This window comes from Pedobacter sp. (assembly GCF_031119335.1).
In the GTDB taxonomy this organism is placed as follows: domain Bacteria; phylum Bacteroidota; class Bacteroidia; order Sphingobacteriales; family Sphingobacteriaceae; genus Pedobacter.
Genome location: NZ_JAVHXT010000001.1, coordinates 115,343 through 173,013, shown reverse-complemented (window position 1 = coordinate 173,013; position 57,671 = coordinate 115,343). Strand labels below are relative to the sequence as shown.

General features: G+C 37.6%; 62 protein-coding genes (2 of these 62 running past the window's edge). 41 read left to right on the top strand and 21 right to left on the bottom strand.

From position 1 onward, the window contains the following. Positions 1-317: the 5' portion of a 16S rRNA (guanine(527)-N(7))-methyltransferase RsmG gene (gene rsmG / locus REI64_RS00795; protein WP_308848174.1), read on the bottom strand. Its footprint begins 313 nt before the window's first position; the window shows 317 of its 630 coding nt (coding positions 1-317); its start codon is at positions 315-317; its stop codon lies off the left edge, out of view. Between the two features lie 123 nt (positions 318-440). Continuing rightward, the gene (locus REI64_RS00790; protein ID WP_308848173.1) at positions 441-1,562 is read right to left on the bottom strand and encodes a glycosyltransferase; all 1,122 of its coding nucleotides are present in this window, start codon (positions 1,560-1,562) and stop codon (positions 441-443) included. A gap of 738 nt (positions 1,563-2,300) precedes the next feature. Here REI64_RS00790 and tgt point away from each other — a divergent pair. The 10 genes from tgt to REI64_RS00740 all read left to right on the top strand — a co-directional run bounded on the left by tgt (position 2,301) and on the right by REI64_RS00740 (position 13,866). Continuing rightward, positions 2,301-3,431 (top strand): tRNA guanosine(34) transglycosylase Tgt, encoded by a 1,131-nt coding sequence (gene tgt, locus REI64_RS00785; protein ID WP_308848172.1) that lies wholly within the window; start codon positions 2,301-2,303, stop codon positions 3,429-3,431. Beyond that, positions 3,432-4,535: an LptF/LptG family permease gene (locus tag REI64_RS00780; RefSeq protein ID WP_308848171.1), complete on the top strand. Its 1,104-nt coding sequence runs from the start codon at positions 3,432-3,434 to the stop codon at positions 4,533-4,535. Positions 4,536-4,696: 161 nt separating this feature from the next. Then, on the top strand, positions 4,697-5,686 hold the full coding sequence (locus REI64_RS00775) for an acyltransferase (RefSeq protein ID WP_308848170.1): 990 nt from the start codon (positions 4,697-4,699) through the stop codon (positions 5,684-5,686). 32 nt (positions 5,687-5,718) lie between these two features. Next, a complete protein-coding gene (locus tag REI64_RS00770; RefSeq protein ID WP_308848169.1) occupies positions 5,719-6,225 on the top strand; it encodes an SRPBCC family protein in 507 nt (168 codons plus the stop codon). A 1,334-nt stretch (positions 6,226-7,559) separates the two neighbouring features. Then, complete coding sequence (locus tag REI64_RS00765) at positions 7,560-10,337, top strand: hypothetical protein (RefSeq protein WP_308848168.1); 2,778 nt, start codon at positions 7,560-7,562, stop codon at positions 10,335-10,337. Between the two features lie 4 nt (positions 10,338-10,341). Then, the gene (locus REI64_RS00760; protein WP_308848167.1) at positions 10,342-10,623 is read left to right on the top strand and encodes a LapA family protein; all 282 of its coding nucleotides are present in this window, start codon (positions 10,342-10,344) and stop codon (positions 10,621-10,623) included. 148 nt (positions 10,624-10,771) lie between these two features. After that, positions 10,772-11,218, top strand: a complete 447-nt coding sequence (locus tag REI64_RS00755; protein WP_308848166.1) for a nuclear transport factor 2 family protein — start codon at positions 10,772-10,774, stop codon at positions 11,216-11,218. A gap of 11 nt (positions 11,219-11,229) precedes the next feature. Beyond that, positions 11,230-11,685, top strand: a complete 456-nt coding sequence (locus tag REI64_RS00750; protein ID WP_308848165.1) for a YciI family protein — start codon at positions 11,230-11,232, stop codon at positions 11,683-11,685. An 82-nt stretch (positions 11,686-11,767) separates the two neighbouring features. Next, complete coding sequence (locus REI64_RS00745) at positions 11,768-13,315, top strand: M20/M25/M40 family metallo-hydrolase (RefSeq protein ID WP_308848164.1); 1,548 nt, start codon at positions 11,768-11,770, stop codon at positions 13,313-13,315. A gap of 185 nt (positions 13,316-13,500) precedes the next feature. Then, positions 13,501-13,866 carry a hypothetical protein gene (locus tag REI64_RS00740; RefSeq protein WP_308848163.1) on the top strand — a complete coding sequence of 122 codons (366 nt, stop codon included), beginning with the start codon at positions 13,501-13,503 and terminating at the stop codon, positions 13,864-13,866. Between the two features lie 76 nt (positions 13,867-13,942). Here the strand turns inward: REI64_RS00740 and REI64_RS00735 are convergent, their stop codons facing one another. Both REI64_RS00735 and REI64_RS00730 read right to left on the bottom strand, forming a co-directional pair. After that, positions 13,943-14,134, bottom strand: a complete 192-nt coding sequence (locus REI64_RS00735) for a hypothetical protein (RefSeq protein WP_308848162.1) — start codon at positions 14,132-14,134, stop codon at positions 13,943-13,945. A 122-nt stretch (positions 14,135-14,256) separates the two neighbouring features. Beyond that, a complete protein-coding gene (locus tag REI64_RS00730) occupies positions 14,257-14,469 on the bottom strand; it encodes a hypothetical protein (RefSeq protein ID WP_308848161.1) in 213 nt (70 codons plus the stop codon). Between the two features lie 138 nt (positions 14,470-14,607). On the opposite strand from REI64_RS00730, the gene REI64_RS00725 reads away from it, so the two are divergent. The 4 genes from REI64_RS00725 to REI64_RS00710 all read left to right on the top strand — a co-directional run bounded on the left by REI64_RS00725 (position 14,608) and on the right by REI64_RS00710 (position 16,755). After that, positions 14,608-15,264 (top strand): oxidoreductase, encoded by a 657-nt coding sequence (locus REI64_RS00725; protein WP_308848160.1) that lies wholly within the window; start codon positions 14,608-14,610, stop codon positions 15,262-15,264. A gap of 68 nt (positions 15,265-15,332) precedes the next feature. Then, positions 15,333-15,716, top strand: a complete 384-nt coding sequence (locus REI64_RS00720; RefSeq protein ID WP_308848159.1) for a nuclear transport factor 2 family protein — start codon at positions 15,333-15,335, stop codon at positions 15,714-15,716. 19 nt (positions 15,717-15,735) lie between these two features. Continuing rightward, positions 15,736-16,197 carry a YdeI/OmpD-associated family protein gene (locus REI64_RS00715; protein WP_308848158.1) on the top strand — a complete coding sequence of 154 codons (462 nt, stop codon included), beginning with the start codon at positions 15,736-15,738 and terminating at the stop codon, positions 16,195-16,197. Positions 16,198-16,206: 9 nt separating this feature from the next. Further along, on the top strand, positions 16,207-16,755 hold the full coding sequence (locus REI64_RS00710) for a DNA-3-methyladenine glycosylase I (RefSeq protein ID WP_308848157.1): 549 nt from the start codon (positions 16,207-16,209) through the stop codon (positions 16,753-16,755). Between the two features lie 163 nt (positions 16,756-16,918). Here the strand turns inward: REI64_RS00710 and REI64_RS00705 are convergent, their stop codons facing one another. The 4 genes from REI64_RS00705 to glmM all read right to left on the bottom strand — a co-directional run bounded on the left by REI64_RS00705 (position 16,919) and on the right by glmM (position 22,595). Further along, a complete protein-coding gene (locus REI64_RS00705) occupies positions 16,919-18,838 on the bottom strand; it encodes a cation acetate symporter (RefSeq protein WP_308848156.1) in 1,920 nt (639 codons plus the stop codon). Continuing rightward, positions 18,835-19,206 carry a DUF485 domain-containing protein gene (locus REI64_RS00700; RefSeq protein ID WP_308848155.1) on the bottom strand — a complete coding sequence of 124 codons (372 nt, stop codon included), beginning with the start codon at positions 19,204-19,206 and terminating at the stop codon, positions 18,835-18,837. The genes REI64_RS00705 and REI64_RS00700 overlap by 4 nt, the downstream gene beginning before the upstream one ends. A gap of 772 nt (positions 19,207-19,978) precedes the next feature. After that, positions 19,979-21,127: a cysteine desulfurase family protein gene (locus tag REI64_RS00695; protein WP_308848154.1), complete on the bottom strand. Its 1,149-nt coding sequence runs from the start codon at positions 21,125-21,127 to the stop codon at positions 19,979-19,981. Positions 21,128-21,209: 82 nt separating this feature from the next. Further along, on the bottom strand, positions 21,210-22,595 hold the full coding sequence (gene glmM / locus REI64_RS00690; RefSeq protein ID WP_308848153.1) for a phosphoglucosamine mutase: 1,386 nt from the start codon (positions 22,593-22,595) through the stop codon (positions 21,210-21,212). 309 nt (positions 22,596-22,904) lie between these two features. Here glmM and REI64_RS00685 point away from each other — a divergent pair, with 309 nt between their 5' ends. The 18 genes from REI64_RS00685 (at position 22,905) to REI64_RS00600 (ending at position 37,745) form a co-directional block, all read left to right on the top strand. Continuing rightward, positions 22,905-24,446 carry a discoidin domain-containing protein gene (locus REI64_RS00685; protein WP_308848152.1) on the top strand — a complete coding sequence of 514 codons (1,542 nt, stop codon included), beginning with the start codon at positions 22,905-22,907 and terminating at the stop codon, positions 24,444-24,446. 570 nt (positions 24,447-25,016) lie between these two features. Further along, the gene (locus REI64_RS00680; protein WP_308848151.1) at positions 25,017-25,748 is read left to right on the top strand and encodes a class I SAM-dependent methyltransferase; all 732 of its coding nucleotides are present in this window, start codon (positions 25,017-25,019) and stop codon (positions 25,746-25,748) included. Beyond that, positions 25,745-26,350, top strand: coding sequence for a phosphatase PAP2 family protein (locus REI64_RS00675; RefSeq protein ID WP_308848150.1), 606 nt, complete (start codon positions 25,745-25,747; stop codon positions 26,348-26,350). Before REI64_RS00680 ends, REI64_RS00675 begins: the two co-directional genes overlap by 4 nt. A 10-nt stretch (positions 26,351-26,360) precedes the next feature. Further along, positions 26,361-27,083, top strand: coding sequence for a ZIP family metal transporter (locus REI64_RS00670; protein WP_308848149.1), 723 nt, complete (start codon positions 26,361-26,363; stop codon positions 27,081-27,083). A gap of 203 nt (positions 27,084-27,286) precedes the next feature. Then, on the top strand, positions 27,287-27,949 hold the full coding sequence (locus tag REI64_RS00665; RefSeq protein WP_308848148.1) for a heme exporter protein CcmB: 663 nt from the start codon (positions 27,287-27,289) through the stop codon (positions 27,947-27,949). Positions 27,950-28,031: 82 nt separating this feature from the next. After that, complete coding sequence (gene ccsA, locus REI64_RS00660) at positions 28,032-28,694, top strand: cytochrome c biogenesis protein CcsA (protein WP_375141984.1); 663 nt, start codon at positions 28,032-28,034, stop codon at positions 28,692-28,694. Beyond that, positions 28,694-28,912 carry a CcmD family protein gene (locus REI64_RS00655; protein ID WP_308848147.1) on the top strand — a complete coding sequence of 73 codons (219 nt, stop codon included), beginning with the start codon at positions 28,694-28,696 and terminating at the stop codon, positions 28,910-28,912. The genes ccsA and REI64_RS00655 overlap by 1 nt, the downstream gene beginning before the upstream one ends. 139 nt (positions 28,913-29,051) lie before the next feature. Further along, a complete protein-coding gene (locus REI64_RS00650) occupies positions 29,052-30,473 on the top strand; it encodes a Glu/Leu/Phe/Val dehydrogenase (protein ID WP_308848146.1) in 1,422 nt (473 codons plus the stop codon). Between the two features lie 109 nt (positions 30,474-30,582). Further along, positions 30,583-30,831 (top strand): hypothetical protein, encoded by a 249-nt coding sequence (locus REI64_RS00645; protein ID WP_308848145.1) that lies wholly within the window; start codon positions 30,583-30,585, stop codon positions 30,829-30,831. Further along, positions 30,813-31,217: a type II toxin-antitoxin system VapC family toxin gene (locus tag REI64_RS00640; RefSeq protein WP_308848144.1), complete on the top strand. Its 405-nt coding sequence runs from the start codon at positions 30,813-30,815 to the stop codon at positions 31,215-31,217. The genes REI64_RS00645 and REI64_RS00640 overlap by 19 nt, the downstream gene beginning before the upstream one ends. A gap of 210 nt (positions 31,218-31,427) precedes the next feature. Further along, positions 31,428-31,874, top strand: coding sequence for a cytochrome c maturation protein CcmE (locus tag REI64_RS00635; RefSeq protein WP_308848143.1), 447 nt, complete (start codon positions 31,428-31,430; stop codon positions 31,872-31,874). Further along, a complete protein-coding gene (locus REI64_RS00630) occupies positions 31,874-34,342 on the top strand; it encodes a cytochrome c biogenesis protein CcsA (RefSeq protein ID WP_308848142.1) in 2,469 nt (822 codons plus the stop codon). The genes REI64_RS00635 and REI64_RS00630 overlap by 1 nt, the downstream gene beginning before the upstream one ends. Further along, positions 34,342-35,097: a DUF2520 domain-containing protein gene (locus REI64_RS00625; RefSeq protein ID WP_308848141.1), complete on the top strand. Its 756-nt coding sequence runs from the start codon at positions 34,342-34,344 to the stop codon at positions 35,095-35,097. The genes REI64_RS00630 and REI64_RS00625 overlap by 1 nt, the downstream gene beginning before the upstream one ends. Positions 35,098-35,142: 45 nt before the next feature. After that, positions 35,143-35,475, top strand: coding sequence for a 2Fe-2S iron-sulfur cluster-binding protein (locus tag REI64_RS00620; protein WP_308848140.1), 333 nt, complete (start codon positions 35,143-35,145; stop codon positions 35,473-35,475). 125 nt (positions 35,476-35,600) lie between these two features. Beyond that, a complete protein-coding gene (iscX, locus tag REI64_RS00615; protein WP_138724117.1) occupies positions 35,601-35,843 on the top strand; it encodes a Fe-S cluster assembly protein IscX in 243 nt (80 codons plus the stop codon). A gap of 34 nt (positions 35,844-35,877) precedes the next feature. Then, the gene (locus REI64_RS00610; RefSeq protein ID WP_308848139.1) at positions 35,878-36,453 is read left to right on the top strand and encodes an HAD hydrolase family protein; all 576 of its coding nucleotides are present in this window, start codon (positions 35,878-35,880) and stop codon (positions 36,451-36,453) included. A gap of 231 nt (positions 36,454-36,684) precedes the next feature. After that, on the top strand, positions 36,685-37,107 hold the full coding sequence (locus REI64_RS00605; RefSeq protein ID WP_308848138.1) for a Spy/CpxP family protein refolding chaperone: 423 nt from the start codon (positions 36,685-36,687) through the stop codon (positions 37,105-37,107). A 71-nt stretch (positions 37,108-37,178) separates the two neighbouring features. After that, the gene (locus REI64_RS00600; RefSeq protein WP_308848137.1) at positions 37,179-37,745 is read left to right on the top strand and encodes a Maf family protein; all 567 of its coding nucleotides are present in this window, start codon (positions 37,179-37,181) and stop codon (positions 37,743-37,745) included. A gap of 203 nt (positions 37,746-37,948) precedes the next feature. Here the strand turns inward: REI64_RS00600 and REI64_RS00595 are convergent, their stop codons facing one another. Genes REI64_RS00595 through REI64_RS00575 form a run of 5 tightly spaced genes read right to left on the bottom strand, consistent with a single transcriptional unit; the run spans position 37,949 to position 42,193 of the window. Further along, positions 37,949-38,353, bottom strand: a complete 405-nt coding sequence (locus tag REI64_RS00595) for a hypothetical protein (RefSeq protein ID WP_308848136.1) — start codon at positions 38,351-38,353, stop codon at positions 37,949-37,951. A 19-nt stretch (positions 38,354-38,372) separates the two neighbouring features. Beyond that, positions 38,373-40,214, bottom strand: a complete 1,842-nt coding sequence (locus REI64_RS00590) for an ATP-binding protein (RefSeq protein ID WP_308848135.1) — start codon at positions 40,212-40,214, stop codon at positions 38,373-38,375. 23 nt (positions 40,215-40,237) lie between these two features. Further along, the gene (gldC, locus tag REI64_RS00585; RefSeq protein ID WP_308848134.1) at positions 40,238-40,573 is read right to left on the bottom strand and encodes a gliding motility protein GldC; all 336 of its coding nucleotides are present in this window, start codon (positions 40,571-40,573) and stop codon (positions 40,238-40,240) included. Between the two features lie 24 nt (positions 40,574-40,597). Continuing rightward, the gene (locus REI64_RS00580; RefSeq protein ID WP_308848133.1) at positions 40,598-40,879 is read right to left on the bottom strand and encodes a hypothetical protein; all 282 of its coding nucleotides are present in this window, start codon (positions 40,877-40,879) and stop codon (positions 40,598-40,600) included. After that, positions 40,880-42,193, bottom strand: coding sequence for a DEAD/DEAH box helicase (locus REI64_RS00575; RefSeq protein WP_308848132.1), 1,314 nt, complete (start codon positions 42,191-42,193; stop codon positions 40,880-40,882). Between the two features lie 321 nt (positions 42,194-42,514). Here REI64_RS00575 and REI64_RS00570 point away from each other — a divergent pair, with 321 nt between their 5' ends. The 3 genes from REI64_RS00570 to REI64_RS00560 all read left to right on the top strand — a co-directional run bounded on the left by REI64_RS00570 (position 42,515) and on the right by REI64_RS00560 (position 45,250). Then, a complete protein-coding gene (locus REI64_RS00570; protein ID WP_308848131.1) occupies positions 42,515-43,849 on the top strand; it encodes a dihydroorotase in 1,335 nt (444 codons plus the stop codon). A 148-nt stretch (positions 43,850-43,997) separates the two neighbouring features. Further along, positions 43,998-44,192: a DUF2683 family protein gene (locus tag REI64_RS00565; protein ID WP_308848130.1), complete on the top strand. Its 195-nt coding sequence runs from the start codon at positions 43,998-44,000 to the stop codon at positions 44,190-44,192. Beyond that, positions 44,192-45,250, top strand: coding sequence for a DUF3810 domain-containing protein (locus REI64_RS00560; RefSeq protein ID WP_308848129.1), 1,059 nt, complete (start codon positions 44,192-44,194; stop codon positions 45,248-45,250). Before REI64_RS00565 ends, REI64_RS00560 begins: the two co-directional genes overlap by 1 nt. A gap of 66 nt (positions 45,251-45,316) precedes the next feature. Here the strand turns inward: REI64_RS00560 and REI64_RS00555 are convergent, their stop codons facing one another. Beyond that, complete coding sequence (locus REI64_RS00555) at positions 45,317-45,898, bottom strand: tRNA-(ms[2]io[6]A)-hydroxylase (RefSeq protein ID WP_308848128.1); 582 nt, start codon at positions 45,896-45,898, stop codon at positions 45,317-45,319. Between the two features lie 126 nt (positions 45,899-46,024). On the opposite strand from REI64_RS00555, the gene REI64_RS00550 reads away from it, so the two are divergent. From REI64_RS00550 to REI64_RS00525, 6 genes are all read left to right on the top strand, one after another. Further along, positions 46,025-47,242 carry a glycosyltransferase gene (locus tag REI64_RS00550; RefSeq protein WP_308848127.1) on the top strand — a complete coding sequence of 406 codons (1,218 nt, stop codon included), beginning with the start codon at positions 46,025-46,027 and terminating at the stop codon, positions 47,240-47,242. A 104-nt stretch (positions 47,243-47,346) separates the two neighbouring features. Next, complete coding sequence (gene hscA / locus REI64_RS00545) at positions 47,347-49,206, top strand: Fe-S protein assembly chaperone HscA (RefSeq protein ID WP_308848126.1); 1,860 nt, start codon at positions 47,347-47,349, stop codon at positions 49,204-49,206. A gap of 324 nt (positions 49,207-49,530) precedes the next feature. Then, on the top strand, positions 49,531-50,826 hold the full coding sequence (locus tag REI64_RS00540; RefSeq protein WP_308848125.1) for a DUF2268 domain-containing putative Zn-dependent protease: 1,296 nt from the start codon (positions 49,531-49,533) through the stop codon (positions 50,824-50,826). Between the two features lie 11 nt (positions 50,827-50,837). Continuing rightward, positions 50,838-51,368, top strand: a complete 531-nt coding sequence (locus REI64_RS00535; protein ID WP_308848124.1) for a PH domain-containing protein — start codon at positions 50,838-50,840, stop codon at positions 51,366-51,368. Positions 51,369-51,371: 3 nt separating this feature from the next. Next, positions 51,372-52,883 carry a PH domain-containing protein gene (locus tag REI64_RS00530; protein ID WP_308848123.1) on the top strand — a complete coding sequence of 504 codons (1,512 nt, stop codon included), beginning with the start codon at positions 51,372-51,374 and terminating at the stop codon, positions 52,881-52,883. Between the two features lie 69 nt (positions 52,884-52,952). Continuing rightward, a complete protein-coding gene (locus tag REI64_RS00525) occupies positions 52,953-53,366 on the top strand; it encodes an SRPBCC family protein (RefSeq protein WP_308848122.1) in 414 nt (137 codons plus the stop codon). Between the two features lie 265 nt (positions 53,367-53,631). On the opposite strand, the gene REI64_RS00520 is transcribed toward REI64_RS00525, so the two are convergent. From REI64_RS00520 to REI64_RS00490, 7 genes are all read right to left on the bottom strand, one after another. After that, the gene (locus tag REI64_RS00520) at positions 53,632-54,336 is read right to left on the bottom strand and encodes a lycopene cyclase domain-containing protein (RefSeq protein ID WP_308848121.1); all 705 of its coding nucleotides are present in this window, start codon (positions 54,334-54,336) and stop codon (positions 53,632-53,634) included. Beyond that, positions 54,333-54,815, bottom strand: coding sequence for a sterol desaturase family protein (locus REI64_RS00515; RefSeq protein ID WP_308848120.1), 483 nt, complete (start codon positions 54,813-54,815; stop codon positions 54,333-54,335). The genes REI64_RS00520 and REI64_RS00515 overlap by 4 nt, the downstream gene beginning before the upstream one ends. 2 nt (positions 54,816-54,817) lie before the next feature. Continuing rightward, positions 54,818-55,282, bottom strand: a complete 465-nt coding sequence (locus REI64_RS00510; protein WP_308848119.1) for an SRPBCC family protein — start codon at positions 55,280-55,282, stop codon at positions 54,818-54,820. 4 nt (positions 55,283-55,286) lie between these two features. After that, positions 55,287-55,814: an isopentenyl-diphosphate Delta-isomerase gene (idi, locus tag REI64_RS00505; RefSeq protein WP_308848118.1), complete on the bottom strand. Its 528-nt coding sequence runs from the start codon at positions 55,812-55,814 to the stop codon at positions 55,287-55,289. After that, on the bottom strand, positions 55,811-56,233 hold the full coding sequence (locus REI64_RS00500; protein ID WP_308848117.1) for a hypothetical protein: 423 nt from the start codon (positions 56,231-56,233) through the stop codon (positions 55,811-55,813). The genes idi and REI64_RS00500 overlap by 4 nt, the downstream gene beginning before the upstream one ends. A 70-nt stretch (positions 56,234-56,303) precedes the next feature. Further along, entirely contained in the window at positions 56,304-57,158 is an 855-nt protein-coding gene (locus tag REI64_RS00495) for a phytoene/squalene synthase family protein (RefSeq protein WP_308848116.1), read from the bottom strand. Between the two features lie 5 nt (positions 57,159-57,163). Further along, positions 57,164-57,671, bottom strand: the 3' portion of a protein-coding gene (locus tag REI64_RS00490) for a phytoene desaturase family protein (RefSeq protein WP_308848115.1). Its footprint extends 977 nt past the window's final position; the window shows 508 of its 1,485 coding nt (coding positions 978-1,485); the start codon falls outside the window, past its right edge; it ends in the stop codon at positions 57,164-57,166.

The following is a 57,671-nucleotide window of genomic DNA, read 5'->3' as shown; positions in this document are numbered from 1 at the left end:
ACTACCTTTATCTTTTTCCCGATAGAATCAACCAAATGAAAATCAGTTTCCGGAAACAGAATAGCTAACGGAATACCCGGAAAACCGCCACCACAACCTACATCCAATACTTTTTCTCCAGGTTTAAATGTGCAAAATTTCGCAATACCCAAGGAGTGCAGAATATGACGTTCGTACAATTCCTCAATATCCTTTCTAGAAATCACATTAATTTGCGAATTCCAGAAGCTGTACAAATCGAAAAGCTTTTCAAATTGCTCAATTTGTGTTGCACTTAAATCTTTAAAATACTTGAAGATGATATCGGGTTTTACCATGTTAGCAGTTTTCAGTTCTCAATTGGCAGTTCTCAGTTTTACAGTTGGCAGTTTTTAGTTGGCAGTCAAATCAACAATCGAACAATTCAGCAATACAACAATAGCCATTTGTTCAAGCGTAAATCATTTCCACGCAACCTTCTTCACAAAGATAGACAGAATAGCATTAAACACTAAGAAAACCATCAAAATGATATCTAAAATTGGGAACCACCATCTCAATTCGCCGTAATTTAATCGCTTTAGTAGTTTAGGATACACGAAACACCTCACAATTAAGCTCAACAAGAATACGCCAACAGCAATAAAATGTGTATTTGGGAAGCAAACCAGTGTAATTGCCAAAGCATAAAATGCAAATTGTATTGCTATTTGAGCCGAAAGAATAAATTTATGTTTCGTCTTGTAGAACTTACCAGCGCCAACGTGCCTCTTCTTTTGGCGCAAATAGGTCAAAAAAGATGTTTTTGGTTCGCTCCAAACATGCGTATCCTTATGAATTTGAATAACTGTATTTACTGGCGTAGCATTAGCGTTTACAAATAAATCATCGTCTCCCGATGGAATATGCATGTGCGCCGCAAAGCCTTTGCTCTTAAAAAAAAGCGATTTTTGGTAAGCCATATTCCTACCCACGCCCATGTAAGGCATCCCTTTCAGCGCAAACGACAAATAATTTACTGCCGTAAAAAATGTTTCGAAACGAATTAAAGCATTCAACAAACTGCGTTTCTTAAAATATGGCGAATAGCCGAGTACAATTTCCACACTATCGTCGCTAGGTTTTTGCATACCCTGCAGCCAATTTTTAGATGCTGGCTGGCAATCGGCATCTGTAAAAACCAACCAATCGTAGCTAGCAGCTTTAATACCCATGGTCACCGCGAATTTCTTGCCCGCAATAAACTTTTCACCCTCCCTTACATGCACCACTTTCAAGTTCGCATATTGCTTTTCCAGCTCTTCCAACAAATCGGCAGTGCCATCCCACGACCTATCGTTTACCACCACCACTTCAAAATTTGGGTAGTCTTGTTCAAAAATGCTTGGAAGGTATTTTTCGAGATTTTCCCGCTCGTTACGGGCGCAGATAATTACGGTAATTGGCGCCGTGTTAGCATTATTCACCTCATTTACATGATAGCTCGCCAATTTTAAATGCACCCCAAGCACATAATATAGATGTATCAAAAAGCACAAGCCGAGCGCCGCAAGCAGACAGATTTCGAGTATGTTAAATTCCACGATGTATTTTAAAGCCAACAAAGGTAATTAATTTGGCTTGTTGCCGCTTAGTTTTTTAGATTTTGATTTTGAAAAGCAATTTCAGTGGTTTTTCGGTTCCGATAGTCCCGCTTTCTGCTGTAGCCCTCGTTCGCTAACGCTCGTTCGGGGCTGCCGCTTCAATCGGGTTTAAAACGCAAATATTGTGCTATTATTAAAAACTAGGACACTTAAACCTTTGTGTACTTTGTGTTTTGGTGGTTAATAACCTCGTTGACGAAGACGCCAGCAAGGGCTTACAACGCCTTTGCTTTCTTTGCGTAACTTATTTTTCTTTGCGTTAAAATTAACCGCAAAGTTTTGGAAGTTTTCGCAAAGTAACACAAAGTTTTTACTGACCAGTAAATGATTTTCATGAGCGTTAGATTTGACAAACCTCTACCCCATTTGCAGGAGGTTTGTCAAACCCTCCTATGAGCAAAGTTTTTGACAATTAAACCCGATAGTAGCGGAAATACTTTTTTTTACCTCAACCGACAATTACAGTGTCATGCTGAGCTTGTCGAAGCATTCTACCCCATGAAATATACTTCGACAAGCTCAGCATGACAGGGAGTTTAAAAGATTGCAACGTAAAGCGGGACTAACACAAATAGCACTTCCACATTTGCTTTTCAAAAAATTTCACAAGCTTGAAACTTTTCAACCTTACAACAATAAATCGTACTTTTGACGGATTTTTGAAGCGGAAGAACACACATGAAATTCGATTTACAGGCAAAAGACCCAAATTCTAAAGCTAGAGCAGGCGTAATAAGCACGGCTCATGGCGATATACAAACACCCATTTTTATGCCTGTAGGCACTGCCGGAACAGTAAAAGCAGTGCATCAAAAAGAATTGAAGGAAAATATTAAAGCCCAGATTATTTTGGGCAATACTTACCATTTATACCTTCGCCCGGGATTGGATATTTTAGAGCCGGCGGGTGGTCTACACAAATTTATTGGCTGGGATAAACCTATTTTGACCGACAGTGGTGGTTATCAGGTTTATTCTTTGAGTAAAGTGCGTAAAATTAAGGAAGAAGGTGTAACATTCCGTTCTCACATTGATGGCTCTAAACACTTATTTACGCCAGAATATGCAATGGACATTCAGCGTACTATTGGTGCTGATATTATCATGGCTTTTGACGAATGTACGCCCTACCCTTGCGACTATAAATACGCAGCAAACTCAATAAACATGACGCACCGTTGGTTAAAAAGATGCTGCGAACGTTTTGATACTACCGAACCCAAATACGGCTACGACCAAACACTTTTCCCCATTGTGCAAGGTTCTGTTTATAAAGATTTAAGGATAAAATCTGCAGAATTTATTGCTTCTATGGAACGCGAAGGAAATGCCATTGGTGGTCTTTCTGTGGGCGAACCTGCTGAAGAAATGTATGCGATGACGGAAGTAGTTTGCGACATTTTACCTTATGAAAAACCTCGTTATTTGATGGGTGTTGGTACACCAGTCAATATTTTGGAGAATATTGCGTTAGGTGTAGATATGTTTGACTGTGTAATGCCTACCCGTAATGCCAGAAATGGAATGCTTTTCACTAGAAATGGGATGATTAACATTACCAATAAAAAGTGGGCAAACGATTTTTCTCCAATTGATGCAGATAGCGATTTGTTGGCCGACCAAGTGTATTCTAAGGCCTATTTACGCCATTTAATGCACAGCAAAGAGATACTAGGCGCACAAATTGCTACATTACACAACCTTCATTTTTACCTTTGGTTGGTAAACGAGGCCCGCGAAAAAATTATTGCCGGTGAGTTTTACGAGTGGAAAAACAAAATGGTTACTATCTTAGGAACAAAACTATAAATGGGTTTCTTCAAACAACGTTCGAAAATTATCGATGCCTACATTATTGGCAAGTACTTGGGTACTTTCGTGTACACCTTGGCGGTTTTCGTGGTTGTTATCGTAATTTTTGACCTTTCTGAAAAGCTTGACGATTTCCTTGGCAATGATATGACGGCCTGGGAAATAGCGACTGAATATTACGCTGGTTCTATTCCATTTTATGTAAATATGCTCTCGCCGTTAATGAATTTTATTGCGGTAATTTTCTTTACAGCAAAAATGGCCGACCAGACGGAAATTGTACCTATTTTAAGTGGTGGTGTGAGCTTTAATCGGTTTTTAAGACCATATTTCATTTCTGCTTTTATCATTTTCTCTATCAATTTGGCATCTAATCTTTATATGTTACCTTACACCAACAAGATTAAAAATGCTTTTGAAAATCAGGTAATTAAAAAGAACGACCCTTACACCAAGTCGAACATTCACATGAAAATAGATGAAAACACCTACATCTATATCGATAATTTCGACAACCGCAGCAACATCGGTTACCGTTTTGCGCTAGACCGCTTTAAAGGCGACGTTTTGGAGAAAAAACTGATTGCCGAGCAAATCAGTTACGACTCGGTAAAACACGTTTGGAAACTAACGAATTACACTAGCCGCAGCATTAAAGACCTGAAAGAGAGCATGGTTTATGGCAATTCCAAAACAAAAGACACAGTTTTGGACATGAAACCTGATGATTTTTCAGTTTACGAGAACTTTGTTGAAAGTATGACTAGTAAAGAACTTTCCGAAAAAATTGACAAAGAAAAGATTAGAGGCTCTGGCGTAATGAACGACTTGCTTTTTGAGCAGTACAAGCGTTACATACAACCGCTATCTGCTTTTGTGCTTACGCTGATAGGCGTGGCGCTTTCTTCTAGAAAGGTACGTGGTGGCGTAGGTTTACCACTTGGAATAGGTATTGTTTTGAGTTTCTTGTTCATTGTACTAAACCAATTTGCCAAAATGTTCTCTACAAAAGGGGGCTTACCTCCATTGCTGGCAAATTTGTTACCAGTACTCATATTTGGTTTATTAGGGCTGTATTTGTTGCGTAGAGCACCTAAGTAGCAGCAAATAAATATCCTTAATCACTTTATTTACCGATCTGCACTAGGCAATTATGTGAAAAAGCAGTAGTTTTATTCCAAATTGGAGTTAAACTATAAGCTTTTAGGATGCTTATTCTTTTCCTGCAAGAATATTCGTTAAAAACTTAGATACACGCCATTATGCGCTTACCAGTAATTGATTTTTTAAGAGGCTACTCCATCTTTACGATTGTGATTTTCCACTTGTTTCAATTATTTCCTTTGGATGGATTGGCTGCAAAAGCAATTAATTTTGGTGGTTCTGGCGTACATGTATTCATCTTATGTTCTGGTTTTGGCTTGTGCCTTTCGCAATTGGGAAAGCCTTTAAACTATCTTCAATTCTTGAAAAAACGCTTTTCAAAGATCTATTTTCCATATATCATTATCGTTCTCATATCGGCGGCAGTTCCATTAATGTACGATTACAGCGATAGGATAATGGCCACACTTAGCCACATCTTGTTGTTTAAGATGTTCAACGAGCGATGGATTGGGTCTTTAGGCTACCAATTATGGTTTTTATCGATGATTGTCCAATTTTATGCGGTATTTCCGATGCTGTTTAAATGGGTAACGAAATATAGATGGAAAAGCGTAATCATCTCTCTAATCATCAGCTTGCTTTGGGCTACTTTAGTTTGGTATTTGGGCAAATCTGATCTGCGTATTTGGAACAGTTTCTTCCTCCAGTACCTATGGGAGTTTGTTTTAGGGATGATGCTTGCCATCAAATTCAAGGAAAATCCTTCGTATATCAAAATTCCTGCGGTAAAATATCTTATCGTGTTAGCCATCATCGGCATTGCATTAGTTGGAATTAGTGGTATTAAAGGCGGAATTTTCAAATTGTACAACGACATTCCTTCTCTGATGGGTTATCTCAGTTTAGCGCTGTTAGTATATACCATAGGTACTAAAATTACGTTCATCAATAACTTTTTCCTTTACACCAATCAATTTTCTTACGAATGGTATCTGGTGCATACACTGGTATTTATTACCACATTTTATGTTGGCCAACAAGTGCTACCTTTGGCAATTACAGGCTTGTTGGCATTGGTTTTAAGCTACCTAGTTGCAATTGGCTATCATCGACTATTAAAAAAGTACTTATATAGCAAACTTTAACAGTATTTTAGTAGCGATTTCCGCTAAACACAATGCCCAAAATTGAGCTTACAACAGTAATTAATGCACCTATCGAGATTTGCTTCGATTTATCTAGGAGTATCGACCTACATCAAATTTCAACGGCCAACACCTCCGAAAAAGCGGTTGCTGGCGTAACCAGCGGGTTAATTGGCCTAAACGAATATGTTACTTGGGAGGCTACCCATTTCGGCATTAGACAGCAACTGAGTTCAAAAATAACAGCCTACAACAGACCATACTATTTTGTAGATGAACAAATAAAGGGAGCATTTATAGCTATTTACCATCAGCATAAATTTGAGGAAATTAATGGCAAAGTATTGATGGCAGATATATTTGAATTCAAAGCTCCTTACGGTATTTTCGGCAGAATTTTCAACGCTCTTGTATTAACTAACTACCTCAAGAAACTGTTACTCCACAGAAATGAGATCATCAAAAACTACGCTGAAACCAACAAATGGAAATCCATTTTGGATGAAAAGCAGTACCAAATTACATCAAAATCTTGTTAATATTAGGCGATATCAACTTCGGGACACCTTTCGTTATCTAACGTGAGTTTGGGTATTTAATTCTGATTATCAATGGCGTTAGTTGTTTTGGTTCAAAAAAATCGTCATTGCGAGGAACGAAGCAATCTTAAAGCGTAAGTTTTGTTGCCTAGCCATATTTGTAGGGTTGCTTCGTGCCTCGCAATGACGGGTTAACACCCAAAACTCACGTTATTTATCAATTTTTTGGAAACATTAAGAAGTTAAGTTTCATTAAGAAACTGTTTAAAAAATGGAATAAATATTTGACAGGTTGAGTTTTCCGATACATCCTATCGTGTGGACACAAATATTAGCAAATGTCATTTTCCTCCCCCTGCCCCCTCGAAGAGGGGGATATGCAAAATGCTTAAGCGCTACGTGTCCCCCTTTGGAGGGGGATTCAAGGGGGAGGAACGAGATGTGTCCACACGATAGGATACACCGGAACAAGTTCAAGGACACCAAACTCTAGCGGGTCGCTATAGGCGGGTGTCCCCACCCACCTAAGTATTTATTTTTCATCGAAATTTAAACAGTTTCCTTAAGTCTTCATTACCTTTTATTCCTTAATGTTAAAGAAATTACAGATTAATCGCCTTTACAATCTCTCCGCTTAAGGTCAATTGGCACCTACAAAGGGGGATATCGGCACCTATAAAAGGACCAATTTCCAACTCCTAAAATTATCAAACTAGGTACCAAAAACAATCGAAATAACTAAACAAATTACTGAAAAATTCATGGCAATCTAAATAAAATTTAGATGCTAAAAAATCGAATTCACAAACACTATCTCGCAAAAAAGGCATCTAAAATCTTAGCATTAAATTTCAAATAAAATACACTAAGTAAAGTTTTTTATTGGATATAACCTACACATCCTACCAATAAAATCGCAGAGATTATTTCTAAAATATCCAAAAGATTTGCTCCAAATTCCTCATATTTTTGTTAGCAGGGAGCCAACAATTTTAAAAATAAGTAAAATGTATACCTGAATATTTTTCATACACTTTTCGAAATTGATAAATTTTTACTCAGAAAAAACAACCGAAATAGTGTACAACTAATATTCAAAAATTATGTTATCTTAGAACATTGATTTTCGATTAAAAAAGCTCTTTAAAAGCATATTTTTAACTACAAAAACAAACTTCAACTATTTATTATAAATAAATTAATTAAATTGAAAATCAATAAATTACAAAAAACACATGAAGTTAAAATTAAAACAAACCAACATTATTCACAACCTTAAATGCTAAAAATTTTAGCACACATTTAAGATCACATAATTTTAAAAGTTAATTAAATTGAAAATCAAATACTTAGCATCAATAATATTAAGTTTTACTTTTTCAAGCAGTTTTTCGCAGTTTTTTGATGAAAGCCAAACTCCACTTAGTGTAAAATGGAGACAGATTGATCATCACGGTTTCAAAATCATCTACCCTGCCCTACTCGAAAAAGACGCTCAAAGAATGGCACTTACCTTAGGCCGCATCTACCCTACTGTTGGCAAAAGTTTGAACGAAAATAAAACCACCATTCCAATCGTACTACAGAACCAAGGAACCACTTCAAATGGCTTCGTTCAGTTGGCTCCAAAAAAATCACAATTCTACACTATCTCACCTCAGTACTTCGACAGTCAAGACTGGCTAAACAACCTAGCCGTACACGAACTAAGACACGTTGCACAGTTCAATAAGATTACTGGAAAGTCGGACTTCCCCTTTCCCGAAGAGGTCTACTTTGGATACATCGGCGCCAGCATGCCACTATGGTTTTTAGAGGGCGACGCCGTGAGCACCGAAACTGCTTTAACCTTCTCCGGAAGAGGCCGACAACCCAACTGGATCATGCCGTTCAGAACATCGCTTTTAGAGGGCAAGAAACTTCCTTACTCCAAATCCTATTTCGGTTCAGAAAAAGACGTTACTCCAGGTTACTACCAACTCGGTTATTTAATGAATTCGCAACTGCAGAAAGAACACGGAATAGAAATTGGAGACAAGTTGCTTTCAGATATCAACAAAAGACCGCTAAGACTTTACCCCTTTTCGCAGAGCTTAAAAAAATTTACCGGAAAGAACACTAAAAACTACTACCTCCAAACATTAGAAAAATTAAAGCAAGATTGGGCTACACAAGCAGAGCAAAACAAATCCGTCGCTTACCCAAGCCTAAACAAAGCCAGTACATACGCCACAAGCTATCACCTGCCTACTTTATTGCCCAACGAAAACATCCTAGTGATTAAGCAAAGCAAAAGCGAAACTCCAGGCTTTGTCAGTATATCGCCCGATAAAAAAGAAAAGACTTTGCTTAAAATTGGCTATCAGGAACAACCCTGGTACAGCTACGGCAATAATATCGTAGTTTGGGACGAACGACGCGAAGACCCTCGCTACAAACAGCGCAGCTACAATGTTATTTGCGTTTACAATCTCGAAACCGGCAAAAAGCGCCAGTTAACCCACAGAACAAGATTATTTGCACCAAGCATTTCTGGCGATGGCAAGAAACTAATCGCTGTGAACATAGATTTGAGCAACCAGCACTCTTTGGTTATGCTCGACTTAGCAACTGGAAAAATCATCGACAGCCTTGCAAACCCAAAGAACGATCAACTGCAAACCCCATCGTTAAACTACGATGGCAGCAAAATCACATGGATCAGCGTGAATGAGCAAGGTAAATCCCTTTGGTTAAAAGACCAACAAAAAACAGAGGCTTTAATCAGCAACACCAGACAGCAGCTCAACAGACCGATATTTCATGGCGATAAAATTGCTTTTAACGCTCATTACAGCGGCATCGACAACATTTACAGCATATCACCCACATCTAAAGAATTAAGTGCGCTAACAGCTTCAAAATACGGCGCTTTTAATGCCAATTTCTCCGAAGACGGTAAAAATCTCATTTTCAATAACTTTCGGGTAAATGGCTACGAAGTAGCAAAAACCGAAGTAGCACCTAGCGCAGTTCAAGAAAACAGCTTTGTCTATTACGGGCAAGAAACTACGCAAGCAGATTACGTATTTGCAGAAATACCTATCGATACCACCTTTGCTTCGAAAAACTACAGCCCTTTAAAACACATCTTCAACTTTCATAGTATTAGCCCAACCTCAGATGATGCCGTAGAACGCGTAGGCTTGCAACTAAAATCAGACGACTTGTTGAATACGACTAGTTTTTACGCAGGCCTTACCTACGAAAGCTCCTTACGCCGTGTAGAATATAGCGCAGGCTTTAGGTACAAAGCGCTATATCCCATCTTCAACATCAATTACCGAAACCGCCCCCGTTTAGTGAACTACCGCTACCAAGGCGCCATACATCAGGCTAATTTTAGGGAAGATTATACCAGCCTAACTGCATCATTGCCTTTAAGCTTCAATTCGTTTAACCACCTCTTCAGAATTGTTGGCGAAACAGGAACTTACTACGTAAACAGGCACTTTAACGCCACCGATGCAAGGCGCTTAATCAACACCATTGAGTTTCCAATGACCTACCGCATAGGACTAAACCACCAGGTACGAAGCGCAGAACGAGATATAGCGCCAAAATGGGCACAAATCTTAGAATTCAAATATCAAAACCTACCATTCGACCGAAACCTAAGCGGACAACTATTTGCTTTCGAGAGTTACCTTTACTTCCCCGGAATTGCCAAAAACCATACTTTTTTGGCAAGCTTCAATTATCAGGAAAATAGTGGCACCTTTAGAACAGTTAACGATATTCCAGTGGTTTATGGCTACAACCAAATTGCAGCTAACAGCCTGCTTAAAAACAGTTTACTACTCAATTATCGCTTCCCATTTTTATTCCCCGATTTAGAAGTTGGTCCTTTTGCCTATGTGAGAAATGTGCGTGCAACGCTGTTTAGCCATTACGAAAACATTGGCCAACAAACCAACTTTACGCAACCTAAAACCTTTGGTTTAGAGCTCCGCAGCGATATGAACCTTTTACGCTACCAACCCGTTGCCGATGTAGGCGCTCGTTTAATTTTCGTCAATAAAATTTACAATCAAAACCCTATCTTCGAACTGTTGTTCAACTATTATTTTTAAAACTATGTCAGGCAAAACCATCACCATCATTATACTAACCGCATTATTAACTATTTTTTTAATAGACAACAATGATTCCGTTTCTTTCGATTTTATATTATGGAAAGACGTACAACTATCAAAATTAGCAGTTATAGGCATCTGTATTTTAATTGGCTTTACTTTGGGCTTCTTAGCCGGCAGGCCACGCAAAACCTACAGCAGCTATAACGATGAAGTAGAAAGAAGCCAAGCGATGGAGCAAAAAAGCACATTGAGCGACGAAGATAGAGACTACATCAGTTAATTTATTTGAAAAGCAATTGCAACAATCCTTTGGTTACGATAGCCCTGCTTTTCGGCTTTAGTCCCTCGTTACACTTCGGGCTCTGCCGCCTTCAATCAGGTTTGGTTAAATAAAACCCCCACACTATCAACTAAAATACAAGCCAAAAATGAAACACCTAACAATTTGCCTTATCTTAACGCTAATTAATCTAGTCTCATTCGCTCAAACTAAACAAGACACTACAGCAATAAAACAAGCAACATTAGACTATATAGAATCACAGCATTCGCCAAATCCTGCGCAAATGGAAAGAGCGCTGCACCCAAGAATGGTGAAACGAACTTTCTGGAAAGACAAGGCAACAGGCAAAGATTACCTACGCGAAACCTCTGCTGATTTCATGACGTTACTAGCAGAAAGCTATAACCTTAAAGGCGACAAATTCCCCACTTCCCCTAAAAAAGAAGTCAAGCTTCTAGACATTTCAGAAAGGACTGCTTCTGTTAAACTTATAGCTGATGACTGGATTGACTACATGCACTTGGTTAAGCTAAACGGAACTTGGAAAATTGTTAACGTGCTGTGGCAATACAACGATATTAAACAACATTAAACATCCTACAAATGAAAAGACTTTTATTCACCTTCTTAATCATCGGCTCTGCTCTATTTACGCAAGCCCAAGAAAAACCCAAATACGACGAAGCTTTAGCTAAAAAATTAGGTGCAGATGACTACGGCATGAAAATGTATATATTGGTTATCTTAAAAACTGGTGCAAACACTACAGCCACTAAAGCACAAACAGATAGCTTATTCAAAGGTCACATGAGCAATATGGAAAAGCTTACTAAAGAAAATAGGCTTATCGTTGCTGGGCCAATTGGCAAAAACGACAAACAATATCGTGGTATTTTCATCCTCAACTCTAAATCTATTGAAGAAGCAACAAGCTGGTTAGCTACAGATCCTGCGGTAAATGCAAAATTACTAGATGTTGAACTCTTTAAATGGTATGGCTCTGCAGCATTATCAGAGTATCTCCCATTTCACGACAAAGTGCAGAAACGTAGCTTTTAATACTGCAACATTTCTATTAAAAAAGGTTTATCAACGGACTTATTAGCTAATTTAGAAGTCTATTAAAGAAAATAAACCTAAAATGAACGGAAAATTACTTTTATCTGGATTTTTGTTATTCACCTCTTCTTTTGCAATTGCACAAGACAAAGTGATAGACAATATCATCAAAGAAGCCAACGAAAACTCTCAATTAGAAAAATTAGCACACGAACTGCTAGATGTTGTTGGTCCACGTTTGGTGGGCACACCACAAATGAAGCAGGCTAATGATTGGGTGATTAAAAAATACGCAGACTGGGGCATTAGCGCTAAAAACGAACAATGGGGACAATGGCGTGGCTGGGAACGCGGTATAACACACGTAGATTTAGTAAGTCCAAGGTTAAGGACATTGGAAGCTACCCAATTGGCTTGGAGTCCATCTACCAATGGCAAGCCAATTAAAGCCGAAGCCATTATACTACCAGAAAACATCGCAGATTCGGCTTCCTTTCAAAAATGGCTACCTGCAGTAAAAGGTAAATTGGTTTTGGTATCACACAATCAAATTTCTGGCCGTCCAGATAAAAACTGGGAAGAATTTGCAACCAAGGACCTTTTTGATAAGTACAAAAAAGACAAAGCAGCAGCATTAAAGAAATTTAATGATAACCTTGCTAAAACCGGCTTAAAAGCAAAAGAACTAGCTTTAGCATTGGAAAACGCAGGTGCGGCAGCTGTGGTTATCAATAATTGGTCGCAAGGTTTTGGTGTAGATAAAGTTTTTGGCGCCAACACTAAGAAAATCCCTACCATCAATTTATCTGTTGAAGATTATGGTTTAGTTTTCCGTTTGGCAAAATTCGGCTCAAAACCAGTTTTAAATGTAAGTTCAGAATCTAAAGAATTAGGTTTGGTACCAACCTACAATACTATTGCCGAACTTAAGAGCAAGCAAAAACCTAACGAATACGTAATGCTTTCTGCCCACTTAGATTCTTGGGATGCTGCTAGCGGAGCTACTGATAATGGCTCTGGAACTATCTTAATGATGGAAACCATGCGCATCTTGAAGAAATTCTATCCAAATCCTAAACGCACCATCTTGGTTGGCCATTGGGGTAGCGAAGAACAGGGTTTAAACGGCTCTAGAGCTTTCGTAGAGGACCATCCGGAAGTGGTAAAAAATCTACAAGCGCTATTTAACCAAGATAACGGAACTGGTAGAGTGGTTAACCTAGCCGGACAAGGATTTGCTCAATCAGAAAAATTCATTAACCGTTGGTTGGCTAAAGTTCCAGACACCATTAAAAATCAAATTAAAACCTCTTTCCCAGGTATCCCTGGAGCTGGCGGCTCTGATTTTGCAGCTTTTGTTGCTGTTGGCGCACCAGGCTTCTCATTAAGTTCTACCAGCTGGGATTATGGCACCTACACTTGGCACACTAATCGCGACAGCTATGATAAAATGGTGTTCGAAGAGATTAGAAGTAACGCAATTTTAGCAGCTATTTTAGTGTATATGGCTTGCGAAGATGCTGAGAGATTTACCGTAGAAAGAGCAGAATTACCTATCAATCCTAGAACTGGGCAGAAAGCAACTTGGCCAGAACAAAAAAAGGCCACCCGTAAAGGCGGTGTAGATTAATTTGTTTTTAAAACCACCTAAGACATCTTAGTTCATTTTAGATTCCTTAGGTGGTTTTTATATCTAAGGTAAAGTAGTTGAAATAATTTAAATTAGACCCAAGTTTTAAAATGAATGACTACGAAATAATAGACTCATCAAAGGATGTTTTCATCAGCGAAATACATGAACCATTTCAAAATGAATTGAGATTTATTATAACTATTGGCCAAGTGTCTACATCTGAAGAAGATGTTTTTATTGGAGAAGCAAAGCTTGGTCCTATGCGAAGAATAGAGATTAATGAAGCCAGTCCTCAATTTTCCATCTATTTCGACGATTATATATGCTACAATGTAATTAACGAAAGTTTTGAATCACTAGGAGGAGATGATTTTGTTGGAAATAATATCAGAATTTATAGCAACTCTAATTTTTTGGAATATATCAGAAGAGATACGTTTGCTACGGTAGATTATCCAGGGGAATTTAAGCACTACTGCTTTATCTCACATAATCACCTTATTAATATTGCAACAGTTAGCCAACCTAAAATTGATAGAATTAAATAATCCTTTGTGTCCTTCGTGTCTTTGTGGTTAATTAAAGAAACTTAGGTTTTCTAAGGTGTCTTAGGTGGTTTTCCTCCTATTCTTCCTTCTGCTGAAACTTATAAAACAGATATCCAAGGAAAGGTAAAATCAAAAAACTTCCCAAGACTAAAGCCCAACCTAAACTTTCTACAGTTTTCTCGGGAGCAATCACATCATAAAGTGAAATAACGCCTCCGTTTTTTAAGCGAATGAAATTAGGAAAATGAGCATAGCTAATAGCTACCAATATATAGAACGTTTATAAATTAAACTAATTTTTGTGCAAAGTTTTTTTGAAAAGCGATAAGTTAGCTGCGTGGCATAAAAAAACCACGACTAGATGCCGTGGTTTTAAGTCTTATTTAAATTCTAAAAACCCGTACCCGGTGTTGTTCCCGGTTCATGACTACCGCCCATCGGCTCGTGTTTGCGGGGGTGGTTTTTAGTAAATTTACTGGTAATAGTAGAAGATGAAGTACTTTCTATATTCTCTTCCGTCCTTGTAGGCTTGGTATCATCGATATCAATTAGATCAACCTTTACCTCTTTTTCTTTGTTTTCCTTGTTTTCTCTATTTTCCATCGCTTTGTGTTTTTAGTTTAAGGATGATAGCGCTTCCCTTTAAAATCAGAATAGCTCTATAATAATTTAATTTTTCGTACCATTATCTAACATCAAGCGTTTAAGTTTGTTTGTAACATCATACATGAATTTGAAAATATGAAGAAAGCAATTCTTTTTGGCGCCAGCGGCTTTGTAGGCGGATACTTGTTAAACGACCTACTACAAAGTGATATTTATGAGGAAGTTACCATAGTACTTAGAAAACCATTAAATGTTCAGCACCCGAAGTTAAAAATGGTTCTTGCCGATTATCAAAACTTAGCTCAAAACAAAGAATATTTGGTTGGTGATGATGTTTTTATTGCTTTGGGCACTACCAAAAAGAAAACTCCCGATGAAAAGGAATATTACCAAATTGACCACGATTATCCTGTTTTAGCAGCACAGCTGACCAAAGAAAATGGTGCAAAAAACGTATCATTGGTAAGTGCGGTTGGTGCAAATGCTAAATCTTCTATTTTTTATGTTAGAACCAAAGGTGAGACGGAAAGAGATGTGATTGCTATCGACTTTGAACACACACAGATTTTCCGTCCATCAATGATTATGGGAAGTAGAGCAGAAAGCAGACCATTGGAAAAAGTGTTCATTAAGATATTCTCTATTGTAAATTTACTGCTTATTGGAAGTTTGAATAAATACAAAGGGATTACAGCTAAAAATATTGCAAAAGCCATGATCAAGGCTGCTCAGCAAACCAACGAAAAGATAAAAATTTTACATTGGGAAGAGATGATAGATTCATCAAAATAATTTTTCAGACTGCCATAGGGTTGTCAGTGGCAAGGTTAATTTAGCCATCGAAATAAATTAACCGTAACATGAGCGAAACACTAACCATCACAGAAACAGCGAAACAATATGTAAATGCTTTTAGAAATGTAAACCCTAAATTGATTGATAAACATTTTATACCTACCGCATTTAAAACAGGCTATTTTTACGACTACGACAATAAAATTTGGGCTCCATTAAGTCTACATTCTTTTGAACAAATGAGAGAATGGACTAAAACTTACAATATCAATGGAATTATGCCGAATAGTGAAATCGAAACTACTTTATTAGACCAGCAAGAAAAAATGGCCGTAGTAAAAATCATAGCAGAATGGGCATCAGGTGTAATAGGTTGTGATTATATTATTTTATTAAAGCAAGAAAAAGAATGGTTAATTAGCGCTGTGTATTGGCAAAGCATAGCATAGCCTAGTATATAAAGATAAAATGAAAGAACCATTAGTAGAAAAAGAATATCTATTACAAAAATTTGATGGCAAAGGCGGATGGACTTTTATAGAAATCCCGGAAATACAGCCAGACAAACACAGTCATTTTGGTTGGGTAAAAGTACGTGGCTTTATTGACCATTACGAATTACCTCACTATCCACTACAGCCAATGGGAAACGGACGACTATTCTTACCAATTAAGGCAGAAATACGCAAACAAATAAAAAAACAAGCTGGCGATACGGTAAAGGTTATTCTATATAGCGATGATGTTAACTCAAAAATAACAGAAGAATTAAAAATATGTTTAAAGGAGGTGTCAGGGGCTTATGAAAAATTTAGTCAATTACCAGAAAACCAGCAAAAGGCTTATATTGAATGGATATCTGCTTCGAAAAGAGATGAAATTAAAATCCAAAGAATAATAACAGTAATCGATAAGATTTCGATATTATAAACAAATACTATGAGCTACTGCAGTGCAATATCAAACATGAAGCCCGAAGAACGTAAGGCTTTACATCAAAACTACCACGACAACCATTATGGTTTTCCCATACACGATGATAACGAACTGTTTGGAAGGTTAATTTTAGAGATTAACCAAGCTGGCCTAAGCTGGGAAACTATTTTGAAAAAAGAAGAAGGCTTTAGAAAAGCTTATGCCAATTTCGACATTAAAAAGGTTGCCAATTTTACAGAAACTGATAGAGAACGGTTGCTGCAAGATACAGGCATTATCCGCAATAAGTTAAAAGTTAATGCTGCCATTGAAAATGCCAAAACCATCCTGCAACTGCAAAAAGAGTTCGGCAGTTTTGAGAAGTGGCTAGCACATCATCACCCTAAAACCAAAACCGAGTGGATTAAACTCTTTAAAAAGACGTTTAAATTTACCGGTGGAGAAATAGTTGGTGAGTTTTTAATGAGTATTGGCTATTTGCCAGGCGCACATGATACCTCTTGTGCTATACATGCAAAGGTTTTGAAGAGTAATCCGAGGTGGGTTAAATAGACTTTTGCTTTAAGATTTTTCATTTATTAGTTTTATTATTTTCAACGGTATTCAAGCTTGCTCCGCAGGTGCTTCGAGCCTCGCAATGACGTTGCTATTTTCGTCATTGCGAGGCACGAAGCAATCTCTAAACAATGAAAGTAAGTTTGCCTTTTATAGAAACTTATGCTTCTACCAATGCGCTCACTTCCTTTTTCGGGTACAACATCGAAAACACATACACCGTTAATACCGCTAAAGGAAAAGAAATTAAAGCTGGGTTTTCCAACTGATGCATCGCATTTTCGGCACCTAACCCATATTTATCCCACATGGTTGGTGAAGTTAGAATAATAGCCAAGGAGGATACAATTCCCACTACAATTGATGCAGAGATACCTGTGGACGAGGTTTTTTTCCAAAACAATAAAAACAAGATTGCTGGTAAATTTGCGGAAGCTGCGATAGCGAAAGCCCAACCAACCAAGAAAGAAACATTAATTCCCTTAAATGCCATTCCTAGTAAAATGGCGAAAATACCAACTATAACGGCAGCTATTTTGCCTACCTTCACTTTGTTATCGTCGTTTAGGTTTTTCTTCAAGTAAATATCGATAAAATCATGAGCAATAGCGCCAGAAGAAGCTACAATTAATCCAGCAACGGTTCCTAATACGGTAGCAAAAGCAACTGCAGAAATTACCGAAAACAACACTGCACCAAAAGCTTTTGCTAATAAAGGAGCCGCCATATTGCTAGATTCAACATCCATTACGCCATTTACCGCTGCGCCAAGCCCCATAAATAATGTAAGAATATAAAAGCCACCAATTGCTGCAATTGCTAATATAGTTGATTTACGTGCATCACGAGGGGTTTTTACAGTATAGTAACGAATAAGGATATGCGGTAAAGCTGCTGTACCTAAAAATAAAGCTAACATTAACGATACAAAATCTAACTTGCTCCATAGGCTCGCATCTGTACCTATCTTATATTTTAAACCCGGCAACATGAATTTAGCACCTGCAGTAACTTCTGGGTAGTAAACAGCAACCTGATCGGTACCGTCTGTTAATTTAGTCTGTAGGAAACGAACCACATCACTTTCTTTAATGGTAGATAGAAATTCAAATGGCCCAACAGCGCCAGTTTTTTCTACTTCCTTTCCGTTAACGATGATTTTACTTAGGTGACCAACTTGGTAAAACTTCCTTTTGTCCTTCGTTTCTCCATTGTACAGTTTCTCACCATTGGCTTTTTGCACAATGGTTAAAGTTTCTTTCAAGGTTGGTTTCCCATCCTTCTCGGTCAAATAAAACCATCTTTCAACACCATTCTGCCTTAGTTTCACAAAGGTTTTATTACTTACTTCTTGCTGACTTAGCACTTCCCAACCATCCACCGCAGCAACTCCAGCACTTTCTACTTGTGGTTCTAACTCTATAAAAGTATGAGAAGGATTGTCTTTTGTTCCTGGAGATAATGACAATCCGTTTTTGAGGATATATACCGTTAGTATTAATGATAATACAATAAGCAAACCGCCTTTTAAGAACTGCACATAAGTGGTTGAAGCCATTCCCGCACTAGCCACAATAGCAATTACAATAGCACCAACCAAAATTACTCCTGCCCAATGTGGTAAACCTAACAAGGGCATTACTAAATCTCCTGCCCCCACCATTTGCGGAATAAGGTAGAATATAGAAATAATTAAGGTACTAACCGATGCAGCTAAAGTGATTGCTCTTGAGTTAAATTTAGAGTTTAAAGCATCGGTAAAGGTATATTTACCTAATCGCTTAAATGGTTCGGCAATGAGGAATAAGGCTACAATCCAGCCGGCTAAAAACCCGATGGCATATAAAAACCCATCAAAACCTGCAATGGCAATCATACCGCAGATGCCGAGAAAAGATGCTGCAGAAAGGTAATCACCGGCGAAGGCAATACCATTAACTGCCCAGTGAATTTGCCCGCCTGCTGCGTAATAAGATGAAGAGTCGCTTTTCTTACGACCAAAATAGAAAGATAGTCCTAGCACAAGACCAACGAAAATGCAAAAGAAAATTAATGCAGTTACTGAAATATCATAAATCATTTGGTATCCCCTTTCTCAGCTGCGTCTTCGTATTTGGTGCAGTAATAGTTGTAAATAATACCCATAATAACGGCAAATACAATTAACCCGATACCGTAAACTACGGCAAGGTTTAGTCCTGAAAATACGGTTGTGGATAGTAATTCGTAATTAAATACACCAAGTGCTACGAAACCTGCATAGCAGATTAGGTAAATGAAAAATAAACGTACACCAAGTTTCGACTTTTGTTTGGTAACGATTTCCTTTTCCTCGGTTGTGCTGTTTACATGCATAAATAATGGTTCGAAAGGTTTATAAAAGGTTTGATTGTTTTGATGTTGATAATCAACAATGGTTCTATATACAATACTAGTAAAAAAACGCAAGTTTAGTTAATGTTTTGGCGATAAATAGTTGTTTTGAGGAGTTTTTATTTGAAGCAGAACTTTGCCTTAATAGTTTATTGGTTCACGTTGGCGAGGACGCCAACGTGGGAAAGCTGCACGTTTAGAACTCGCCAATTTAAATTATGGATTTTAAATCCATAGCTAAACAAATCGGTATTGCAAATCCCGACATTGTGGTATGGTTTGGTCTCGAAGAACTAAATTTAGTCAATTGTTGGCTCACGTTGGCGTCCTCGCCAACGAGGGAAAATGGAACTTTAAGTTTTATCTGCTCTTCGGGATTTGCAATCCCGAAGCCCTATCCATGGATTTATAATCCGATTTAAGCAGGATTAAAAATCCTGAGATAAGAGTTCGACATTACAAATATCAAACAGCAGGTACAAGGAGCTAGAACCTAAAATACAATTAGGCAGTTTTTTTTGGGTTTAAAAGAACTGAATTTCATTAATTAGACCTGATTGAAGCGGAAACACTTTTTGTTGTAAAAACGAAAAGACTTCGTAAGTTTTGAAACGGCGAAGCCCTCAACTTTACCATTTAAGAACAATAACAAATGAAAGTTAAACTTACGAAGTCTAGCAATTTCTTAAACAAAAAGATTAATAGCGGAAAGCAGGACTTTCGGAAGATAAAAGTACAGGAACCTGCTCTTCTAAAAAGATTAAAAAAAAACAAAGCACGAAACATTCCAAATGCATTTATCTGCCTTAAGATTGCTTCGTGCCTTGCAATGACGATTTGATGCTTTTTAAGCTAGTGCACTCTGCTTAACCACCATCTTCACTTTTTCTAAAGTATAATCTATTTCTTCTTTGGTAGTATATTTACTGAAAGAGAAACGTACCGCAGGGCGATTAGGATCGGCTTTGATACCGTTTAACACGTGCGAGCCGATGTTAGAACCTGATGAACAAGCACTGCCACCTGATGCGCAAATGCCATTGATGTCTAAATTGAACAACAACATATCTGCCATATCCATTTCTGGGAAAGAAACATTCAATACCGTGTATAAACTTTTATCTGCATCGGTTTCGCCGTTAAAGGCAATGCCTGGCACTTCGGCAATTAGCTGAGCTTTCATATAATCTTTTAGCTCTTGTACGTGTTTTTGGTGCGCTTCCATTTCTGTGTACGCAATTTCTAACGCTTTTGCCAAGCCTACAATGCCATACACGTTTTCGGTACCGCCACGCATGTTACGTTCTTGTGCACCCCCGTAAATCATCGGTGGAATTTTGATGCTGTTATTTACGTACAAGAAACCCACACCTTTTGGTCCGTGTAGTTTGTGTGCTGCACAAACAATGAAATGCGCTTTCAACAGACGTACATCGTGCGTGTAGTGCCCCATAGTTTGCACCGTATCTGCATGGTAAATGGCATCGTACTTTTCGCACAAGTCACCTACTTTTTCCATATCGGTTAAGGTGCCCAGCTCATTATTGGCGTGCATTAAAGACACAAAACTACGTTCGTTGTTCTGCAACAATTCTTCTAAATGAGCATAGTCAACATTACCTTTTTCATCAATATTAACAAAACTGAGTTTATCGATAACGCCATCTTTAAGCAACATATTTAAGGTGTGTTCTACCGCATGGTGCTCAATTTTAGAAGTAATGGCATGCTTAATTCCGTAGGCAGCAATTCCGCAACGAATAGCTGTGTTATCTGCCTCTGTGCCACCAGAAGTAAAGAAGATTTCGGAAGGTGCCGCATTTAACAGTGTAGCCACCGTTTTACGTGCTTTTTCTACCAAAGTTCTCACTTCACGCCCCAAAGCATGTATTGCAGATGGATTTCCAAAGTAATTGGTCATTACGTTGGTCATTTCTGCAACTACAGCCGGATCTAGTGGCGTGGTAGCGGCATTATCTAAATAAACTCGTTTCATTTTTATGTGTGTGTTAGTTAGTTTCGTTAAGTGTTTGGCGATTGGCGTTTTGCTAATTTCGCTTAACGCCAAACCCTATTCGTTACGCCTGTAGCACTTCCCTAATATCAGAGATGATTTTTTGCGCCAAATTTTCGGCGGTTGTTTCATTCTCTGCTTCGCTGTAAATACGAATAATAGGTTCGGTATTAGACCTGCGCAAATGTACCCAAGATTTATCAAACTCAATTTTTAATCCATCTATGGTGCTATATGGTTGTTTTTGATACTTCTCTTCCACCTTTTTTAATAAGACGTCTATGTCCATATCAGGGGTTAGGGTAATTTTATTTTTTGAGATATGATATGATGGATAGCTGGCTCTTAACACTGAAATTGGCTTGCCAAACTTCGCTAGGTGTGATAAAAACAAAGCAATACCAACCAATGCATCTCTACCATAGTGCGACTCTGGATAGATGATACCACCATTACCTTCGCCACCAATAATGGCATTAGTTGCTTTCATTTGATTTACTACGTTTACCTCTCCTACCGCAGCTGCATTGTATTGTTGCCCAGCTTTTTCGGTTACATCTCTTAATGCTCTTGTAGAAGAAAGATTTGAAACAGTATTGCCCGGCGTATTTTTCAGTACGTAATCTGCTACAGCTACCAAAGTATATTCTTCGCCGAACATAGAACCATCTTCGTTTACCAATGCCAGTCTATCTACATCTGGATCTACCACAATACCTAAATCGGCATTTTTTTGTTGCACTACCTTCGCAATTTCAGTTAAATTTTCTGGTAGCGGCTCTGGATTATGGGGGAATTGTCCGTTTGGTTCGCAATAAAGTTCGTAAACAGTTTCTACGCCTAAAGCTTTCAACAATGGCGGAAGAAAAATACCTCCAGTAGAATTTACACAGTCGATAGCTACTTTGAAATTAGCATTCTTAATGGCTTCAACATCTACCAAAGGTAATGCTAAAATAGCATCAATATGTTTTTGGATATAAGTATCGTCTTTTCTAACCTCACCAATTTCATCTACTTCAGCAAAGCTGAAATCTGAATTTTCGGCAATATCTAAAACTTCTTTACCATCGGCATCGCTAATGAATTCGCCTTTGGCATTTAAAAGTTTTAAGGCATTCCATTGCTTTGGGTTGTGACTTGCCGTTAGGATAATTCCGCCAGCTGCTTTTTCCATAGGAACCGCAATTTCTACCGTTGGCGTGGTTGATAAACCAAGATCAATGACTTCGATGCCTAAACCTTGTAGCGTACCAATTACCAAATTATTTACCATCTCTCCCGAGATACGGGCATCGCGGCCTATTACAATTCTTTTATTATCAGCTTTGCTGATTACCCACGACCCGAAAGCAGCAGTGAATTTTACAACATCAATTGGAGTTAAACCATCGCCAGCCTTGCCGCCAATGGTGCCCCTAATACCAGAGATAGATTTAATTAAAGTCAAGTTGTTTATTTTTTGCTCAAAATTAAGAAAAATTACCCGCCTACTCAATTAGTCTTGCCAAATTGATGAACAAATTTTAGAAGCATCAAACGTTTGCGTTATTTTTTATTTGAAGCAAGGCACATCTACAAATAGAAATATATGATTTACGTCTAAAAATAATGCAAAACACTACTATCAAACACGATAACAACTCACAGCTATACAAACGTTTGCGTTGTATATTATTAAGTATCTATAATAAATACTCTTTAGTTTTAACGTAACATTTTTAATATCTCAACTAATCAAAAATTTAAACCAATTGACATGAAAAAAATTCTACTTATTATTTTAATGGCGCTACCATTTCTGGCAAATGCGCAAGTGCTAGCGCCAGGATCTGCAGAACCTAGTTTTGCGACTTATTTAACCCGCACCGGGTGGACAGCTACCGCCAACTCAGGTAACGGTGGCGATGGGCCTTATGCTGGTTTATTTGATGGAGACCCAGCTACTTATTGGAATTCGAACTACGGTAATGCAGCAACAAACTTTTATCCGCACATCCTTACGATAGATATGTTAAGCGATCAGTCTTATGGAGGTGTGATGATCCGTCCAAGAAGTGGGGGTGCCCGTGTGCCACAAAGCATTACTTTTAGAAAAAGTGATGACGGTACTACGTGGACAGACATTGCCACAGTAACAGCTGTAAACCAAGTAAAAGATCAGCTTTTCTTTTTTAGCACAACACATACAGGACGTTATCTGCAAGTAGAATTAACAAATACATATAGCGCAGACATAAATGGAGAATTAGCAGAAATAGCACCATTTACCACTAGCATTGTAGATCCAACGGCTTATTCTCGCATTGGATGGGTAGCAACTGGAAATAACACGCAAGGAATTGGTGGAACTGGTGACGCTGTTGGTTATGCAGCTACAATTGATAACGATGCTACAACTTACTGGCATACGAGATATAATGCAGGTGATGCTACTAGTCAAGGGACGGCAGTTCCATTCCCTTCGAATCAAATTCCTGTTACTCTAGAATATGACATGTTGCAAACATTAACTATTAATAAACTTTCATTTCTGAATAGAAATCCTAACGGCAATAGACATTTCAAAGCTTTTACAGTTTCTTATAAAGTAAATAGTGGAGATGCTTGGACTACCTTACCTCAGACTTTTGCATTAGAAAATGAAAATACACAATTAAGTAGACCATTAGGAACTACCATTAATGCTCGTTATATAAAGCTAGATATTACAGAATCTGGCAATAATGCAAACACTATGCTTGCAGAATTTAGAACTCATTACGATGCTGTTCTTCCTGTAGAACTTACTTCATTCACAGCTAAAAGCAACGGCAGCTCAGTTGGTTTAAAATGGACTACTGCTACAGAATCAGATGCTTCACATTTTGATGTAACCCGTTCTACCGATGGCAGTAGTTTTGCTTCAATTGGAAAAGTAACAGTTACTGGCTCTGGTAGCACTTACAACTATACCGATTTCTCTCCAGTAAAAGGCAACAACTACTATCAGTTAGTAAGTGTAGATAATGATGGTACTTCAAAAAAATCTAGCGTAGAAGTTGCTAAAATTGCTGCTAATGGTAACGAACTAACAGTTACAGCTACTACAGCAAGCGGTGTTACTGTTAACGTTTATGCATCAAAGGCTACTACAGGAACTATTACCGCAAGCAACGTTACTGGACAGAAAATTACCACACAAGCTGTAAAACTTGCAGAAGGCAACAATACAGTTACTGTGTCAACTAATGCTAAAGGTCTAATCATCTTAAGTTTAAACACAGCAGAAGGAACTTTAAGCAAAAAAATCATCAAATAAATTAAAGTATCCACATTAATTCGAGGCTTCCCTATATAATTAGGGGGGCCTTTTTTATTTACATTATGCTATTGTGCATTTAACCACAGATGCACAGATTTTTAAGTTCGATTATTATTCCGTTGATTATATAGTATGATGATGGGCTATTTGTAACACCGACCCTAACCTGTAGCGAAGTGGAAAGCTACGCAGTAAACCGAGCTTTGGCGAGCTCACCGAAGGTAAATAAATTTGCTTTGCAGCTACTGCGTGGTCAGAGCTTGCTCCGAATATCGGAGGTGACGCTAAATTTGCACTCCGTCTCCCGAAATTAATTCGGGACTAGCTTTAACGGCTTGTTTTGGCATATTTAATAATCGAACTCAGGTTAACAAGATTGAACAGAAATATTATCGTTTTACAATAAATTTTAGTCACAAAAATTCAATTTTATAAACTTTTATACATATTTCATCTGTGTATCTGTAGCAAAACGTATTTAGCTCAACTTTGAAAACAACTTTTTTGCAAATCACTTGCATTAAGCAGCAAAACCATATATTTGTAAATCATTAAAAAGAGAGATAAATGCAGCGCAAATGGTTTCAATATTGGTTTAATTCGCCATACTATCATATTCTTTATGGCAATAGAAATGACGAAGAAGCTGAATTATTGATTGATAATCTGGTAACGCATTTAAAACCGAAAGCAGAGAACAAGATTATTGACATTGCTTGTGGCAGAGGCAGACATTCTATCTATTTGAACAAAAAAGGATATGACGTTACTGGCATCGACCTTTCTGAGCAAAACATCAAATACGCACAGCAGTTTGAACAAAAGAACTTGCATTTCTATGTGCATGATATGCGCAAGCTGTCGTACATCAATTATTTTGACATTGCCTTAAACCTATTTACAAGCTTTGGTTATTTCGAAACAGAAAAAGACCATGTAAACGCATTAAAAGCTTTTAGAAAAAGTCTTAAAGACGACGGCACATTTGTAATCGATTATTTTAACACACAGAAAATCCTTAAAAACTTAACCCATCAAGAAATTAAAACCATTGATGGAATAGAATTTCATATCAGCAAGTTCGTGTCTGAAGGAAAAATCATTAAGCATATTAACTTTGAACATAGGTTAAAAGATTACGCTTTCGAAGAGCGTGTGCAAGCATTTTTGCTGAATGACTTTGAAACCATGCTCGAAAAAAGTGGCTTGCAAATTATCGAGAAATTTGGCGGGTACCACCTAGAAGAATTTGACGAATTGAAATCTGACCGCTTAATTTTAGTATGTAAAAAAGCATGATGCAAGAGCTCTTACAATTTGATACCGAATTGTTCTTAAAAATACATCGAGGTTTAAGTAACGGCTTTTTCGATTGGATAATGCCTTTGTTACGCAACCGTTATTTTTGGGCACCGTTGTATCTATTTATCGTTATCTTTTGTATCCGCCAGTATAAAAAAAACGGCTTGATAATTATTGGAGGCATATTATTAGCTTTTGCCTTGGGCGATATGATTTCAGCTAAACTCATTAAACCTCATGTTGGAAGAATAAGACCTTGCAACGAAATTAAACTGTCAGATCAGATCATCCATCGGGTGCCTTGCCCTGGCGGTAAAAGTTTTCCTTCATCTCATGCTACCAATCATTTTGGCATTGCTGTATTTTTAATTGGTGTTTTCTACAGAAAATGGAAAGCAATTTTGCCTATCGGGATATTATGGGCTGCATCCATTAGTTTTGCACAGGTTTATGTAGGTGTTCATTATCCGATAGATGTTTCCTTCGGAATGCTGTTAGGAATATCGTTAGGCTTAATATCACTTTTAGTTTACAGAACAATTGAAAAGAGGGTTTTAAAACAGACTATCGTAGACACCACTTCTGTTGATAAATTATAATTGTACTCAAATGGAACTTTGGAAGTTTTTGATCTTATTCTTTTCTGCCTTTTTAGGAGGTTTGGGTATTTTTTTAGTGAAGAACGACAAATCTCAGCTTTTAAAACTAATCCTATCGTTTAGTGGCGCTTACCTATTTGCAGTAACCGTATTACACCTCATTCCCGATGCTTATCACGGCTCCGACAGCCATGAAATTGGCATCTACATTCTTATTGGTTTTTTACTGCAGATTTTTTTAGAGCAGTTTTCTGAAGGAATTGAGCACGGACATATCCATAAACATCACCACGGCTCGGCTTTTCCATACGGAATTATGATTAGCCTTTGCTTGCATGCTTTTTTAGAAGGTATGCCATTAGCAAAAGACCAACACAACGAACTAATTTTCGGAATTTCATTACATCACATTCCCGCTGCGTTTGCATTAGCTAGCATTTTGGTTCAAAACCATATTAAAAAGTCTGCTATTATTTTCCATATTGCTTTGTTTGCCATTATGGCTCCGCTAGGCTATTGGGTAAGCTTAGGCTTAAGTAATGGCACAATTGGTGGTATTGAGGCTTATTTCAATAAGATTATGGGCATTGTGATTGGTATCTTCTTGCATATTTCAACAACAATTCTTTTTGAATCAAGTGCAGACCATAAAATCAATAAACGTAAAATGGTGGCCGTTTTATTGGGTATCGGTATTGCCCTAATCGGTTTCTATGCAGGACATTCACATTAAAATTTACGATTTTAGATTAATTAGTTACCGTATACTTTTATCACATTACGATTGCCAGTCGAGCTGGCAATGACGCAGCTATTAATGGAATTACAAAACCAAGTTTGCATCAGTTAACCTAACTTAAAACAATAGTTTCCAAGATTCTTGTCAAAATCTAAAATCGTAAATCTAAAATCGTAAATCATTGTATCTTTGCGCAAATGCAACTAGCTCAACAAGTAAAACATCTTATTAAGAAGGAAATCATTTTAGAATGGCGTTCTAAATATGCTTTAAATGGCGTTTTACTTTACGTAGTTTCTACCGTTTTTGTGTGTTTCATGTCGTTTCAGGTGGTTGAAAAGATAACTTGGAATGCCTTGTTTTGGATCATCATGTTGTTTGCTTCTATCAATGCTATTGCAAAAAGTTTTTTACAAGAAAGTAGAGGTAGGCAATTATATATCTACACTTTAGTTAGCCCGGCGGCGCTTATCATTGCGAAAACCATTTACAATAGCTTGCTGATGATGTTACTTACCGTAATCGCATTGGCATTTTACAGCCTCGTTTTCGAACCAAGCAAAGATATCGACATTTTAATGTACTTACTCGCCGCTGTTTTGGGCAGTTTAAGTTTCGCTACCATCTTTACTATGGTATCTGCAATTGCCTCAAAAACTGGCAATGGCGGTATGTTAATGGCAATTTTGAGTTTTCCAATTATCATACCTGTACTTATTGTATTAATCAAGTTTGCTAAAAATGCAATAGATGGATTAGACAGATCTGTAAGTTTAGATGAAATAGGCTTATTAGCAGTGATAAATGTAATAGTAATGACAGTTGCTTTATTGTTATTTCCTTACCTTTGGCGAGATTAAATTCAGTTGGCAGTTTTCAGTTGGCAGTTTCCAACTTTACAACCTTTCAACATTTAAAATATTACAACAACTTAGCAACCTTATGCAAAAATCCTGGTGGAAAATTTTAGCCGCTGTTTTAGTAGTTTACACCGCAATTACCGGACTATTGTTGGAAGTACCTAGGCTGGCTATCCTCAACGAAACAATCAGAAACTTATATTTCCACGTACCTATGTGGTTCGCTATGGTAGTTCTTTTCACCATTTCGGTTTGGTATAGCGTAAGGTCTTTAAGCACGCAAAGCGAAGCTGATGACGTTAGAGCGGTAGAAAGTGCAAATACTGGTATTATATTCGGCATTTTAGGAATTGTGACGGGTGCTGTTTGGGCAAAATTTACTTGGGGGCAATTTTGGAGTTTCGATCCCAAACAGAATTTCGCAGCCATTTCATTACTGTTATACTTTGCTTATTTTGTATTACGCAATGCAATTGATGAAGAACAAAAAAGATCCAAAATAGCCGCTATCTATAATATTTTTGCTTTCCCGATGATGATAGTACTACTTTTTGTACTACCACGTTTACAAGACTCTTTACACCCCGGCAACGGTGGTAATCCGGGCTTTAATAGTTACGATTTAGATAGTAGAATGCGTATGGTATTTTATCCTGCTTGCTTGGGATGGATATTGATAGGCTATTGGGTTTACACACTTCGTTTTAGAACAAAAACTTTAGAAAACAAACAAAACACGCTATAATGAAAAAGATATTGGCTCTAGTTATTTTACTTTTTTCTACACTTAATTTGTTAGCTCAAAACAACGATATTGAGATGGCAGATCAGTTACGTACCGATGGAAAAATTTACATTGTAGTGATTTGTATTGTGATTATTTTGGTCGGTTTGCTTGTTTATCTTTTTGCCTTAGACAGACGTTTGAAATTGTTAGAAAAAAAATCTGACCGCAAAAACTAATTTTAAACGCTGTAGAAACATTTTTTTGAACCTAAATGTTATAGTGTGTACCATACACTAAGAAAAATATTCTTGCAAGAATGGTTTATTTTACTGCAATTTTGCACCCGTAAAAGCATAAAACCAAAAAATACAAAAAATGGCTAGTACAGCAAATGAAACAAGTTTTTTCACCGATGTGTGTAAGAACTTTGACGCCGCTGCTAGATTTACCTCTCATCCAGAAGGTTTACTAGAGCAAATTAAAGCATGTAACAGTGTATACCGTTTTCAATTCCCTATTCGTAGAGGAAACGGTTTTGAAGTAATTGACGCATGGCGTGTGGAGCACTCGCACCACATGAGCCCTACCAAAGGTGGTATTCGTTACAGCGATATGGTGAACGAAGACGAGGTAATGGCTCTTGCTGCGTTAATGACTTATAAATGCGCTATCGTAAATGTACCGTTTGGCGGTGCAAAAGGCGGTATCTGCATCAATCCAAAAAACTATACTGTTGCCGAGCTAGAAACGATTACTCGTCGTTATACAACCGAGTTAATCAAGAAAAATTTTATCGGTCCTGGTATCGATGTTCCTGCTCCTGATTACGGATCGGGCGAACGCGAAATGAGCTGGATTGCCGATACCTATATGACTATGAACCCAGGTTCTTTAGATGCATTAGGTTGCGTTACTGGTAAGCCTATCGCATTACACGGGATCCGTGGTCGTAAAGAAGCAACTGGTCGTGGTGTTGCCTATGCAGTTCGTGAGTGCGTAAGTCACGCTGATGACATGAAGAAATTAGGTCTTACTGCTGGCTTAGACGGCAAAAGAGTTATTGTTCAAGGTTTAGGTAACGTAGGTTATCACTCTGCTAAATTTATTACAGAATTTGGGGGTACCATCGTGGGTATCTGTGAATACGAAGGTGCAATTTACAACGCAAATGGCTTAAACGTTGACGAGGTATTTGCTCACCGCAAAAACACAGGTTCTTTATTGGGCTTCCCGGGCGCAACAGATTTCAAAAGCTCAAAAGAAGGTTTAGAGCAAGAATGCGATATCTTAGTACCTGCTGCACTAGAAAATCAAATTACTGCAGAAAACGTACGCAACATCAAAGCAAAAATTATTGCTGAAGGTGCAAACGGACCTTGTACGCCAGAAGCTGAAGAAATTTTCACAGAAATGGGCGGTATCATCATCCCAGATATGTATTGCAATGCTGGTGGTGTAACTGTTTCTTATTTCGAGTGGTTAAAAAACCTTTCTCACGTAGCTTTTGGCCGTATGGAAAATCGCTATGCGGAAAACTCAAACGCAAACTTAATTAACACGTTAGAAACCTTAACAGGAAAAACGATCCCTGCTGAGAACCGTTTGATGATTGTTAAAGGAGCGTCTGAGTTAGAGTTGGTAAATTCAGGTTTAGAAGACACAATGATCCACTCTTACCGCGAAATTAGAGAGACATTGATCAATAAGCCAGAAGTGAAGACTTTAAGAACGGCAGCTTTCGTAAATTCGATTGATAAAATTGCCGTTTCCTACATGAATTTAGGCGTTTGGCCATAAGATTTTCTTCTTAAAATATCAATCCCTGTGGCACTAAACCATAGGGATTTTTAGTTTTTGGCCATTCTAAATTTATTGTACCTTTGTTAAAGTAGATTTTTAAAGGGAAATGAAACAAGCAATTATCAAATACAGAAGCAATAAAACCTTAGATGCCTTAAAGGAATTAGGGAAGTATCTTGGTTTTTCAATTTCAAGTGTTTCACCTAAAGGAAAGAAAAGTAGCTCAACTATTAAAGGCGCAACTGTAATAGAAGGTGATCCAACCGTGGATATTGCTGGTTTGCATGAGATATTTACAGGAAAAGGATTAGATGCCTTAGAACTAAGAAAATCTGGATGGCATCGAAACAAGTAATTTGCGATACCGACATTTTAATCGATTATTTTGATGTCAGACAAAAACGTCACGAACAAACCAAAAGAATAATCGAGCAAGTGATAGGTTTGGAGAATATTCTGATTTCCTCTATTACCAAAATGGAGCTTCTTATAGGTGCCACAAATAAAGAAGACCTAAAAATCATAGATAAAAGTCTTAAACGGTTTGGTGTTATATTAATCAACCCTGAAATAAATTTAACCGCTATAAGTATAGCTTACGAATATCGGCTTAGCCACGGATTAGCGCTTGCTGATGCAATGATTGCTGCAACTTCCATACAAACCGATTTAGAGTTGTTCACTTACAATACAAAAGATTTCAAATTTATTAAAAATCTGTCTTTATTTAAATTTGATTAGCAGATATAATAGTCAAATACCCCTATTGTTGATTGAATTTAGGCGTTTGGCCATAGACTGGTTCTAAATAACATGAAGCCCCGTAATTTATATGTTACGGGGCTTTTTTGTTTATCAAACAATTGTCAAGATATACCTCATAAACAAGCAGAAACACTTGACCTCCTTTTGTTTTTCTATATTTGTGGACTGTATTTTAAATCACACCAAATGAGAAAAAGTGCTATTATCGGATTAATTACAATTGCTATTTGCATTGGGTTTTTAGTTAGCTTAAATGCCGACACCGACTCTTATTCTAACTTTAAGGAAGCCACCAAATCACAAAGAGAAGAACATGTGATGGGTTATTGGGAAAAAAGTAAAGGAATGTATTACGATGCCGCTAAAGACCCTAACCATTTCGCATTTTATATGAAAGATGAAGATGGAATGGTGAACAAAGTGGTACTTAATGGTTCTAAACCTCAAGATTTCGAACGTTCGGAAAAATTGGTGTTGATTGGCAAGATGGAAAACAACACCTTCTATGCTTCTAAAATTTTAATGAAATGCCCTTCTAAATATAATGACAACATGGTTGAAGTAAACCAAGATGGGACAGTTAAAGAGAGCGTTAATCAGCCTAGTAAATACGCAAAAGAATCTAAATCTTAATGGATATACAGTTTATTGGAGAGAACCTCCTTCCTGGCAAGTTAGGCCAATTTTTCATCGTACTTTCGTTTGGGGCGTCGCTACTATCTACTATCGCCTATTTTTTCGCTACTAAAAACAAAAACCTAGAAGACACTTCTTGGACCAAAATAGGAAGAATTGGTTTTTGGACAAATCTTATCGGTATTTTAGGTATTGGGGCCACCTTATTCTACCTCATTTTAAATCACTATAACGAATACAATTACGTTTATTCGCACTCGTCGAAAGAATTACCTGTTTACTATATCGTTTCTGCATTTTGGCAAGGGCAAGAAGGTAGTTTTTGGCTATGGGCATTTTGGCAAGCGCTTTTAGGTTTGGTATTAATTGCCAAAGCTAAATCTTGGGAAAACGGCGTAATGACCGTTGTGGCACTTTCACAAACCTTTTTAACCTCAATGCTATTAGGGGTTCAAATTTTTGGAATTCATATTGGTTCATCTCCTTTTATCTTATTAAGAGATGCCGTTAATTTGAAAGAAATGGCACCAATATTTGCCGATCCTGAGAATTATAAAAACTACCTAAGTTTTATTACCGATGGTAAAGGTTTAAATCCGTTATTGCAAAACTATTGGATGGTTATTCACCCTCCAACCCTATTCTTAGGATTTGCAAGTATGATTGTTCCTTTTGCTTACGGCATCACAGCTTTGTGGCAAAAACGATATAAAGATTGGGTTAAGCCTGTTTTACCTTGGGTGTCTTTCGCTGTCATGATTTTAGGTACAGGTATCATTATGGGATCTTTTTGGGCCTACGAAGCGCTTAACTTCGGTGGTTTTTGGGCTTGGGACCCGGTAGAAAATGCATCTATCATCCCATGGTTAACCTTAATTGGCGGTTTACACGTTATCATTGCTTTTAAAAATACTGGTCATGCTTATTTCACGGCAATGGCATTGATTTTAGTGAGTTTCATCTTGGTATTATACGCTTCCTTCTTAACCAGAAGCGGTATTTTAGGTGAAACTTCGGTACACTCATTCACCGATTTGGGGATGTCTGGTCAGTTAATTTTCTACATCGCCACATTCTTGGGCATTGCCATCTTAGCTGTTGTATTACGCTGGAAAGAATTACCAATTACGCACAAAGACGAAGAAACTTATTCTCGTGAGTTCTGGATGTTCATTGGCGCTCTTGTAGTTACAGTATCTTGTATCCACATTATTTTCGCTACTTCGGTACCGGTGTTTAATGCAGTTTTTGGCACCAACTATGCACCTATTAAAGACGCAGTGAGGTTTTACAACCAATGGCAAGCACCTTTTGCAGTGCTAATTGCATTAATTTCTGGTTTCTCACAGTTTTTGAAATACAAACGAACTGATCCTCGTAAATTCTATAGCAGTTTAATTTCTTCTATCATTTTCGCATTGGTTATTACGGCTGGTTTTGCTTATGTAAGTGGTATATATACCAACCTAATGTATATTATCCTTACGTTTAGCTGTATATTCTCAGTACTGGCTAATGCAAGGCTGTTGACTGGAATTTTCACCAAACGTGGCAGCAAATTGGCAGGATCTGCAATTGCTCACATCGGCTTTGCCATTTTATTGGTAGGTGCTTTGGTAGCCGCGGCAACAAGCAATCCAATTTCTATTAACGAAACAAATTTCATCCCTGTTAAAGATTTCGAAAAGGCTGCAAAACCTGGCGAGAATATCATGTTATATAAGAACGAGCCTAAAAAGATGGGCAAATACACCGTTACTTATATCAGTGATACCACTATACAGCCAAATACTTATTACAAGCTTAACTTTAGAGTAGTTGACGAAGAAACTGGCAAAGTAAAAGAAGATTTCACGGTTAATCCCAGCATTCAGGAAAACGGAAGAATGGGTTTAATTGCTTCTCCAGATACTAAACATTACTTGTTTAAAGATATCTATACGCACATTACAAGTGCAGCACAGAAAAAAGAGGAGCACGAAGACCACGAAGGACATACCGAAGAAGAAAACTATAAAGCGCCTCGTATTGTAGCCTTAAAAGTTGGCGATACTGTTCATACAAGCAGTGGTGTGTTAACTATCAAAGCCATCAATAAGCAACCTGTGGTTAGAGATTTAAAGATTGAGAAAGATGATTTAGCAGTTGGCTTGCCTTTGGAAATTAACGTAAGTGGCAAAATCTACAACGTAGAGCCTCTTTTCTTAATAAAAGGCAACAATACTTTCGATTTTGCCCGCAAAATTGACGAGTTAGGTTTAAGATTTAGATTTACAAAGATTATTCCTGAAGAAGACAGATTTGAACTTCAGATTTTCGAGAAACCTCAACAAGCAAAAGATTGGTTGGTGTTCAAATCTATCGAATTTCCATACATCAACTTATATTGGATTGGTACCATCGTAATGGTAATTGGTTTCTTAATTTCTATCTTCAGAAGGAAAAAAGAACTGAAAACAGATTAATGCGAGTATCCATTATAGGTTCGGGAAATGTAGCTACACATATAGCCAAAGCGCTGAGCAATGCCAAGGTAACATTGCTCGATATTTGGTCGTACAACTTAGCAAATGCGCAGTTATTGGCCAACAAAGTTGATGCTAGAGCTATCGCAGAACTTTCTCAAATCTCTGATGACGCAGATATAGTGCTGATTTCAGTGAAGGATGATGCCATTGCAGCAGTTGCTGATCAGTTAAAAGATTACAAAGGCTTAATTGCACATACTTCTGGAGCTGTAGCTTTAGATGTTTTGAACCGTAATAAAAATTGTGGGGTTTTCTATCCATTACAAACTTTCTCCAAGCAAAAAGAACTGGATTTCAGCAATGTTCCGCTTTGTTTAGAAGCTAACAATGTTGAAAACCTAAATTTGTTAAAACAGCTCGCTACGCTAATTAGCAGTAATGTTTACGAAGTAAGTAGCGAACAAAGAAAGACTTTACATTTGGCGGCTGTTTTTGCTTGTAATTTCCCTAACTACCTTTATGGAATTGCACAACAGCTATTAGCACAGCATCAGTTGGATTTTGATATTATTAAACCGCTAATAGCTGAAACTGCCAATAAAATACAAGCTGCACTTCCACAAGAGGTGCAAACTGGTCCAGCTATCAGAAATGATGAGCAGACTTTAAAAAAACACGAGGCTATGCTTCAAGAGCATCCAGCGTGGTTAACAATTTACGAACTACTAAGCGATCAGATTAAAAAAGGGTAAATCATACTGTTTTTTAGTTTTGACTGCTTACTTTTGCATCAAATTATGAGTATTTTCAAACTAAAGATAAATTTCGAAGAAGAAGGAAAAGAACCTGTAGAATTACCTATTGCTGCTGGGGAAGATGTATTAGATGTCGTTTTAGACAACAATATTAAATTACAACATAATTGTGGTGGTGTTTGCGGCTGTAGTACTTGCCATATTTACGTAACTAAGGGAATGGATAATATCCAAGAAATCTCTGAAAAAGAGGAAGATTTTGTAGACCGTGCAGTAAGACCAAAAATTACATCGAGATTAGCTTGCCAATGTGTGGTTTTAGATGGCGATATCGAAATTACTATTCCAGACCAATCGGGATTTTTGGGACACTAACTGATTTACGATTTTTGATCTACGAATTACGATTGATTGGCAGCCTACAGTCATCAGTTAACCGATTAACCAATTACACGATTAACCAACAATTTAACCATAGAACAATTTAGCAATTACCATAGATGAACAACGATAAATTTGCCTTACCAATTCAATGGAATGATATTGAAGATATTGCTTTAGAGCTTTATGAAAAATTTGGTGATGATTTCAATGAACAAAAAATCTACAGAATTAGGTTTACCGATCTAATTGAATGGGTATTAGAACTTCCAAATTTTGCTGGAACGAGAGAACAATGTACTGAAGGTCATTTAGAGCAAATTCAATCTGCTTGGGTTTACGAGTGGAGAGATAATCAGTAGCCTCCCTAGCCCCCTGAAGGGGAAATTAAAATATATGGATCATAACATAAACGATGGAGAGGAAAGCCTCGTTAGGGATTTGGGGTTTTTAGAGCGCTTAAGGATTATCACAACTTTTGTGTTTGATATTGATGGTGTGCTTACCGACGGCACTGTGTTAGCTGCCGAGAGCGGCGAACTTCTACGCTCATTTAACACTAAAGATGGTTACGCACTGCAATTAGCAGCTAAAAAAGGTTACAACATCTGCATTATTTCTGGCGGTAAAGGTGCGGCAATCAATAAGCGTTTCGAAAGTTTGGGCGTTGCCGATGTTTTTTTAGGCGTAGACGAAAAAATCATTGTCTTCAACAATTATATTCATCAAAAAGGAATTGATCCACAACAAATTTTGTACATGGGAGATGATATTCCCGATGCAGAGGTAATGAAATTAGTGGGCATAGCCACCTGTCCTGCCGATGCTGTGGAAGAAATCAAGGCTATTTCACATTATATTTCCCCTAAATTTGGTGGTAAAGCTGCTGCCAGAGATGTAATAGAAAAAGTGCTAAAAGTACAGCACAATTGGTATGGCAATATACCTTCTGCCGCCGAAGCGAGTAAGTAGATCTTAGGTTAACTGTGTAATTGTTTAACTGGTTAATCGTAATACCTAATCTAAATTCGCAAATAATGAAATCTTCAGCTTAACACCTTTTAACAAATAAATCTTTTTCATCCGTTTAAACCTCTGTTTGTTTTTTCGCTCCAACACAAAACTTAAAACAACATAAAAACAGATGAAACCATTTCGATTTATCGGGATAGCTTCATTACAACTAAAAACAAAATTAAACAGATGAAAAAACTAATGATGATTTACGGGCTATTGTTTGGTATGGTAGCTTTTGCTCAAGCGCAACCTGGTCAAGGTAGACAAGGCGGTGGCCCTGGTGGCAGAATGATGATGAGCCCAGAAAACAGAGTGAAGCAATTAGATGAAAAACTGAAGTTATCTGACGATCAAAAAACAAAGCTAACCACAATTTTTACCGAACAAGCTGATGCACAGAAAAAAATGCGTGAAGAGCGTTCAGAAGCTCAAGCGGGCGGTGGAGATAGACAAGCAATGATGGAAAAGATGCAGAAAATGAGAGCTGAGCTTGAAACAAAAGTAAATGGCGTATTGAACGACGAGCAAAAGAAAACCTACAAAGCAATGCTTGACGAGCAAAAAGCTGAGATGGAAAAAAGAGCTAAAGAGCGTCAAGAACGCAATTAGCTAAATTTATTAAAAAGACAAAAACAAAGCGGCAACACAGCCGCTTTTGTTATTTTTGGAAAAATTTAAATATGCTAAAGCTTACAGCACCAATTATACTCGCTTCTAAATCTCCACGACGTCAGGAACTACTAACCTTAATGGGTTTAGATTTTTCTGTTGAACTAAAAGATGTGGATGAAAGCTATCCAAACACGTTAAGCGCACCTGAAATTGCTGTATATATTGCAGAAAAAAAAGCAAAAGCGTTCGATGCAAATCCTAATGAGATTATTATTACTGCCGATACGATTGTTGCCATAAATGGAGAGATTTTAGGGAAACCGATAGATCGTGAAGAGGCACAGCAGATGCTAGGAAAGCTTTCGGGTAATAAGCATGAAGTTTATACCGGCGTAAGCATTAACTACAAAGGAAAAACAACATCTTTTTATGACAAAACAGAAGTTTTTTGTCGAGTATTAAATGCAGAAGAAATTGATCATTACATTGATAACTACCAGCCATTTGATAAAGCAGGGAGTTATGGTGTACAAGATTGGTTTGGCTTAACAGTGGTAGAAAGATTAAACGGCTCTTACACCAATGTAATGGGTTTACCAACCGAAAAACTTTATCAGTATTTGCTTAAAATTTAAATCAAACAGCTACATTTGGTATGAAACTATAGCAATGAAATGTTAATAGTCCTTCTTTATTCGCTAATTAGACCTGATTGAACGAAAAGCCCACAGGTTGAGGCACGAAACCGAGGACTTGGAGTGAAAGCAGGACTTTCGGTAGTTCGAAGCCAAGTCTTTGCTCTTCTCAAAAGAATAAATACTACATTTGCCGATAGCTTTTACACACTTAGTCTTTCCTTTTTAACGCTAAACAATAATAAAACAGCGCCTATCCCTAAGATAATCCAACCCCATTGAAAGTGGATGGCTTTGCCCAATAAATTATCGGCTATTTTCATCCCGAAGTAATGTGTAGATTTAAAATAGACTGCAGCCGCCATTAATAAAACCCAAATAAACATTACCCTAGTTAACAATCTAAAGGCTTTCAGTTGTCGGATAAAAAAGCAAAGCGACAATAATGCAATAAAAGAATATGTGATTAGAAAAAGGCGGATATCGGTTTTGTAAAGTCCCCAATTTACCCATTCGAAGATAATTTTTACCTGTAATATTGGGCAGAAGCCTGCTACGAATACTAAAATTAGCCCAATAATGGCTAATGGTTTATTTACAATCAACATATATTAACGTTTAAAAACGCTAACTTAAGGAAATAGATTGATGTTTATCTTTATAGTTGATGATTTTTGGCGCCCATTTTTTGATGACAGCTTCAATTTCTGCCGGTTTAAATGGTTTGGCTATAAAATCTTGCATTCCGGCCTCTAGGCATTTATCTTTACCATCGCCAAGTGTGTTTGCAGTAAGTGCAACAACTACCGGGTATTCGTAAACACGATAATGTTTCCTGATCTCGGTGGTTGCAACTGTACCATCCATAATTGGCATTTGCATATCCATAAAAATCATATCAAACTCTTCCTGCAACACCAAGTCTAACGCCAGTTGACCATTAGAGGCCTTTTTGCAGCTGTAGCCCAGTTTACTCAGTGTTTTCGTGATCAACATTAAGTTGATATCGTTATCATCTACCACTAATAATCTTAAAGGATACTGTTCGGAAAGTGCACCATCTAAATGTATCTGCTCTTTTTGTACACTAGGCTTGGCTTTGTTATTTTGAAGCACTTCTTTGGTGACGATAAAAAAAGTGAAGGTAGAGCCCTTTCCTACTTCGCTGCTTACCTTAATTTTACCATCCATCATAGAAATGAGATTGTAGGCAATATTAAGCCCTAAACCAGTGCCACCGTATTTTCTTACCGTAGTATGGTCTACCTGCACAAAGGGTTTGAAAAGCAATTTTATACGATCTTCGGCAATGCCAATGCCTGTATCTTTTACTATAAAACCTAAACGGGCATCACCATTTTCGTCTTTATCTATCAGCCTACACTCAAGCAAAATTTGCCCTTTTTCTGTAAACTTTACGGCATTGCTTAAAAGGTTAAGCAAAATTTGTTTTAAACGTATGGCATCGCAATAAATAAATTGAGATACTTCTTGGTCTACTACGTAACCAACTTTTACATCATTGTTTAATTTTGGTAGAATTGAGAAAGTTTCTGACAATAACTCTCTAATATTCACTGTAGTTTTATCTAGCTGAACTTTGCCCGCTTCGATCTTCGAAAAATCCAGCACATCGTTTACAATACGTAGAAGTGATTCTGCACTGTTATGTATCGTTTTGGTATATTCTCTTTGCTCGTCATTTAAAGATCCCTGTAGTAATAAATTAGACATCCCCAAAACGCCGTTCATAGGTGTTCTGATCTCATGGCTAATCATTGCTAGATATTCAGACTTTGCATTGTTTGCCGATTGAGCGTTTAGTTTTGCATTGTAGATTTCTTTTTCATGAGCTAACTGTTTACGAAAAGCCTTTTGAGACCTATTGTATAGCACTACATTCATTAGCAATACTAGCAAAGCAGTACCAATTACCAAATAGCCCAACATTTCGTAGAAACTATCATTTTGGATAATCCTATAAGCCAGTTCTTCACGCTCTAGCTTTATCAAATCATTTAAGGAGGACTGAGCGATGCCAATTTTCCCTGAACCTGCTTCGGAAACACCCGCTTGTGAGAATGCATTTAACTGAGCTGTATAAAAACGTTCTTCGTCGTCTACATGTTGCTGTATTGCGCTAGCTTCTGCTTTATAGCTTTCACTATCTTGCGTAAACTGTTGCAAAACTTTCTTGCTTTTTGGCAAAAGCTTTAAATAAATGTTCAAGCTATCTGCTTGTGCAGCATCTGTGTTAATATTAAGGTAAGCGTAGTTGGCTTGCTGCAGCAAGTCATTCAGTTCAATTAAATCGGCTACACGCTGCTGCTTTTGCTTAAAATAGGTTGTGTTCTCTTTGTTGTAGAGTAGCAAGGCAACACCACCAACAATTATTGCTAAGATGAGCAATAATTTCACCATAAAGTTGACAAACAGTTGTTTAGATGCAGAAGTGCTCGTTTTATTCATCAATCTTTATGGTGCTTTCATTTTTATCCCTTAGTATTAATCCCCATCTTATCTGCAAAATGCGCACAATAATCTCTCAGATCTTCTACTATATTTTTTTCTCCGGTAGCTCTTAAAAAGCTATCTCCCATGGTTTGTAGTGTTTCGTAAAAGAACCTCTTCATCTCGTCAACTGGCATATCTTTAGTCCACAAATCAATTCGCATAGAATTTTTGTAATTATGGTCCCAAAGTGCCAACATCATAGACTTAGCTGCCATTTGGTCTTTGTTTTCAGAATCTGATGATTCCCAAAGAATGTTTTCTGGCACGTTCTTTTCGTCTAACTCTACTGTAATTTTTATTTCCGCTTTTTTCATCTTTTGTAATTAATATGGATAACCTTATCCAAACACACTTACCTTTAGCACAAAGACAAAAACTGCGGTCAGAATTACAACCAATAGTTGTACTATCCAAAGTCTTGCCAAAGTGGGGATAAATTTTCTAAATATTTGATCGCAGAGAAACGATGCAAAAAATACCAACAGCCCAAGTGCAATAAAAAGACCTTTGAACTCTGCATTTGCTGGAGCCAAGAGCCAATTTTTATTGACAATTAAACCTATAACCACCATGATACTCAAGGCGGAAACGATATTTAATGGAGTTAATCTTACTTTCAATTATCTGCGTTGTTTAGGTTTAAATTTTTGATTTTTCTTGTTATTTTTTTTTCCTGCAGCTGGATACTGTTTTTTCTTTTCGTGGAATGCTCCTTTAAAGTCGGGATTTTCTTTCCTCTTTTGGGCATCAATTTCCCTTGCTATGAGCTGTTTTTCCTCATATGGTGTTTCTTCTATAAAAACTTCTGCAGGAAGTTGAAGCTCAGGAATTTGTTGTCTAATTAATTTCTCGATTTTATCAATGTAATAGCGCTCTGCCTCATTGTAGAACGTAATAGCCGTACCTTCGTTAAAAGCTCTGCCAGTTCTACCAATTCGGTGAACGTAATCTTCAACAATTATGGGCACATCGAAGTTAATTACGTGGCTAACTTCGCTTACATCAATCCCTCTCGACGCCACGTCTGTTGCCACCAATACCCTTATATTTCCTTCCTTAAAGCTATTGATGGAATTGATACGGGTGTTTTGACCTTTGTTTGCATGAATTACCCTTACCGCATCTTCGCCAAACCTCCTTACAATAAAGCTATTTATATTATCTGCAACGGTCTTCGTTTTGCAAAAGATGATTAGTCGCTTAAACTCTTCATCGTTTTTCAACAAATGTTGCAACAAATTAATTTTAGTTTTGAAGTTAGGTACGGCGTACATTAACTGCGTTACCGTTTGTGCAGGTGTTGCCTGTGTGGCAACCTCAACCGTCAACGGATTTTTCAAAAAATCTCCCGCAATTTTATGCACCAAATCGCTCATGGTAGCAGAAAAAAGCAAGTTTTGTCGCTTACGAGGCACTACTTCTAAAATACGGTGAATAGAACCAATAAAGCCCATATCCATCATTTTATCAGCCTCATCTAGCACTAAAAACTGTAAACTTCTGGTATTAATATCGCCGGTTAAATATAAGTCTAAGAACCTTCCCGGCGTGGCCACTAAAATATCTACCCCTTTAGCAATTGCTTCTTTTTGGGTTTTCGGCCCTAAGCCGCCAAAAATTACCACCGTTCTTAAATCGGTATAGGTAGAGAACAATTTTACCTGCTCTTCTATCTGCATTGCCAATTCCCTGGTTGGTACTAAAATCAGCGCTCTAGGGTTGTCGCCTTGCGCAAATTTCAGTTTCATAAGCATGGGCAGCACATAGGCAGCAGTTTTACCAGTACCCGTTTGCGCAATGCCGAACAAATCTTGTCCCGACAATACCGGGCCAATAGCCTTCTCTTGAATTGGCGTAGCTTCTGTGAAACCCGCCTCTTCTACCGCATTCAGTATTTGTCTGTTGAGCTTAAACTCATCGAATTTTTTTGGCATAAGGGCAAAGATAGGGAATAAGGTTGAGGGTTTGAAGGTGCAAGGCGGAAGGATTACAAATTCAACTCTCATTTTCTACATTTCTTAAACAATTTGAAAAGCAGTTTTAATGCTATTCGGCTAACCAAGCCCTGCTATCCGTTTTATCCCGATACCCTTCGACAAGGATGACATCGGGATGCCCACTCCTATCAGGTTTATTTAACACAGACCTGTACAACATAGCACCACTCTCAAATCTAAAGTCCCATCTCATATCTAAAGTTCCACATCTCAATACGCAATACGCACATCTCAATACTAATTACTAACTTTACCAGCATGAGTACTATCTTGATTAAAGCAGCCAGCATCGTAAACGAAGGGCAAATTTTCACTTCAGACCTATTTATTAAAAACGGAAGAATTGAAAAAATTGCTTCTACAATTGACGCCACAGCCGACATAGAAATTAACGCAGAAGGATTACATCTGTTACCAGGAATGATTGATGACCAAGTGCATTTTCGCGAGCCTGGATTAACGCACAAAGCAGATATTTTTTCGGAAAGCATGGCAGCAGTGGCTGGCGGAATTACTTCTTTTATGGAGATGCCGAACACCGTTCCAAATACTTTAACTCAAGAATTACTGGCAGATAAATATGCCATTGCCCAACAAACATCATTAGCTAACTACTCATTTTATATGGGTGCCAGCAATGATAATATCGAAGAAGTTTTAAAAACTGATGCTAAAAATGTTTGCGGTATTAAGGTTTTCATGGGCTCATCTACCGGGAACATGTTGGTAGATAACGAAAAAACCTTAGAGAACATTTTCAGCAAGGCACCAATGCTGGTAGCTACACATTGTGAAGACGAAGCAACCATTCGCCACAACTTAGCTGCATACAAAGAGAAATATGGCGAAGATTTGACCATACAAATGCATCCTTTAATTAGAAGTGCAGAGGCTTGTTACAAATCATCATCTTTAGCGGTCGAATTGGCTAAGCGTTACAATACCCGTTTGCATATCCTTCATATTTCTACGGCAAAAGAAGTAGCTTTATTTGATAATACTTTGGCATTGGCCGACAAGCGAATTACTGCCGAAGCTTGCGTTCATCACCTTTGGTTTAACGATGCAGATTACGCTACCAAAGGTAACTTTATTAAATGGAACCCGGCTGTAAAAACTGCAGCAGACCAAGCAGGAATTTTGCAAGGTTTGCTAGATAACCACATTGATGTGATTGCTACCGATCATGCGCCACATACAATTGACGAGAAAAACCAGCCTTATGCGCAAGCTCCTTCTGGTGGACCTTTGGTACAACACGCTTTACCTGCTTTACTGGAAATGCACTTACAAGGCAAGATTTCATTAGAAAAAATCGTAGAAAAGGCAGCACACAATGTGGCAACCTGCTTTAATTTAAGTCAACGTGGTTTTGTGAGAGAAGGCTACTGGGCAGATTTAGTTTTGGTAGATTTAAAAGACGAGTTTAAAGTAACTAAGTTAAATACACTATATAAATGTGGCTGGTCGCCATTTGATGGGCAGACTTTCCAAGCAAGCATCACCCACACTTTTGTATCAGGCAATTTGGCTTATCAAAAAGGTAAATTCATGACTAACGAGACTGGGCAACGTTTAGCGTTTGATAGGTAGATTTATTTTAATCCATAAATAGCTAAAAAGATTTTGTATTTTTTATCTGTAAAAGAATTACACGTTGGCGAGGACGCCAACAAGAGCAAATGCATCGGTTGGCGTCCCCGCCAACCGAGTTCTTTATCTGTAAGTTAGAAAAACAATCATGAAAATAATTACTGCAAAACCAAAAAACAAAGCTCAGCTTAAAGCACTAAAAGCTTTTGTAAAAGCATTAAAAATTGAATATTCGGTAGAAAAATCTTATAATAAAAAGTTTGTAAAAAAAATACTTGAAGGCAAAAAACAAGTTAGAGCAGGAAAAGGAGTGCAGATAAACGTTGAAGACATGTGGAAATAATGCAAATACCTCCTAAAAGAAACTATAGAACCTTTATATACATCAGCATTGCTGTATTAATCTTCATTTTCGGCTTATTCCCTCAAGCTGTAGAAACTTATTACAGCAATCTTGTCTATCCTTTTATTTCTAGCGTACAACGCCTTATATCTTCAATTTTTCCATTTGCCATAGGCGATTTCCTTTATGCGTTCCTGATTATCTTTTTAATTAAGAATATCATTGTATTCATCAGCAGGAAAAAAAAGACAAAAAAGGACTACGTTTCTTTCGGACTAAAATCTGTTAACTTCGTACTCATTATCTACATCTCTTTTAAATTACTTTGGGGGTTAAACTATTCCAGACCTAGAATTAATGAACAGCTGCAAATTAGCGACAAACCTTACAGCAAGGAGCAACTTTTAAAGCTAAATACTTTCTTTCTACAAAAACTGGACACATTAGGTAAAACCATAGACAAAACCGCATTTAACTTCAAAACAAAAGAACTAGAAGACGTTGCAGCTACCGCTTACCAGCAATTATCAGAAAGTCAGTCTTTTTTTCGCTACAAATACGCCTCTGTTAAACCAGTGACCAGCTCTTGGTTGGTGAGTAAAACCGGTATTGAAGGTTATTATAATCCACTTTCTGGCGAAGCGAATATCAACCAGCGCTTACCTAACTTTGTGTTGCCTTTTGTTACTTGCCATGAAATTGCACACCAAATTGGTATTGCGAAAGAAGATGAAGCTAATTTAGTGGGCTATCTGACGGCAATCCATAGCAACAATACCCAATTTCAATATTCGGCTTACTATAATATGTTCAGGTATGTGTTGTTCGAAATCAGGATGAAATATCCGGAAGACTACAACGTAATTATCGAAAAAATTCCCCAAAGTATATTAGACAACTTTAAAATAGAAAAGGAGTTTTGGGCAAAATACAATGGAGCCATGTCGGTTTACATGGGTAAAACCTTCGATAAAATCTTAAAGTTGAACAATCAACAAAAAGGTATTAAAAGCTATCAGGATATTGTGCTTTGGCTGGTGAATTATCATACCCCCTAGCCCCCTGAAGGGGGGAATGCGGCACAAAGCGGCGCTATAAAAAGTCCCCTTTAGGGGGTTTAGGGGTTAACCGTGTATCGCTTCCTTATTTCCGTAACTCTGAATTAGGTTTCCTTCAAACTCCAACCATTCTTTCCAACGCTTATCTACATCAACGTCAATGGTATATTTACGAGCGAAGTTTAGGAAAGTAGTATAATGTGTTGCTTCAGAAACCATCAATTCGTGGTAAAATTTTGCTAAAGCTTCATCTTTGATATTTTGAGATAACACTCGAAAACGTTCACAACTGCGGGCTTCAATCATAGCAGCAAACAGCAACCTGTCTATAAAAGCTTGGTTTCTGCTTCCATCTTTTTTGCTGAACTTCACCAACTGTCCTACATAATCATCTTTACGCTCGCGACCTAAAGTATAACCACGCTCCTTGATGATATTAATCACCATTTGAAAATGCTCCAACTCTTCTAAAGCTATTGCAGTCAACTCATCTACTAAATCCTGATGCTCGGAGTTTTGGGTAATTAAAGTGATAGCATTACTCGCCGCCTTTTGCTCGCACCAAGCGTGGTCTGTCAGTATTTCTTCAAGGTTTCCTTCGGCAATGTTGGCCCAACGAGGGTCGGTAAGTAGTTTTAGTCCTAGCATAAGCAGCAAAATTAAGAAAATAGCCTGTAAGAAAAGATTGCTGTATTGCTATATTGTGAAATTGCTAGCTAGAAATAGCCAAATAAAATCTGTGTATCTGTGGCTAATAAAACGCAACTTTGCAAAATGGCAAGAAAAGTTTTATTTATCGGATTAGTTTGGCCAGAGCCTACCTCATCGGCGGCTGGTACTCGTATCATACAATTAGTACAACTTTTTTTAGCCAATGGCGATGAGGTTCATTTTGCATCTGCTGCTTCTAAAAGCGATTTTAGCTTTGATTTAGAGAGTTTAGGTGTAATCAACCACGAAATAAAACTTAACGACAGTTCTTTTAACGATTGGCTAGCGGACCTCAACCCAAATATTGTAGTCTTCGATAGGTTTATGATTGAGGAGCAATACGGTTGGCGAGTGCAACAAGAATGCCCCAACGCATTGCGGATTTTGGATACCGAGGATTTGCATTTCCTACGTCATGCTAAACAGCAATCCATTAAGCACAGCACGGGATTAGATTTATATAATGATGTTACCAAACGTGAACTCGCTTCAATTTTACGTTGCGATTTATCATTAATTATTTCGCAAGTAGAGATGGATTTGCTTAAGCAGTTCAACATCAGCAATCAAATACTTTACTACCTCCCATTTTTAGAGGAGCCAATTAGTTCAACAGAACATTGGAAAACTTTTGAAGAAAGAAAAGATTTTGTTTTTATCGGTAACTATCTTCACGAACCTAATTGGCAAACTTTACAATATCTCAAAATCAGTGTCTGGCCTTTGTTAAGGAAAAAACTTCCTGAAGCTTCATTGCATATCTACGGTGCTTATGCTACTGAAAAAGTAATGCAGCTGCAGAATGTCAGAGAAAAATTCTTTGTTCGTGGCAGAGCCGAAATTGCTAGAGAAACCATTGCTCAACATCGGATTTTATTGGCCCCACTCCTATTTGGTGCAGGTGCCAAAGGCAAATTTATAGATGCCATGCAAACCGGAACGCCCATTGCCAGCAGTGCGGTTGGTGCCGAAGGAATGGCTAACGGATTGGATTGGGCTGGAATTATCAGCGATGAATTACAAACTTTTGTTAATGAAACTGTTGTGCTTTATCATAACAAAGAAGCTTGGCAAAAAGCACAGCAAAATGGAATTAAAATTATTAACGAGTTATATGCTAAAGATAAGTTTGAAGGAGAGTTTTTAGAAAGAATTGCTGAGATTGAAGAAAATCTAAATAAACATCGCCAACAAAACTTCTTTGGTGAAATTCTAAAACACCATACCCTACAAAGTACTAAGTATATGTCGCTTTGGATTGAGGAAAAGAATAAGCAATAATAAGTTAACAGTTTCCGATTGGTAGTTATTAAACCTTACAACAATTTAACAATTCAGCAATAAAGCAATTCAAATATCACCTCCAAACTATGTAACTTTGCCACATGGCAAAAATATCCATCAATCTGGCGACAGGCTCATTACAAAAAGAAGAAATTATTGTAGGAATTGATTTAGGCACCACCAACAGTTTAGTGGCCTTTATTAACCCGGAACAACAACCGCAGGTAATTAATGATGCCGGAAAAGGCGTTTTAGTTCCGTCCGTGGTGCACTTTAATGAACAAGGCGATGCAGAAGTGGGTAACGAAGCCAAAGCTTACTTAACTACCGACCCAACCAACACTATTTTTTCCGTAAAACGATTATTAGGACGTTCGTACAAAGATGTTGCCGAACACAGCGATATTTTTAGCTACAAAGTAATTGACGATGATAGCGATGCCTTGGTAAAAATTAAAGCTGGCGACAGATTTTACACGCCAATCGAGCTTTCTGCAGAGATTTTAAAAGAGCTAAAGGCTCGTGCTGAACACGCTTTAAAAACACCGGTAAACAGGGCCGTAATTACCGTTCCTGCATATTTCAATGATAGTCAACGACAAGCAACCCGTGATGCTGGAAAGTTAGCAGGATTGGATGTTTTACGTATCGTGAACGAACCTACGGCAGCAAGTTTAGCTTACGGTTTGGGCTTAGACCCATCGCAACAAAAAACCATAGCAGTTTACGATTTGGGTGGTGGCACTTTCGACGTTTCTATACTACAAATTCAAAACGGCATTTTCGAAGTCTTAAGTACCAATGGCAATACTTTTTTAGGTGGTGATGATTTTGACCGTGCTATTTTCAATTATTGGATAGAAAAAAATCAGCTAGATGCGTCAACAGTAGCCAAAGACAATGTGTTAACGCAAAGCCTACGCTTACAAGCTGAAGCTGCTAAAAAAGCATTAACAACCCAAAATTTGTATAACGAACAGTTAGGAGAAATTTGGTGTACGCTAGACAAACAAACTTTCGAAAGCTTAATTGCGGATAAAGTACAGGAAACGATTGAAGCTTGTAAATCGGCTTTGAAAGATGCAGAATTGAGCATTGCTGATATTGACGAAGTAGTTTTAGTCGGCGGTTCTACCCGTACGCCCTACGTTAAAAAAGCGGTAAGCGAGTTCTTCGGAAAAACGCCTCAAGATAATATCAATCCTGATGAAGTTGTGGCTTTAGGCGCTGCTGTACAAGCTGATATTTTATCGGGAAATCGTTCGGATATTTTATTGTTAGATGTAACTCCATTATCGCTTGGTATAGAAACTATGGGTGGCTTAATGGATGTAATCATAGCTCGTAATAGCAAAGTACCAACCAAAGCCGGTCGCCAATATACTACTTCGGTAGATGGACAGGTAAACATGAAAATTTCGGTTTTCCAAGGCGAACGAGATTTAGTGAAAGAAAACAGAAAACTTGCAGAGTTCGATTTAAAAGGAATTCCGGCAATGCCAGCAGGTTTACCAAAGGTGGATATCAACTTTTTACTGAACGCCGATGGTATTTTAACAGTTCAAGCTATTGAGTTACGCTCTGGTGTGAAACAAGAAATTGAGGTTAAACCAAGCTACGGCTTAAGTGATGATACGGTAGAAAAAATGTTGATTGATAGCATTACCAACGCTAAAAGCGATGTGGAGCAACGCATGTTGATTGAAGCACGTAGCGAAGGTGAACAATTGGTTTATACTGCAGAACGATTTATAGCAAAGCATCAAGATTTACTTACAGAGACTGAAGTTACGGATACACAAAAGCACATCGATAGCTTGAAAGAAGCTTTGGGTAGTGGCGATAAAGATATCATCCTTAAGAAAACTGATGAATTGAATGAGTTTACTCGTCCGTTTGCAGAAAGAGTAATGGATACGGCAATTGGCCAGGCCATGAAAGGCAAAAAGATAGATGAATAGAAAAGCTTAATTATTCCCCTAACATACAAAACTGTCCCTGAAATAAAGTTGCTTCGTAGCTACCACATGGTCAGAGCTCGCTCCGAGCATCGGAGGTGACGACAAGTTGGCACTCCGTGTCATCGTATGTGAACCATATGTAGGTTCTAAGCGTATCGTCATTGCGAACTGAAGCGCAAGGATTTTGTAGGGAGTGAAGCAATCTTTTTAGTTATTGATAAGACTAAGAAAGATTGCTTCGTCGTTCCTTCTCGCAATGACGGACATTTGTTTCAATTTACCTTTTTCTAGGATATTGAAAGCCTTCTTCATAGATTTACTTCCATGAAGAAGGCTTTTATTTTAACACTCGTGTTGCTGGCAAATGTCGCTTTTGCACAAAAAAACAATATCATCACTACCGACATTAAACACTTTTGGGAAGCTTACGACCAAATTAAAGCGACAAAAGATAGCACCACGCAACTTTCAATCATTCAAAATTCATATATCAACAAAGGTACTCCAGGTTTAAAAGCATTGATGGAGGTTAGAAATTATACACCTCAAGGCTTTGTAAATGCCATCAATCGTTATCCAAATTATTGGTCGTCGGTTAGAGCAAATACCTTAAAAGTTGGCGATTATGCTCAGAAAATAGAAATAGCAGTAGCATCACTTAACAAATTGTACCCACTTAAACCGGCTAAAATCTATTTCAGTATTGGCGCTTTAAGAACTGGCGGAACCACGTTGGCAGACAAAGTTTTAATTGGTGCAGAAATTTCGATGGCTGATGACAAAACTAACACCGATGAACTTCAAAAAGACTTTCCTCACTTGGTAAGCTTCTTTAAAACACGTCCAATAGACGGATTGATTTTCACTAATGTGCATGAGTATGTTCATACCCAACAAAAAACTACCATTGGCAATACACTTTTAACACAGGTAGTTTTAGAAGGTGTGGCAGAATTATTGGCAGAAAAAGCGATGAAAGTATCTTCTCCTAACCCGCAAATGGCTTTTGGAAAAGCGAATGATGCAAAAATTAAAACTGCCTTTGAAAAAGAAATGTTTTCAAGTTCTGTAGCAAACTGGCTGTATAATAGTCCTAACAATCAATTTAAAATGCGTGATTTAGGTTATTACGTTGGTTATGCGATTTGTGAAAAATTCTACAATCTTGCAAAAGATAAAAAAGCGGCAATTAAAGAAATGATAGAGTTAGATTACAACAAGGAAGAAGATTTGATAGCCTTTGTAGAAAAATCAAAGTATTTCGAGAAACCTCTGTTGGTCTATAAAGAAGCTTTTGAAAAATCTAGGCCAGAAGTAATTGGCATTAAAGAATTTGAAAATAACAGTCAGAATGTTAATACAAGCACAAAAACGGTAACCTTGTTTTTCTCGCAACCAATGAACATCAATTTTAGAGGTTTTGATTACGGTCCAACTGGAGAAAAAAATGTATTGATGGTGCAACGAGTAATTGGTTTTTCGGAAGATAAAAAGTCTTTCAGTTATGAAATAAAACTTGAGCCTAACAGACATTACCAAAGTGTGGTAACAGAAAGATTTAGGAATGAAGACGGCATCCCATTAAAAGCATTTTTGATTAACTTTAAAACCGCAGAATAATACAAATAAACATGCAAGATTTCACTAACGAAACAATAAATCTAGACGCACTTCCAAAATACGAAGAAACAATTCTAACTGCTCCAGCTCCAAAATACTGGCAAATTATCGTCATCAATTTGGCTATTTTTCTTTTTATTATTGGCGCTGCTTTGACTGCTTTTGTTTTCTTCAACGAAGAATTTCATGCTAACTGGTTTGTCTTTGCTGGAATTTTCTTGGTTTTTGCAGCCTTCCTATTTTTCTTATTTAGAGCAAGTTTTAAACGCAGAGGTTTCGCTTTGCGAGAAAAAGATATACTGTACAAAAGTGGCGTTATTGCAGAAACAACCATCATTGTGCCATTAAACCGCATACAACATGTCTCTTTAAGCGAAGGTGTTTTGTCGAGGATGTTTGCTTTAGGCACACTTCAAATTTATACTGCTGGTGGTTCAAGTGGCGAAATAAGAATTGCAGGAATTCCAATTGAGCAGGCCAAAGCATTAAAGGAAGCCTTGGTGCAACGTCTAGTTGTTAATTCAGAAACAGAAAGCGAATAAACAATGGTAGATTTTAGCGAACCACAACGACAATCTGCGGCTGGTATAATCATCAATGGTGCTTATATCGTTCAGCGATTTGTACGAGCCATGTTTATCCCTTTGGCATTGTTCATCTTCAAATCGAACAAAGTAGCTTTGCTTTATACCGCATTTGGATTAGCAGCTATATTGATTATCTCCCTTATTTACGGCTATTTTTATTACCGAAAATTCACCTTTTACCTTGACACCTTAAAACGCGAATTCGTAATCGACAAAGGAGTTTTCGGCAGAAAGAATTTAACCATCCCAGTAGAAAAAATACAACAAGTAAATATCAATCAAGGCTTTTTACAGAAACTGATTGGCGTTTACAGTTTACAAATAGATACTGCAGGTTCTGACAGTAAGGAGGTAAATATTAGCGCTATTAGTGGTCCAATCGCTTTTGCTTTGAAGGAGCATTTGTTAAACGGCGAGAAGGAAACTGTTTCAATGGAAAATGGCGAAGAATTGGTAACGCCGCAAAACTTGCAAAAGGAAACGCCATTTATCAAAATCAGCGCTGCCACTTTACTAAAAATTGGCTTGACTAGCAATTATGGGCAAAGTATTGTGCTGTTACTAGGTTTCGGCTATGCTGTTTTTCATAACATCAAAGAAGTACTTAAAGCTTTTGATAATGACCACGGACAGGTAGAACAGTTCTTTAAAAGTGGCGTCACCATTATTTCGGTTGGTGTATTACTGGCAGCGATTATTTTTATTCTGCTTGCCACTAACGTGATACGAACGTTTGTGAAATACTTCGATTTTCAGATGAGCAAACATCAAAAGTCGTTGCTAATTTCATCGGGACTTCTGGCGAAGAAAAACACACTTTTACATCCAAATAAGGTGCAGATTACCGAGTACAGTCAAAATTATTTCCAGAAGAAAATCGGTTTGTTTAACATGGCGTTAAAGCAAGCTCATTCCGGTCAACAACAATCTGAAAAGGAAGTAAGAACCAACAACATGGAAGTTCCAGGTTGTAGCCCAGCCGAAAAAGACGAAGTTTTAAAGATGATTTTGAGCAAGTTGCCGGAAGATGGCACTCGTTACAAACCTAATTTCCGGTTTATGAACCTGCCTATCATTTTCAGCGTCATATTACCTTTAGCTGGATATCTTATTTTCTATCAAGTTATACCAGAAGTAAGAGCATTTTATCCATTGGCCATTCTTTATGTTTTAGTGGCTTCGCTGATGACTTACATTTCGTACACTAAACATCGCATTACAGTTTCAGAAGATTTTATCATTAAACAAAGTGGAATTTGGGACATTTCGCAAGAAATTATCGAACCGCATAAAATTCAATCGATTAGTACTTCGCAGTTTCCTTGGCATAAATCATTAGATATTGGCCATGTGACTTTACACACAGCAGCTGGAAGCATTGCGTTTAGCTATGGAAACTATACCGAGATTAAAACACTTGTAAATTGGTGGCTTTATCAGGTAGAAAGTGGGCAGAAGGATTGGATGTAGAAGCGAGGAATAACCAATAATCAAAATTCGTACGGGCGAAATATATTTCGCCCCAACAAACAAGACCCTATGGAAAATATCACAATTAAAACAACTATTAACGCTCCTATCGAAAAGGTATGGAAATACTTTACGGAGCCAGATTTTATTAAGCAATGGAACAATGCCTCACCAGATTGGCATACACCAGTAGCTTCTAACGATTTAACCGTGGGCGGAAAATTCTCGTACACCATGGCAGCAAAAGACGGCAGTTTCAGCTTCGATTTTGAAGGCATTTATGACGATATTCAAGAGAACAAATACATTAGCTATACCATCGCCGATGGCAGAAAAGTAGAAGTAATTTTTGGAGCTAATGGCGATAACGTAGAAGTTACAGAAACGTTTGAACCCGAAGGACAAAATCCTTTAGAAATGCAACGTGGCGGTTGGCAAGCTATTTTGGATAATTTCAAAGCGTTGGTAGAAAGCGGAAACTAAACACTTTCTCGCCATTTCGATGAGTGCAACGAAGAGAAACGAAGTCGAGAAATCTTTAAACTTGCAAAACAGCATCAAAGATTTCACTTGCTGTTCCGGATTTGCAATCCGGAACTATTAAACTGCGGATTTAAAATCCGCGGCTAATTAAGTCGAGATTGCAAACCGAGCAAAGTGAGTTCATAAAATAATCTCGACTAGCGGTTCTTACAAAGCTAACTCTGTTACCGAATTACTAAACCTTTACAGCAATGATGACAGCGTATTAAACTCCCCTACTATATTTTAACTTGGTTAGTAAAAACTCGTACAGCAGCAAGTTGAAGCCAATCAATCCCATTCCATAAAAAACATCTTCAAAAGGAATGGTTCTGATACGAATACCAATAATCTCTTCCGGGTTATACCAAACAATCGGTGCATCAATACCAGTACCGGTGAGTATTCCATTTACAATTAAAAATGGGATAATCATGATGAGGTAAGTGAAATAAAACTGCCCCAACCACGTAGGTTTTCTTACGAAAGCCAAATAGGCTATCAACAATGCAAAAATACTGAAACTCACCAAAGGATACATTCGGTCGTAAAATATAGCCGCCAAAACAACACTTAGCAAAATGAGTAATACAGATATGATTTGAGTTTTATAGCTTCTTAAGCCCAATTCTTTAAAAACACCGAAACAATGGTAAGAAAATACACAAGAATAGGGAATGCATATAAAAAAAAGAACCTCTTCGATAGGCAGGTTAAATAAATAGATGCCCGTTAAATAATCTGGATTGAAGCCCCAAACACCTAAATCTGTAAACCACACATCCCATGCAATGTACAAAACCGCAATAATGATGTTGGCTGGCATAAAAGCTCTTAGATTTTTCCAAAACATCAGCTTCGGATGAAAGGATGCTACTAACGGTACTATAACCGTAAAAAAATCGATGAGAAGGTAAGTATATTGCTTCATGACCTTTGCTCCTGCATTTTTTGCTGACGATAAGCCTCTCGGAAATACTTAAATGGCACCCAAAGCATCCCAAAACACTCGCCATGATGTTTACCCAGATGTTTATGATGCATTTTATGCGCTCTCCTTATCGCTTTCAGATAGATATTATTGGTATTTCTAAACCACTTAAAGCGCTGGTGGATAAAAATATCGTGCACCATGAAATAACAGAAACCATAAAGTGTAATTCCGCCAGCTATAGACATCATAATTACATTGCCGTATATAGAACCAAAAAGAAACAGAATAATAGCAGGCGTAGCAAAAAGCACGAAAAAGAAATCATTCTTCTCAAAAACCTGCCCATCATCTTTCTTGTGATGGTCTTTATGTAAACTCCATAAAAAACCATGCATCAAATATTTATGTGCTAGCCATGCCACACATTCCATTACAATGAAAGTTCCTACTACGCAAGCTATAATTATCCAAATCATTGTTAATCTATTTTAAAAACTTCCAGAATTTTATCGGTTCTGTAGTCAAAAATCTGCTCCAACTTCTTCCGCACAATCAAGGTGTTCGCTAACCTACCCAACACTCCAAAAGGTACCGAATAAGTCACTTTATCTTTCATCAACACCTTCCCTGCTTTTTCCTCAAAAGTATGTTCATGATGCCAATAAGCGTAAGGACCTTTCAATTGTTCATCTACAAAGGAATAGGGAGCGTTTACCGAACTAATTTGGCTCTTCCATTTTAATGGCACACCAGCTAAAGGCCTAACTACATAATCGATAACCAAACCGTTATGGATATACTGAGGCAGATTTTTGGTAACTACCTTAAAATCCATTTCAGCAGGTGTAATTTTTGAAAGATTTGCTGGATTACTGAAGAAATCCCAAGCTTCTAACATGGTAATTGGTAAAATGGTTTCTCTGTATAGCACGTATTTCTTCATCCTCTTAAGCTACTTTAGCTAAAATTCCTTTATCAATTACCTCTGCCAATATAATTTTAAACCAAGGTGTATATTTCGAAGGATTTACCGCTACGTCTTGCTGTAAATCGTCAATTGAGACATATTCCCAAGCAGAAACTTCGTTTGCATCTGGTTTTGGTTTATCAGAAAACCTTCCGAAAAACACATGGTCAAACTCGTGTTCAAACAAGCCCTGTCCAACATCTGCTCTGTATACAAAACTGTAAACCCATTTGGTATCGCAAGCAATGCCCATCTCCTCTTGCAAACGTCTGTCTACTGCATCTTGCAAAGCTTCTCCCGCCCTCGGATGACTGCAACAGGCATTGGTCCACATACCGCCACAATGATATTTATCTACAGCACGCTGCTGCAATAGCACTTCGCCTTTATCATTCATTAAAAAAACAGAAAAAGCACGGTGCAGTTTTGCTTCGCGATGCGCCTGCATTTTCTCCATCAAGCCAATCTCCCTATCTTCCTTATCTACTAAAATTACTTCCTCTATCATTTGGCCAAGCCAGTTAATTGTTGTTTTTCTTCAAGTGTTAATTCTTGTTTTTTCATAAAAGATATAATGGTTTTCGCCAATTGTTCGTCTAATTTATCGCTATTCAATCCGCTTAGGATTTGTTTTTTATCTGCTTCGATGTTACTGTTATACCCCAATATAGAAGGAGCAGAAACTTGTGTCGCATATCTTAAAAACACCAACTCCACATTATTATTTTCTTTTTCTATGGCTTTGTTCAACATCTTTTTACCAGTGTTAAAGTAGTTGAGTTTGGTAATCGGATTAAAAACATGTTTCGCCATTATCATTTTTGTCGCTCCTTTATAACCAATAACGAAAGCACTTTGCTCCTGCTTTTCTAACGTCGCTAGCAGGTTTTGAGCCGTCTGTTTACTTTCTACCGATTTGGCATACATTGTTCTAATGTTTCGCTTTGAAATTTCGGTGGAGAGAAAAAAAAGTGTTGAAATAAATAATAGAATTGGTTTAGCCCACATTTGTTGACAATCTTTCTGGAGCCTGCGGCACAAAAAAGGTGTTTAACATAAGTAACGCCTTTTGGAAGTCAGGCACTCTAACCCTTTTTTCCATAATGTGCTTGGCAGGAATTTCCTGTATTTTCTTAAATAGTGATTTGTAATAAATATAGGCCAAATATACGCCCTTTTTAGCGCATCGCGGCAATTTTACAATCCCATTCAAAGCTTCATCAAATTCGGCTTTTATCTCCTGCTCTATCAAAGCTTTGTCTTCTTCAGTAAAACAATTAAAATCCATATTCGGAAAGTACATTCTACCCAACTCATAGTGGTCTGCTTTGATATCTCTTAGAAAATTAACCTTCTGAAATGCAGAGCCTAATTTCATGGCCGAATGGCGTAATTGATTATACTCATCGGCATTGCCATTACAAAAAACCTTTAAACACATTAAGCCGACTACTTCTGCCGAACCAAAAATATATTTATCGTACAGCTGTTTGGTAAAAACCTGTTTCTCCAAATCCATCTCCATACTATCTAAAAAAGCATCTATCAGTTCTTTATCAATTTGATATTGATGTACCGTTTGCTGAAAACTATTAATAATTGGGTTTAAACTGATTTTATTTATCAAAGCAGCCTCAGTTTCCGCCCGTAATTGCACCAATAAACCTTTTCTATCGTAATCATGAAACGAGTCTACCACCTCGTCTGCCAATCTCACAAACCCATAAATGGCAAAAATAGCCGGGCGAATGGCGGGTGATAGAAACTTTATGCCCAACGAAAATGAAGTACTATACTTTTGCGTAGTAATTTGGCTGCATTTGGCAGAAACTTGGTCGAACAGGGCCTTCATGACAATTATTTTTGATGCTTTAAAATGTAATCGGCTACCACTTGCCCAGATATAATAGCCGGAGGAACTCCAGGACCCGGAACAGTTAATTGGCCAGTATAATACATATTTTGTAGTTTTTTATTTTTGATAGACGGTTTTAAAATTGCCGTTTGCCCTAAAGTATTTGCCAATCCGTAGGCATTTCCCTTAAAGGCATTGTAATCTTTCACAAAATCTGTGTAGGCATAAGTAGTTTTGGTAATGATGTTTTCCTTGAATTTCTCTCCACAGAAATCTTCCAATCTGCCTATCAATTCATCAAAATAACGTTCACGCACCTCTTCTGTGTCTTTTAAACCTGGCGCAACAGGAATGAGTAGAAATAGATTTTCCATTCCTTCTGGCGCTACAGTTGCATCTGTTTTTGATGGGCAGCACACATAATACAAAGGATTTTCTGGCCAAGCTGGCTTTTCGTAGATGGCTTTTGCATGCTGCTCAAAATCGTTCTCAAAAAATAGGTTATGATGC

What these genes read in the sequence shown, in the direction of transcription:
- REI64_RS00665 (WP_308848148.1), top strand. Translation starts at nt 27,287, where the DNA reads ATGCAACTAGCTCAACAAGTAAAACATCTTATTAAGAAGGAAATCATT.
- REI64_RS00760 (WP_308848167.1), top strand. Translation starts at nt 10,342, where the DNA reads ATGTCAGGCAAAACCATCACCATCATTATACTAACCGCATTATTAACT.
- hscA (WP_308848126.1), top strand. Translation starts at nt 47,347, where the DNA reads ATGGCAAAAATATCCATCAATCTGGCGACAGGCTCATTACAAAAAGAA.
- REI64_RS00610 (WP_308848139.1), top strand. Translation starts at nt 35,878, where the DNA reads ATGGATCATAACATAAACGATGGAGAGGAAAGCCTCGTTAGGGATTTG.
- tgt (WP_308848172.1), top strand. Translation starts at nt 2,301, where the DNA reads ATGAAATTCGATTTACAGGCAAAAGACCCAAATTCTAAAGCTAGAGCA.
- REI64_RS00515 (WP_308848120.1), bottom strand. Translation starts at nt 54,815, where the DNA reads ATGATTTGGATAATTATAGCTTGCGTAGTAGGAACTTTCATTGTAATG.
- REI64_RS00645 (WP_308848145.1), top strand. Translation starts at nt 30,583, where the DNA reads ATGAAACAAGCAATTATCAAATACAGAAGCAATAAAACCTTAGATGCC.
- REI64_RS00600 (WP_308848137.1), top strand. Translation starts at nt 37,179, where the DNA reads ATGCTAAAGCTTACAGCACCAATTATACTCGCTTCTAAATCTCCACGA.
- REI64_RS00605 (WP_308848138.1), top strand. Translation starts at nt 36,685, where the DNA reads ATGAAAAAACTAATGATGATTTACGGGCTATTGTTTGGTATGGTAGCT.
- iscX (WP_138724117.1), top strand. Translation starts at nt 35,601, where the DNA reads ATGAACAACGATAAATTTGCCTTACCAATTCAATGGAATGATATTGAA.
- REI64_RS00555 (WP_308848128.1), bottom strand. Translation starts at nt 45,898, where the DNA reads ATGCTAGGACTAAAACTACTTACCGACCCTCGTTGGGCCAACATTGCC.
- REI64_RS00630 (WP_308848142.1), top strand. Translation starts at nt 31,874, where the DNA reads ATGGATATACAGTTTATTGGAGAGAACCTCCTTCCTGGCAAGTTAGGC.
- REI64_RS00495 (WP_308848116.1), bottom strand. Translation starts at nt 57,158, where the DNA reads ATGAAGGCCCTGTTCGACCAAGTTTCTGCCAAATGCAGCCAAATTACT.
- REI64_RS00590 (WP_308848135.1), bottom strand. Translation starts at nt 40,214, where the DNA reads ATGAATAAAACGAGCACTTCTGCATCTAAACAACTGTTTGTCAACTTT.
- REI64_RS00620 (WP_308848140.1), top strand. Translation starts at nt 35,143, where the DNA reads ATGAGTATTTTCAAACTAAAGATAAATTTCGAAGAAGAAGGAAAAGAA.
- REI64_RS00525 (WP_308848122.1), top strand. Translation starts at nt 52,953, where the DNA reads ATGGAAAATATCACAATTAAAACAACTATTAACGCTCCTATCGAAAAG.
- REI64_RS00510 (WP_308848119.1), bottom strand. Translation starts at nt 55,282, where the DNA reads ATGAAGAAATACGTGCTATACAGAGAAACCATTTTACCAATTACCATG.
- REI64_RS00635 (WP_308848143.1), top strand. Translation starts at nt 31,428, where the DNA reads ATGAGAAAAAGTGCTATTATCGGATTAATTACAATTGCTATTTGCATT.
- REI64_RS00705 (WP_308848156.1), bottom strand. Translation starts at nt 18,838, where the DNA reads ATGATTTATGATATTTCAGTAACTGCATTAATTTTCTTTTGCATTTTC.
- REI64_RS00540 (WP_308848125.1), top strand. Translation starts at nt 49,531, where the DNA reads ATGAAGAAGGCTTTTATTTTAACACTCGTGTTGCTGGCAAATGTCGCT.
- REI64_RS00750 (WP_308848165.1), top strand. Translation starts at nt 11,230, where the DNA reads ATGAAAAGACTTTTATTCACCTTCTTAATCATCGGCTCTGCTCTATTT.
- REI64_RS00710 (WP_308848157.1), top strand. Translation starts at nt 16,207, where the DNA reads ATGAGCTACTGCAGTGCAATATCAAACATGAAGCCCGAAGAACGTAAG.
- REI64_RS00560 (WP_308848129.1), top strand. Translation starts at nt 44,192, where the DNA reads ATGCAAATACCTCCTAAAAGAAACTATAGAACCTTTATATACATCAGC.
- REI64_RS00720 (WP_308848159.1), top strand. Translation starts at nt 15,333, where the DNA reads ATGAGCGAAACACTAACCATCACAGAAACAGCGAAACAATATGTAAAT.
- REI64_RS00565 (WP_308848130.1), top strand. Translation starts at nt 43,998, where the DNA reads ATGAAAATAATTACTGCAAAACCAAAAAACAAAGCTCAGCTTAAAGCA.
- REI64_RS00755 (WP_308848166.1), top strand. Translation starts at nt 10,772, where the DNA reads ATGAAACACCTAACAATTTGCCTTATCTTAACGCTAATTAATCTAGTC.
- REI64_RS00730 (WP_308848161.1), bottom strand. Translation starts at nt 14,469, where the DNA reads ATGGAAAATAGAGAAAACAAGGAAAACAAAGAAAAAGAGGTAAAGGTT.
- REI64_RS00680 (WP_308848151.1), top strand. Translation starts at nt 25,017, where the DNA reads ATGCAGCGCAAATGGTTTCAATATTGGTTTAATTCGCCATACTATCAT.
- REI64_RS00655 (WP_308848147.1), top strand. Translation starts at nt 28,694, where the DNA reads ATGAAAAAGATATTGGCTCTAGTTATTTTACTTTTTTCTACACTTAAT.
- REI64_RS00725 (WP_308848160.1), top strand. Translation starts at nt 14,608, where the DNA reads ATGAAGAAAGCAATTCTTTTTGGCGCCAGCGGCTTTGTAGGCGGATAC.
- REI64_RS00650 (WP_308848146.1), top strand. Translation starts at nt 29,052, where the DNA reads ATGGCTAGTACAGCAAATGAAACAAGTTTTTTCACCGATGTGTGTAAG.
- gldC (WP_308848134.1), bottom strand. Translation starts at nt 40,573, where the DNA reads ATGAAAAAAGCGGAAATAAAAATTACAGTAGAGTTAGACGAAAAGAAC.
- REI64_RS00695 (WP_308848154.1), bottom strand. Translation starts at nt 21,127, where the DNA reads ATGAAACGAGTTTATTTAGATAATGCCGCTACCACGCCACTAGATCCG.
- REI64_RS00770 (WP_308848169.1), top strand. Translation starts at nt 5,719, where the DNA reads ATGCCCAAAATTGAGCTTACAACAGTAATTAATGCACCTATCGAGATT.
- REI64_RS00775 (WP_308848170.1), top strand. Translation starts at nt 4,697, where the DNA reads ATGCGCTTACCAGTAATTGATTTTTTAAGAGGCTACTCCATCTTTACG.
- REI64_RS00500 (WP_308848117.1), bottom strand. Translation starts at nt 56,233, where the DNA reads ATGTATGCCAAATCGGTAGAAAGTAAACAGACGGCTCAAAACCTGCTA.
- REI64_RS00625 (WP_308848141.1), top strand. Translation starts at nt 34,342, where the DNA reads ATGCGAGTATCCATTATAGGTTCGGGAAATGTAGCTACACATATAGCC.
- REI64_RS00640 (WP_308848144.1), top strand. Translation starts at nt 30,813, where the DNA reads ATGGCATCGAAACAAGTAATTTGCGATACCGACATTTTAATCGATTAT.
- REI64_RS00520 (WP_308848121.1), bottom strand. Translation starts at nt 54,336, where the DNA reads ATGAAGCAATATACTTACCTTCTCATCGATTTTTTTACGGTTATAGTA.
- REI64_RS00595 (WP_308848136.1), bottom strand. Translation starts at nt 38,353, where the DNA reads ATGTTGATTGTAAATAAACCATTAGCCATTATTGGGCTAATTTTAGTA.
- REI64_RS00675 (WP_308848150.1), top strand. Translation starts at nt 25,745, where the DNA reads ATGATGCAAGAGCTCTTACAATTTGATACCGAATTGTTCTTAAAAATA.
- REI64_RS00715 (WP_308848158.1), top strand. Translation starts at nt 15,736, where the DNA reads ATGAAAGAACCATTAGTAGAAAAAGAATATCTATTACAAAAATTTGAT.
- REI64_RS00685 (WP_308848152.1), top strand. Translation starts at nt 22,905, where the DNA reads ATGAAAAAAATTCTACTTATTATTTTAATGGCGCTACCATTTCTGGCA.
- REI64_RS00550 (WP_308848127.1), top strand. Translation starts at nt 46,025, where the DNA reads ATGGCAAGAAAAGTTTTATTTATCGGATTAGTTTGGCCAGAGCCTACC.
- REI64_RS00670 (WP_308848149.1), top strand. Translation starts at nt 26,361, where the DNA reads ATGGAACTTTGGAAGTTTTTGATCTTATTCTTTTCTGCCTTTTTAGGA.
- REI64_RS00745 (WP_308848164.1), top strand. Translation starts at nt 11,768, where the DNA reads ATGAACGGAAAATTACTTTTATCTGGATTTTTGTTATTCACCTCTTCT.
- idi (WP_308848118.1), bottom strand. Translation starts at nt 55,814, where the DNA reads ATGATAGAGGAAGTAATTTTAGTAGATAAGGAAGATAGGGAGATTGGC.
- REI64_RS00780 (WP_308848171.1), top strand. Translation starts at nt 3,432, where the DNA reads ATGGGTTTCTTCAAACAACGTTCGAAAATTATCGATGCCTACATTATT.
- REI64_RS00570 (WP_308848131.1), top strand. Translation starts at nt 42,515, where the DNA reads ATGAGTACTATCTTGATTAAAGCAGCCAGCATCGTAAACGAAGGGCAA.
- REI64_RS00530 (WP_308848123.1), top strand. Translation starts at nt 51,372, where the DNA reads ATGGTAGATTTTAGCGAACCACAACGACAATCTGCGGCTGGTATAATC.
- ccsA (WP_375141984.1), top strand. Translation starts at nt 28,032, where the DNA reads ATGCAAAAATCCTGGTGGAAAATTTTAGCCGCTGTTTTAGTAGTTTAC.
- REI64_RS00535 (WP_308848124.1), top strand. Translation starts at nt 50,838, where the DNA reads ATGCAAGATTTCACTAACGAAACAATAAATCTAGACGCACTTCCAAAA.
- REI64_RS00575 (WP_308848132.1), bottom strand. Translation starts at nt 42,193, where the DNA reads ATGCCAAAAAAATTCGATGAGTTTAAGCTCAACAGACAAATACTGAAT.